45 protein-coding genes and 3 pseudogenes (2 of these 48 running past the window's edge) are annotated in these 57,671 nt (G+C 39.6%); 32 read left to right on the top strand and 16 right to left on the bottom strand.

Going from position 1 to position 57,671, the window contains the following annotated elements:
- From eda to AOR04_RS19560, 6 genes are all read left to right on the top strand, one after another.
- Positions 1-291: the final stretch of a bifunctional 4-hydroxy-2-oxoglutarate aldolase/2-dehydro-3-deoxy-phosphogluconate aldolase gene (eda, locus tag AOR04_RS19585; RefSeq protein ID WP_007377238.1), read on the top strand. 339 nt of this gene lie to the left of the window's left edge; the window shows 291 of its 630 coding nt (coding positions 340-630); its start codon lies off the left edge, out of view; its stop codon occupies positions 289-291.
- Between the two features lie 64 nt (positions 292-355).
- Positions 356-1,801, top strand: a complete 1,446-nt coding sequence (gene uxaC / locus AOR04_RS19580; protein WP_188085296.1) for a glucuronate isomerase — start codon at positions 356-358, stop codon at positions 1,799-1,801.
- A 57-nt stretch (positions 1,802-1,858) separates the two neighbouring features.
- Positions 1,859-4,411, top strand: coding sequence for a glycoside hydrolase family 88 protein (locus AOR04_RS19575; protein WP_096794407.1), 2,553 nt, complete (start codon positions 1,859-1,861; stop codon positions 4,409-4,411).
- A 29-nt stretch (positions 4,412-4,440) separates the two neighbouring features.
- Positions 4,441-5,634, top strand: a complete 1,194-nt coding sequence (locus AOR04_RS19570) for a glycoside hydrolase family 88/105 protein (RefSeq protein WP_096794406.1) — start codon at positions 4,441-4,443, stop codon at positions 5,632-5,634.
- A gap of 9 nt (positions 5,635-5,643) precedes the next feature.
- Entirely contained in the window at positions 5,644-7,329 is a 1,686-nt protein-coding gene (locus AOR04_RS19565; RefSeq protein WP_096794405.1) for a glycoside hydrolase family 43 protein, read from the top strand.
- Positions 7,330-7,550: 221 nt separating this feature from the next.
- Positions 7,551-8,282 carry an alpha/beta hydrolase gene (locus AOR04_RS19560; protein ID WP_157770570.1) on the top strand — a complete coding sequence of 244 codons (732 nt, stop codon included), beginning with the start codon at positions 7,551-7,553 and terminating at the stop codon, positions 8,280-8,282.
- A 169-nt stretch (positions 8,283-8,451) separates the two neighbouring features.
- On the opposite strand, the gene AOR04_RS19555 is transcribed toward AOR04_RS19560, so the two are convergent.
- The 6 genes from AOR04_RS19555 to kduD all read right to left on the bottom strand — a co-directional run bounded on the left by AOR04_RS19555 (position 8,452) and on the right by kduD (position 14,189).
- Positions 8,452-9,468 (bottom strand): LacI family DNA-binding transcriptional regulator, encoded by a 1,017-nt coding sequence (locus tag AOR04_RS19555; protein ID WP_007377232.1) that lies wholly within the window; start codon positions 9,466-9,468, stop codon positions 8,452-8,454.
- Positions 9,469-9,731: 263 nt separating this feature from the next.
- Positions 9,732-11,033 (bottom strand): TRAP transporter large permease, encoded by a 1,302-nt coding sequence (locus AOR04_RS19550; RefSeq protein ID WP_007377231.1) that lies wholly within the window; start codon positions 11,031-11,033, stop codon positions 9,732-9,734.
- Positions 11,033-11,470, bottom strand: a complete 438-nt coding sequence (locus AOR04_RS19545) for a TRAP transporter small permease (protein ID WP_232525572.1) — start codon at positions 11,468-11,470, stop codon at positions 11,033-11,035. The genes AOR04_RS19550 and AOR04_RS19545 overlap by 1 nt, the downstream gene beginning before the upstream one ends.
- Positions 11,471-11,530: 60 nt before the next feature.
- A complete protein-coding gene (locus AOR04_RS19540) occupies positions 11,531-12,508 on the bottom strand; it encodes a TRAP transporter substrate-binding protein (protein ID WP_096794403.1) in 978 nt (325 codons plus the stop codon).
- A gap of 52 nt (positions 12,509-12,560) precedes the next feature.
- Entirely contained in the window at positions 12,561-13,403 is an 843-nt protein-coding gene (gene kduI, locus AOR04_RS19535) for a 5-dehydro-4-deoxy-D-glucuronate isomerase (protein ID WP_007377228.1), read from the bottom strand.
- Between the two features lie 21 nt (positions 13,404-13,424).
- Positions 13,425-14,189, bottom strand: coding sequence for a 2-dehydro-3-deoxy-D-gluconate 5-dehydrogenase KduD (gene kduD / locus AOR04_RS19530; RefSeq protein ID WP_008134475.1), 765 nt, complete (start codon positions 14,187-14,189; stop codon positions 13,425-13,427).
- A 131-nt stretch (positions 14,190-14,320) separates the two neighbouring features.
- On the opposite strand from kduD, the gene AOR04_RS19525 reads away from it, so the two are divergent.
- The 6 genes from AOR04_RS19525 to AOR04_RS21945 are packed head-to-tail and all read left to right on the top strand — an operon-like array spanning position 14,321 to position 20,731.
- Positions 14,321-15,823 carry a tagaturonate reductase gene (locus AOR04_RS19525; protein WP_198403039.1) on the top strand — a complete coding sequence of 501 codons (1,503 nt, stop codon included), beginning with the start codon at positions 14,321-14,323 and terminating at the stop codon, positions 15,821-15,823.
- Position 15,824: 1 nt separating this feature from the next.
- A complete protein-coding gene (locus AOR04_RS19520) occupies positions 15,825-17,312 on the top strand; it encodes a UxaA family hydrolase (RefSeq protein ID WP_096794402.1) in 1,488 nt (495 codons plus the stop codon).
- The gene (locus tag AOR04_RS19515; protein ID WP_096794401.1) at positions 17,313-18,263 is read left to right on the top strand and encodes a sugar kinase; all 951 of its coding nucleotides are present in this window, start codon (positions 17,313-17,315) and stop codon (positions 18,261-18,263) included.
- Positions 18,263-19,312, top strand: a complete 1,050-nt coding sequence (locus tag AOR04_RS19510) for a pectinesterase family protein (RefSeq protein WP_096794400.1) — start codon at positions 18,263-18,265, stop codon at positions 19,310-19,312. The genes AOR04_RS19515 and AOR04_RS19510 overlap by 1 nt, the downstream gene beginning before the upstream one ends.
- A gap of 25 nt (positions 19,313-19,337) precedes the next feature.
- Positions 19,338-20,027 carry a hypothetical protein gene (locus AOR04_RS21950; RefSeq protein ID WP_232525571.1) on the top strand — a complete coding sequence of 230 codons (690 nt, stop codon included), beginning with the start codon at positions 19,338-19,340 and terminating at the stop codon, positions 20,025-20,027.
- The gene (locus AOR04_RS21945; RefSeq protein WP_232525570.1) at positions 19,958-20,731 is read left to right on the top strand and encodes a hypothetical protein; all 774 of its coding nucleotides are present in this window, start codon (positions 19,958-19,960) and stop codon (positions 20,729-20,731) included. Before AOR04_RS21950 ends, AOR04_RS21945 begins: the two co-directional genes overlap by 70 nt.
- Before the next feature lie 104 nt (positions 20,732-20,835).
- On the opposite strand, the gene AOR04_RS19500 is transcribed toward AOR04_RS21945, so the two are convergent.
- The 3 genes and pseudogenes from AOR04_RS19500 to AOR04_RS19490 form a co-directional block, all read right to left on the bottom strand.
- The gene (locus AOR04_RS19500; RefSeq protein ID WP_096794399.1) at positions 20,836-21,453 is read right to left on the bottom strand and encodes a LysE family translocator; all 618 of its coding nucleotides are present in this window, start codon (positions 21,451-21,453) and stop codon (positions 20,836-20,838) included.
- 71 nt (positions 21,454-21,524) lie between these two features.
- A pseudogene (locus AOR04_RS19495) lies at positions 21,525-21,749 on the bottom strand (alpha/beta hydrolase family protein); the annotation flags it as partial.
- Between the two features lie 51 nt (positions 21,750-21,800).
- A complete protein-coding gene (locus tag AOR04_RS19490) occupies positions 21,801-24,263 on the bottom strand; it encodes a S9 family peptidase (RefSeq protein ID WP_096794398.1) in 2,463 nt (820 codons plus the stop codon).
- Positions 24,264-24,429: 166 nt separating this feature from the next.
- Here AOR04_RS19490 and AOR04_RS19485 point away from each other — a divergent pair, with 166 nt between their 5' ends.
- From AOR04_RS19485 to AOR04_RS19475, 3 genes are all read left to right on the top strand, one after another.
- Positions 24,430-25,425: a LacI family DNA-binding transcriptional regulator gene (locus AOR04_RS19485; protein WP_096794397.1), complete on the top strand. Its 996-nt coding sequence runs from the start codon at positions 24,430-24,432 to the stop codon at positions 25,423-25,425.
- Positions 25,422-26,651, top strand: a complete 1,230-nt coding sequence (locus AOR04_RS19480; protein WP_096794396.1) for a glycosyltransferase — start codon at positions 25,422-25,424, stop codon at positions 26,649-26,651. The genes AOR04_RS19485 and AOR04_RS19480 overlap by 4 nt, the downstream gene beginning before the upstream one ends.
- Before the next feature lie 116 nt (positions 26,652-26,767).
- The gene (locus AOR04_RS19475; RefSeq protein ID WP_002960134.1) at positions 26,768-27,994 is read left to right on the top strand and encodes a threonine/serine ThrE exporter family protein; all 1,227 of its coding nucleotides are present in this window, start codon (positions 26,768-26,770) and stop codon (positions 27,992-27,994) included.
- 554 nt (positions 27,995-28,548) lie between these two features.
- Here AOR04_RS19475 and poxB read toward each other — a convergent pair.
- Positions 28,549-30,273 (bottom strand): ubiquinone-dependent pyruvate dehydrogenase, encoded by a 1,725-nt coding sequence (gene poxB, locus AOR04_RS19470; RefSeq protein WP_096794395.1) that lies wholly within the window; start codon positions 30,271-30,273, stop codon positions 28,549-28,551.
- Positions 30,274-30,589: 316 nt separating this feature from the next.
- On the opposite strand from poxB, the gene AOR04_RS19465 reads away from it, so the two are divergent.
- Both AOR04_RS19465 and AOR04_RS19460 read left to right on the top strand, forming a co-directional pair.
- On the top strand, positions 30,590-32,245 hold the full coding sequence (locus AOR04_RS19465) for an RluA family pseudouridine synthase (protein ID WP_096794394.1): 1,656 nt from the start codon (positions 30,590-30,592) through the stop codon (positions 32,243-32,245).
- A gap of 177 nt (positions 32,246-32,422) precedes the next feature.
- Positions 32,423-34,342 (top strand): tetratricopeptide repeat-containing diguanylate cyclase, encoded by a 1,920-nt coding sequence (locus tag AOR04_RS19460; protein WP_096794393.1) that lies wholly within the window; start codon positions 32,423-32,425, stop codon positions 34,340-34,342.
- A 36-nt stretch (positions 34,343-34,378) separates the two neighbouring features.
- Here the strand turns inward: AOR04_RS19460 and AOR04_RS21940 are convergent.
- From AOR04_RS21940 to AOR04_RS19445, 3 genes and pseudogenes are all read right to left on the bottom strand, one after another.
- A pseudogene (locus AOR04_RS21940) lies at positions 34,379-34,598 on the bottom strand (DUF6500 family protein).
- A gap of 29 nt (positions 34,599-34,627) precedes the next feature.
- On the bottom strand, positions 34,628-34,882 hold the full coding sequence (locus tag AOR04_RS19450; protein ID WP_096794392.1) for a hypothetical protein: 255 nt from the start codon (positions 34,880-34,882) through the stop codon (positions 34,628-34,630).
- Between the two features lie 59 nt (positions 34,883-34,941).
- Positions 34,942-35,196, bottom strand: a complete 255-nt coding sequence (locus tag AOR04_RS19445; RefSeq protein WP_096794391.1) for a hypothetical protein — start codon at positions 35,194-35,196, stop codon at positions 34,942-34,944.
- Positions 35,197-35,527: 331 nt separating this feature from the next.
- Here AOR04_RS19445 and AOR04_RS19440 point away from each other — a divergent pair, with 331 nt between their 5' ends.
- Positions 35,528-35,953 (top strand): hemerythrin domain-containing protein, encoded by a 426-nt coding sequence (locus AOR04_RS19440; RefSeq protein ID WP_008134499.1) that lies wholly within the window; start codon positions 35,528-35,530, stop codon positions 35,951-35,953.
- 93 nt (positions 35,954-36,046) lie between these two features.
- Here AOR04_RS19440 and AOR04_RS19435 read toward each other — a convergent pair whose 3' ends face one another.
- Positions 36,047-36,460: a hypothetical protein gene (locus AOR04_RS19435; protein ID WP_096794390.1), complete on the bottom strand. Its 414-nt coding sequence runs from the start codon at positions 36,458-36,460 to the stop codon at positions 36,047-36,049.
- A gap of 417 nt (positions 36,461-36,877) precedes the next feature.
- Here AOR04_RS19435 and AOR04_RS19430 point away from each other — a divergent pair, with 417 nt between their 5' ends.
- The 12 genes from AOR04_RS19430 to AOR04_RS19375 all read left to right on the top strand — a co-directional run bounded on the left by AOR04_RS19430 (position 36,878) and on the right by AOR04_RS19375 (position 55,018).
- Complete coding sequence (locus AOR04_RS19430; protein WP_096794389.1) at positions 36,878-39,238, top strand: TonB-dependent receptor; 2,361 nt, start codon at positions 36,878-36,880, stop codon at positions 39,236-39,238.
- Between the two features lie 10 nt (positions 39,239-39,248).
- Positions 39,249-41,402, top strand: coding sequence for an FAD-dependent oxidoreductase (locus AOR04_RS19425; protein WP_096794388.1), 2,154 nt, complete (start codon positions 39,249-39,251; stop codon positions 41,400-41,402).
- Positions 41,403-41,404: 2 nt separating this feature from the next.
- The gene (locus tag AOR04_RS19420; RefSeq protein WP_033032238.1) at positions 41,405-42,223 is read left to right on the top strand and encodes a DUF547 domain-containing protein; all 819 of its coding nucleotides are present in this window, start codon (positions 41,405-41,407) and stop codon (positions 42,221-42,223) included.
- Positions 42,210-43,544: an ABC transporter substrate-binding protein gene (locus tag AOR04_RS19415; protein ID WP_096794387.1), complete on the top strand. Its 1,335-nt coding sequence runs from the start codon at positions 42,210-42,212 to the stop codon at positions 43,542-43,544. The genes AOR04_RS19420 and AOR04_RS19415 overlap by 14 nt, the downstream gene beginning before the upstream one ends.
- Positions 43,541-45,295 carry an ABC transporter permease gene (locus AOR04_RS19410; RefSeq protein ID WP_096794386.1) on the top strand — a complete coding sequence of 585 codons (1,755 nt, stop codon included), beginning with the start codon at positions 43,541-43,543 and terminating at the stop codon, positions 45,293-45,295. The genes AOR04_RS19415 and AOR04_RS19410 overlap by 4 nt, the downstream gene beginning before the upstream one ends.
- Positions 45,296-45,366: 71 nt before the next feature.
- Positions 45,367-46,005 (top strand): ATP-binding cassette domain-containing protein, encoded by a 639-nt coding sequence (locus tag AOR04_RS19405; protein ID WP_096794385.1) that lies wholly within the window; start codon positions 45,367-45,369, stop codon positions 46,003-46,005.
- Between the two features lie 44 nt (positions 46,006-46,049).
- Positions 46,050-46,730 carry a CDP-alcohol phosphatidyltransferase family protein gene (locus AOR04_RS19400; protein WP_007377201.1) on the top strand — a complete coding sequence of 227 codons (681 nt, stop codon included), beginning with the start codon at positions 46,050-46,052 and terminating at the stop codon, positions 46,728-46,730.
- Positions 46,723-47,511, top strand: coding sequence for a sterol desaturase family protein (locus AOR04_RS19395; protein ID WP_096794384.1), 789 nt, complete (start codon positions 46,723-46,725; stop codon positions 47,509-47,511). The genes AOR04_RS19400 and AOR04_RS19395 overlap by 8 nt, the downstream gene beginning before the upstream one ends.
- Before the next feature lie 278 nt (positions 47,512-47,789).
- Positions 47,790-48,497, top strand: coding sequence for a hypothetical protein (locus AOR04_RS19390; RefSeq protein ID WP_007377199.1), 708 nt, complete (start codon positions 47,790-47,792; stop codon positions 48,495-48,497).
- 34 nt (positions 48,498-48,531) lie between these two features.
- Entirely contained in the window at positions 48,532-49,494 is a 963-nt protein-coding gene (locus AOR04_RS19385; RefSeq protein ID WP_232525569.1) for a hypothetical protein, read from the top strand.
- Between the two features lie 222 nt (positions 49,495-49,716).
- On the top strand, positions 49,717-51,843 hold the full coding sequence (locus tag AOR04_RS19380; protein ID WP_096794382.1) for a glycoside hydrolase family 16 protein: 2,127 nt from the start codon (positions 49,717-49,719) through the stop codon (positions 51,841-51,843).
- A gap of 241 nt (positions 51,844-52,084) precedes the next feature.
- Complete coding sequence (locus tag AOR04_RS19375) at positions 52,085-55,018, top strand: TonB-dependent receptor (protein ID WP_096794381.1); 2,934 nt, start codon at positions 52,085-52,087, stop codon at positions 55,016-55,018.
- A 244-nt stretch (positions 55,019-55,262) separates the two neighbouring features.
- Here AOR04_RS19375 and AOR04_RS19370 read toward each other — a convergent pair whose 3' ends face one another.
- Positions 55,263-56,021 carry an SDR family NAD(P)-dependent oxidoreductase gene (locus AOR04_RS19370; RefSeq protein ID WP_007377195.1) on the bottom strand — a complete coding sequence of 253 codons (759 nt, stop codon included), beginning with the start codon at positions 56,019-56,021 and terminating at the stop codon, positions 55,263-55,265.
- A 130-nt stretch (positions 56,022-56,151) separates the two neighbouring features.
- Between AOR04_RS19370 and AOR04_RS19365 the strand changes: the two genes are divergently transcribed.
- Both AOR04_RS19365 and AOR04_RS21935 read left to right on the top strand, forming a co-directional pair.
- Entirely contained in the window at positions 56,152-57,054 is a 903-nt protein-coding gene (locus AOR04_RS19365) for a LysR family transcriptional regulator (protein ID WP_008134514.1), read from the top strand.
- 62 nt (positions 57,055-57,116) lie between these two features.
- A pseudogene (locus tag AOR04_RS21935) lies at positions 57,117-57,290 on the top strand (IS110 family transposase); the annotation flags it as partial.
- A gap of 39 nt (positions 57,291-57,329) precedes the next feature.
- Here AOR04_RS21935 and AOR04_RS19360 read toward each other — a convergent pair.
- A protein-coding gene (locus AOR04_RS19360) for an SDR family NAD(P)-dependent oxidoreductase (protein WP_007377192.1) crosses the window boundary here: on the bottom strand, positions 57,330-57,671 show its final stretch. Its footprint extends 468 nt past the window's final position; the window shows 342 of its 810 coding nt (coding positions 469-810); its start codon lies beyond the right edge, outside the window — the gene reads right to left on this strand; its stop codon occupies positions 57,330-57,332.

Raw genomic sequence — 57,671 nt, 5'->3', positions numbered from 1 at the left:
TCAAATACTTCTGACATATTACTTGCAACAGAGTTTGGTTTTAATGAACAAAAATTATTCCCCGCTTCTCTTGCTGGAGGCCAGCCTTTTTTAAAAGCAGTATCGAGCGTATTTAAAGATGTTCGCTTTTGTCCAACAGGTGGAATAAATCAAGATAATTATCAAGAATATTTAGCTCTGAGTAATGTTTTTGCCGTAGGTGGTACATGGGTAGCCAATCCTCAATGGGTGATAAATAAACAGTGGCAACTTATTACACAGGCATGTTCACACGTACTCGAAGCTAAATAATTTAAGTTTATAAAATTTGCCACCGGTGGCTAAATAGGTAAAAGAAATGAATGCAGGAATTTCCATGACGAAGAATATTGAACAATTAAAATTACACCCGGACCGCCTTTTCTCAAGTGATCCAAGCGTTATTAAGATTGCACGCCAACTGTATGAAAAAATAAAGGATTTACCAATTATTAGCCCACATGGGCATACGGATCCAAGTTGGTTTAACGAAAATAAGAACTTTGGCAACGCAACTGAACTCTTTATTAAACCTGATCACTATGTATTTAGAATGCTGTACAGCCAAGGTATTGACCTTACCACGCTAGGGATCCCCGAGCATGGCCTTGAAGGTGATATGGAACGCTCGAGAAATGCGGATCCAAAAAAAGCGTGGCAAATTTTTGCTGACAATTATCACCTATTTGCTGGCACACCAAGTGGTTACTGGTTAGATGCGGTATTTAGTGATGTATTTAACTTTACAGAAAAACTTTGCTCTGTAAATGCACAAGACTACTATGAAAAAATAACGGCGGCCTTAGCAACAAAAGCATTTAAGCCACAAGCACTGATGGACAGATTCAACATTGAACTAATTGCAACAACTGAAGGTGCTTTGGATACACTCGCGCACCATAAAGCGATTGCTGGTACATCGATGGAAAAACGTGTTATTACCTCGTTTAGACCAGATGATGTTGTTGATGCAAGCCGAGAAGACTTTATTGAAAATATAAAAAAACTAGGTGAACTAACCAGCCAAAATACTGCTACATGGCAAGGTTATCTAAGTGCAATTCAAACTCGCCGTGATTACTTTAAACAAGAAGGCAGAGCAACAGCAACTGATCATGGTCACCCTAGTGCACTAACTGCTGATTTAAGTTTAAATGAATGTGAAGCCCTTTTTGAAAAATGCCGTACAGGCCAAGCAACAGAACAAGAACAAGAGCTTTTTCGCGCCCAAATGCTAACTGAACTGGCTGGAATGAGTATAAAAGATGGCCTAGTGATGCAAATTCATCCGGGGGCACACCGAAATCATAACTTACCAATATTCAATCAATTTGGCCGAGATAAAGGCGCGGATATACCAAGTCAAACCGAGTATGTTAATGCACTTAAACCGCTGTTAAGTAAATACGGAAATAACCCAAATCTAAAGATTATTCTATTTACCCTTGATGAAACAACTTACAGTCGTGAACTTGCGCCCCTCGCAGGCCACTACCCTAGTTTAAAACTAGGCCCAGCATGGTGGTTCCATGATAGCCCCGCAGGTATGTTAAGATTTCGTCAGCAAGCAACTGAAACTGCTGGATTTTATAACACGGTGGGCTTTAATGATGATACGCGAGCATTTTTATCAATTCCTGCACGTCATGATGTAGCACGCAGAGTAGATTGCCGATATTTAGCCGAGCTGGTAACAAATCATCAAATTAATGAAGAAACAGCTCACACGTTAGCTTATCAATTAACCTATGGGTTAGTTAAAAAAGCATATAAATTAGATTAGCTTATTTAATTAACAGCCAAGTACTTTTTGCTTGGCTGTTATTATTGGGAGAAGATTATGACAATAAACGCCCCTTTAAAACAGTTTGCACTCACATCCGGTGCTATTATTTTTGCAAGTTTGTTTCTATCGGCTTGCCAGCAAAAAGAAAGCATTGCAGCATTACCAACACTTAAAAAAGCGCCCCCTTTAGCACAAATAGAAATCAGTAACCCCTCTGATTTTGCACGTCCTGATGAGCCTATCTACGTGAGCTACTACGACTTAGGCCTCACATCAAAAGAAGCACTCAGCGTTTTCAGTGCTGATGTGGAACTTCCAAGTCAAGCAGTTGATATTGACTACGATGGCACTGTTGACGGACTTTACTTTGTTGTTGATTTAAATAACAGCACACCTGTCAGTATTACTATTGAAAATACACCTGTTAGTGTTAAACCTGTCGATAAAGTAAAACGAGTACAGGCAGATCTTGCCCATAAAGTTGCTGGGCAATGGCACCCGCATAGTCGCCCCCCTAAACACCAAATAAATACAGGTAAAAAAGAATACGTTGGAGGTCATTTTGAAAATGTTAAATCACTTACACCGCCAGATTACTATACGGACCATTCAAATTGGATACGCTATGAAGGACCCGGTATTGAATCAGACAAAGTAGGCTATCGCTTTTATTTAGATTGGCGAAATGGCTTTGATATTTTCGGTAAATTAACACCAGAACCCGTGTTACACCAAGTTGGCTTAGATGGATATGAATCTTATCATCACAAAGCACGTTGGGGGATGGATATCCTTAAAGTAGGAAGCTCTCTCGGTGCAGGCGGCTTTGGTGTAATGAATACAAAAAACCAGCTTGAGCACGTCGCCAATGTAAAAACACGGACAGCACGCATTGTCGAAAATGGCGATTTACGCGCGAGTGTACAGCTAGATTATAACGACTGGGAAAGCTCATATAATCAACAAAATCTTGTTGCTGATATTAGTATGCATGCAGGTTCACGCCTAGCAAATGTAGCACTAAAGCTAAGTAAAGAATTACCGAATATGGCTACAGGCATTGTTAAACATGAAAATACTGTGTTCATACAAGGTGATTTAAACAACTTAAGTAACTATGGCTATAGCTATATTGCTAGTTGGGGTAAACAAAGCTTAGATAAATCACCACTTGGTATGGCTATTTTTTTCAAAAAAGGCGATCTAAAAAAAGTAACCGAAGATAAAAACAACTATCTCGCGATACTTGAGCCTAAAGGGGATAAATCTCAGCAACGTGTTAATTACTATTTTGCTTCAGTGTGGCAACCAGAAAGCGGCATAAATAGTAAAGATGCTTTTATTGATTATTTAAACAAGGAAGCCGAAAAATTAACACAAAAACCACGTTTGCGAATTAAAACGCGTTTATCAGCAGCTCAATTCAAAGCACCACTTGATGCAAAAAGTGCTTTAAAGTGGACACAGGCATTAGCTGACACCGAGCTTTCTCATAAAGTACTTGGTTATCACTATATGGGCTGGGATGTAAACCGTAAACGCTTACCAAAATTTGAATACGATATCATTGGTATTCAGCCTTACGCATATAATCAGTTAGCTCTATTGACCGGAAAAAAACAGTACAGCGAAGTCATTGAAAAAGTAACCGCGAGCTTCATTTCTGATCAAGGTAAAATTTATGCGTATAAAAAAAGTAACTTCAATATTGATAACATCCCCCCTGGCCAAAACTTAATTAGCTTATATGAGCGTACAGGTGAGGCTAAATACCGTGTAGCTATTGAAACACTTAGAGAACAATTGCACGATCAACCACGCACCTCTGCTGGTGCTTTTTGGCATAAAAAGAAATACCAAGGTCAAGTATGGTTAGATGGTGTTTACATGGGTATGCCATTTTTAGCTCATTATGCAAAAAAATTCGAGCTTGGTCATAAACAGCAAGAAACGCTTAATGAAGTAGTCAACGAATTTAAACTTACTCGCGAATTTTTACGCGACTCAAATACAGGGCTTTACTACCATGCATGGGATGAGCTAAAAGCACAAAGTTGGGCTGATAAAAACACAGGATTGTCGCAAGAATTTTGGGCTCGCGGCATGGGCTGGTTAGCCATGGCTGTTGTTGATGTACTGGATTATATTCCGACAGAAAATATCGAGCAGCGTGATTTTTTAGTCACAATGATTGGTGAGATTGCCGTTAGCCTTAAAAGTGTTCAAGATCAAAACACCGGAACATGGTGGCAAATACTTAACAAACCTGCGCAGCGCGGTAATTACCGCGAGTCGTCAGCCACAGCAATGTTTATTTACTTTTATGCCAAAGCAATCAATAAAGGCTACTTAGCTAAAGAATATACTGCTTTAGTAAAATCAGCTTATAAAGGTTTACTCAGTGAATTTACCCTTGTTCATAAAGATGGAACTGTTTCTATGCTAAATCAATGCTACGTAGCAGGGTTAGGTTTTGGTCGTGATGGAAGCTATGACTATTACATGAGCGAACCTATTAGCCGTAACGATGCCAAAGGTGTTGCACCATACATTTTGGCTGGTATCGAAATGGTTAAGCTACTAGGTATAGATAACTCAGTAAAGTAAGTCATTCTTCAAAATAAGGTTGCGTTACTATGCATTTACCATTTAGTTCAGCTGTATTTTCAGTGCTTATCTGTATTTTTTGTTGTGTTTTTACTTTGAAAGCCGAGCCATTACCAAATGAAAATTTATGGTCTATCAGAATGGCTGAATCAGAGATGCAGCGCAACCCACAGGCGTATACCCTCGATTGGCGCAAAGCGCCACGTTGGGATTACACACACGGCCTTGAGCTACTCGCATTCTCTCGACTTTATCAAAATACAAAAGACAAACGCTACTTTGATTATATACGTGAGTATGTTGATAGCTTAATTAATGAAGATGGCACCATTAAAAGCTATCAACAGAGTAAGTATAATATTGATATGCTCAACGCCGGTAAATTATTGTTTTTTATGTATGATGAGACTAAAAACAATAAATATCGCTTAGCAATCGATACTCTTTACAAGCAGCTAGAACATCATCCTCGTACTAAAGAAGGTGGGTTTTGGCATAAAAAGCGTTATACCTCCCAAATGTGGCTCGATGGGCTTTATATGGGTGCGCCCTTTTATGCACAATATATACGCCGCTATGGCAGCGAAACGCAATTCGACGATGTAATCAAACAGTTTGAATTAATAGAAAAATACCTTTATCGCAGTGATACTAAACTACCTGTACATGGGTGGGATGAATCTAAACAACAGGCATGGGCAAATCCTAAAACAGGACAATCGCCTAATCATTGGTCTCGTTCTATTGGTTGGTATGCCATGGCAATGGTCGACGTACTTGACCAACTCCCGAACAATTACAATAAAAAAATGTGGCTAAACACACGCTTTAAGGCGCTAATTGATGCCGCTCTTATTTACCAAGATAGTTCTGGCACCTGGTTTCAAGTAACTGATAAAGCAAGTATTAAAGGCAACTACCTAGAATCATCAGGCAGCGCTATGTTGACTTATGCTATGGCTCAAGGTGTTATGAACGGCTACCTTCCTGCGGACTACTTGTTACATGCACAGCGAAGCTACAACGGTTTAATTAAACAATTTATTTTAGTCGATGCAACGAACCAACGTATTTCTTTTACTCAGACATGTGCCGTAGCAGGCCTTGGTGGTACACCCTATCGCGATGGTAGCTTTGGGTATTATATAAGTGAGGATATTCGAGCCAATGATCCTAAAGGCGTAGGGCCATTTATTTTAGCTAGCCTTGCTTTGATGCGTTAAGGCCTAATAATGCGACCAATAAATATAATAATACTGTTAAAATTTTTTGTATATTACCTCGTTACTTTTTCATTTTCAGCCAAATCAATTGCCCCACCAGACGCGGCCTATGTAACAGATAATACTGGTATTAACCGCGTTAGTTTAAATACCGACGATTATACAAATCCTATATTACACGCCGATTATTCCGATCCTGATGTTGTTGCTGTCAATGGCCACTACTACATGACCGCGTCTAGCTTTAATTCAGCCCCAGGATTGCCAATACTTCATTCAACCGATTTAGTTAATTGGTCTTTAATTAATTACGCACTAACAGAACAGATCCCCGTAACGCATTACCAAAAAGTGCAACATGGTAATGGTGTTTGGGCACCAAATATACGTTATCACAATAACTTGTTTTGGATATTTTACCCAGATCCTGATTTTGGTATTTATGTTACCACGACAGCCAATCCAGCAAAAAAATGGAGCAAACCGCGCTTAATTTTATCAGGAAAAGGACTCATCGATCCAACACCTCTGTGGGATGATAACGGTAAAAGTTACTTATTACATGCTTGGGCAAAGAGTAGAGCAGGCTTTAATAATGTTTTAAGTTTGAGGGAAATGACAAGCGATGCATCATCGGTAAGCAGCCTATTTACTCATATCATTGATGGCAAAAATTTCCCTGGATATAGGACGATTGAAGGACCCAAATTTTATAAGCGTAATGGCTATTATTATATATTTGCCCCAGCAGGTGGCGTTGATTTAGGTTGGCAATCGGTGTTTCGTAGTAAAAATATAGCCGGTCCTTACCAAGCTAAAATAGTTATGAATCAAGGTAATTCTATTATTAATGGCCCGCATCAGGGTGCTTGGATACATACTGACTTTGATGAAGATTGGTTTATCCACTTTCAGTCAAAAAAAGCGTATGGCCGTATCGTACATTTACAACCAATGCAGTGGAAAAATGATTGGCCTATCATCGGCAAAGACGAAGACGGTGATGAAATAGGTGAGCCTGTTTTACGCTATAAAAAACCAGTGCATAGCGATACAGTGACGATTAAATCACTTAAAGCAAGTGATGATTTTACTGCTGAACAACTGGCTCTACAATGGCAATGGAATGCAAATTCTGATGTACGTTGGTATTCGCTAACTAAAAAGCTTGGTGTTTTGCGCTTATATCAGCAGAAAAAAATAGCCGAAAGCAATGACAGCTTGTGGTTAACACCTTCTCTATTACTACAAAAATTACCCACAAATACCTTTACTCTAACCACTAAACTTACGTTACCTAAATTGCCATTAAAAGGCCAAGCAGGACTTGTTTTATTTGGTGAGAACTATGCATGGATCGGTATTACTTATGATAAAGAAACGCAAACTAATCAACTGGTTTACGCACAATGTATAAATGCACGTAAAGGCTGTAATGAACACTTAAAAGAACCTCAACCTTTCTCTGGTAATAATGTTGAGTTACGTATGACAATGCAACCCACTGGCGATGCTATTTTTAGTTATCGCACTAATAGCACAGATCCTTTTCGAATTATTGGTGAACATTTTAGTGCTACAAAAGGACGCTGGGTAGGAGCAAAAGTGGGTTTATTTCATGTTGCATCTAAGCCAAACGCAACGCAATTTATAGATGTTGATTATTTTCGTTTCACACCAATAGAGCAAAATTAAAAATGCGTAATAGCAACAGATTAATTTATTGTATTATACTCATTCTAGGTAGCTTTTTTATAATATCATCCGCATATGGAAAAGAGTACACGTTGCAAAATAGGTATAAAAAATTAATAAAGGATTACCCACAAATACAGTTACCCTCACAAACAATACCCCGCGAAATCTTGTCCTATCAGGATGTTGTTTATAAAAAAGTTACCGACCATGTATTAGCAATGTCTATTTATCGCCCCAAAAATTCAACCGCTTCCTTACCACTTGTTGTCATGATTCATGGTGGGGGCTGGCAATCAGGAACACCTGAACTATTAAAAACATTAGCATTTTCTATTGCAGCACAAGGGTTTGTGGTTGCAGTGCCTGCATATAGATTATCAACAGAGGCGCAATATCCTGCTGCAATTAATGATTTAGCCACTGCGCTGAATTGGCTTACAACTCATAAAGCACAATATAATATAGATACATCAAAACTAGCGCTAATTGGCAGCTCTGCAGGAGGGCAAATGGCGGCCTTACTGGCCTACAGTCAAGGGCAATTAAAAGAAACTAATAACCCACTTATAAAAGCTAACGTATTAATAAATATTGATGGATTGAGCGATTTTACAACACCTATAGCCCTACGCTATGAAAATGACCCAAGTAAAAAAATAACATCTGCGAGTGCTTGGCTCGGTTCGCGATATGAAGATAACCCCCAGCGTTGGCATAATGCGTCACCAATTAACTATATTAACGCAAGCTCACCCGCGACCTTATTTATCAATAGTAGTGCTAAGCGTTTTTATGCAGGCAGAGAAAAAGCCATCCAAAAGTTAAACTTTCTGGGTATAACCACTGAAGTTTATCAATTTAAGGATGCTCCTCATTGTTTTTGGCTATTCCAACCGTGGCAAACAGACACAATAAAAGCAATGACGTTATTTTTAAAAAAACAGCTATAACGGGTATTTTATACCAACCGGCTTATATATGGGGTCTATTTAACGATAAGAAAATTGCACTATAACTAGGCAAAAAATTTTATATCTAATTGTTCTAAATAAAAATTTTTAACAACGTTATAGAGTGATTTAATTCATTAAATTGTTTAAGTATTTATGCCGTTTGGTATTATTCGCTACATTGCCCTGTCGACTCTCGCTTAACTAAAGTGGGCGTAACCGTTTTTTGAAGTGGTAACTTTTCTTTTGTTGCACGTGACTTATTTATTAACTTTTGTACTGCTAAACATGCCATATTATAAACAGGTCGACGAATCGTCGTTAACGAAGGAATAATGCGCGACGCTAAAATATTATCATCAAATCCTGCAACTGAAAGCTCATCGGGTACTTTGATATTTAAGTTACTTGCAACTCGTAATGCCGCTGCGGCCATTTCATCATTATTAGCTACAATAGCTGTTGGTCTATTAGGCGTGTCTAACAGTGTTTGTGCGCACATTAAGCCACTTTCGTAATTATTTTTCCCTTCCACAATACGACTGTCTGGTAGTTGCACATTGTAAACCTGTAACTCAGCCAAAAAACCGGCTAAACGCTCAGTAGATGAACGAAAATGTTGCGGCCCAGAAATAAAACCAATATCGGTATGACCAAGTTCAACTAAATGGCTTGCCATATCACGCATGGCTGCACGCTCATCCGAGACAACTATATTGTCTGCATCATCTAAATCAACAGAGGCAAGTCGTACATAAGGACATTGTGCTTCACGAAGAGCCGCCGCAAGTGCTTTATTTTCAGATACTGGTGGTAGGATAATCACGCCATCTAATTTTGAGCGTGAAATAAAACGTAAGCAATCATCAATAAAGTCCTCATGCTTTGACGACCCAGGGTGAACAACTAGCTCATAACCCAGTTCGGCGCACACACTTAAAGCACCGCGTTGTACTTGGTCAATATAAAGCGCATCAGGGTTATCATAAATTAGCCCTAATAAATAAGAACGACTAGATGCGAGTCCACGAGCCTGCTTATCTGGTGAAAAGCCTGTTTCTTTAATTATTTCCAGTACCCGCTCACGCGTTGCCTCACCTACTGCTGGTGAGCAGTTAATTACGCGAGAAACAGTACGTTTTGAAACACCTGAAAGCCGTGCTACATCATTGATCGTTACTGACATTATAAGTTCCTGAACAAGGGTAATCTTCAATTTTACCAGCTACTTGATGTCTGTAAAGAAACCATTGCAGTGATTAGTCTTTCAAGGCAAAAATGAACCCAAAAATAAATTATTTTGTAAGACAATAGTTATAACAGCGGTTGGCTTTTACGCAAAATAAATTCGACCAACCGCTTTTTGTATAGCCTATTGTAGTAGATTCAGCGCTGTTAGCGTGAAAATTACGGCTTAAGACAAGTTTATTATCCCAAGTTCAGATTATGTTACTCAATAAGACCAAATAAGCGAGGTAAAAACTCACTCACAGCAGGTACGTATGTAACCAGCATTAAAACTAAAAACATAACGATATATAATGGGATCATTGGCTTAATAATTTTATGAAGAGACGTTTTAGCCACTGCACAACTTACAAAAAGTACACTTCCTACTGGTGGCGACACCAACCCTATGGATAAATTTAATACAATCATAATACCAAATTGTATAGGCGACATACCAAACTGTTCAGCCACAGGCAAAAATATTGGCGTAAAAATAAGCACCGCAGGAGTCATATCGATAAATGCTCCCACTAGAATTAAAATCAAGTTTATGAGTAATAATATAATAATTGGGTTATCACTGAGTGTTAAAAAGAAATCACTGACAATTTGCGGAATATGGGTAAACGATAGCAGCCAAGACATTGCAGAAGAAGCACCAATGATGAGCATTACAATCGCGGTTGTTTCACATGCTTTTAGTAATATTCCAGGTAACGCGGCTAAACTAATTTCCTTATAAACAATAACAGATAATATTAACGCATAAATTACCGCGATTGCCCCCGCTTCAGTTGCAGTAAATACCCCTCCAATAATACCGCCTATTACAATAAAAATAAGCAGTAAACTAGGAAAGGCAGCCAACACTTTTTCAATAACAATTTTCAACGGTAGGCGTGCTGTTACAGGGTATTTATTTTTAATAGAATACACCGCACAAACAGTCATTAATGCAAGTCCAACTAATATACCCGGAAGGTAGCCTGCTATAAATAATGCCGCAATTGAAACACCACCACTGGCGATTGCATAAATAATTAAAATATTACTGGGTGGAATTAGCATGCCCGTCGTGGATGCCGTCGCGGTGACAGCAGCCGCAAAGTTTTCACTGTAACCATGTTTTTTCATCTCTGGTACCATAAAACTACCAATCGCTGAGGTTGCAGCTACAGCAGAACCTGATATTGCACCAAATAGCATACACGACAAAACATTTACCAACGCTAAGCCACCAGGTAAAAACCCTATTAATGCCATCGCACATTCGATTAACCGCTTGGCGATCCCTCCTTGGCCCATGATAAGCCCAGAGAGAATAAAAAATGGAATAGCAAGTAAAGCAAAACTATCTAATCCACCAGCTAGCTGTTGGGCGATAGTCGTCGCCGCCGGCGTAAAATCCATATGCATTAATAAGGCGAGTAAAGTAGCTAAACCAATGCATATTGAAATAGGGACATTAATAAGTAGTAATGCAAAAAAAGTAACGACGAGAATTATTGCTGTAAAATCCATTACACCTCCTCCTTCTGTCTAGTAGCGGCTAATTGAAGTAAATTATCTAAGCAATTAATCGCAATAAGTACCCCGCTTAATGGCAACACTAAATAAACAAATCCCATATTAATGCCTAAAGCTGCTGATGTTTGCTTCAAATCAAAGCTTAATAGCATCAATAAAGCGCCCCCATAAATTAATAGACTGCTGGCTGTTATTAGCGCTATTAATTCTATAAAAATAGCGCATTTGTGCTTTAGTCTCGGTTTCATTTTTTCATAAAACAGATCAAGCCCTAAATGTGCACGTGTTCGATAAGCGTAGGCTGCACCTAATACGCCAATCCAAATAAGCAAAAAGCGCGCTAATTCTTCGGTATATGAACTTGGCGAACGCATTATAAATCTCGAAAAAACCTGCCAGCAAACCACCGCAACAATGGCAACCATAGCCATAATCAAAATACGCTCAATTAGGTGATTTAAAAGTGTGTTAAATTTACGCATCATCTCTCACTACATTGCTTTAATTTTTGTTATTACTTTTGCAACAGGAGTGTTGTCAAAAGACGCATGAAACTCAACGACTTGATCGCGAAATGCTTTTTTATCTGGATAGGTTACTTCAACACCCGCTTCAATTACTTTTGCAAGGGCGTCATCAGAAGCGGTTTGCCATAACGAACGCTGGTACTTTACTGAATCAGCCATTGCTTGGCTTAGCCATTGCTGCTGCTGGGTATTTAACGAATCCCACACACTTTGGCTGGCTATAATCACATCAGGTACAAACGTGTGTTCATCTAATGAATAATATTTTGCTATTTCATAATGGCGAGATAAGTAATAACTAGGTGGGTTATTCTCTGCACCATCAACAACACCTTGTTGCAGAGCTGCATAGAGTTCACCCCATGCAATAGGCGCAGCTGCACCACCAAGGGCTTGAACAGTGGCAACCGCAGTTGGACTATTCAGTACTCTTATTTTTTCACCCACTAAGTCATCAGGTGTGTTGATTGGTTTATTCGTTGTATAAAAACTACGGCTACCCGCATCGTAATAACCCAGCCCTTTAAGTTTTGCAGTTGCAACCTTATCGAGCAGATTTTGGCCTGTTTCGCTATTAAGTACTCGCCAAAAATGTTCACTATCTCTGAATAAGTAAGGGATACCAAATACTTTCATTTCAGGTACAAACCCTTCAAGAGGACTGGCTGATACTTTGGTTATAGCAAGGCTGCCTATTTGCAATAGTTCAATTAATTCTCGCTCAGAACCAAGTTGGCCACCTGGGTAAATTACTATCTCCATACTCCCCTTTGAATAGTAATCTAGCCGCGTTGCCATAAATTCCATCGCCTTGTGAACCACATGACGAGTATCAAGTGTATGCGCTAATGTTAAACGTATGGTTTTTTTATCATCGCTACAACTGGTGAGTAGCCCGATCGATAAAACCAAAAAAACGACATTGAGAAGATTCTTATGCATTATTATATTTCTTCTTATCAGTGTGTGTGAATAAGCGATTGTACGAACTACATTACCTCAGTTCATGAGGCTGATATTTATCCATATCATCATAATCTAGATTTTCGCCAGCCATCCCCCAGATAAAACTGTAGTTTTGAGTACCCGACCCAGAATGAATAGACCACGCAGGTGAAACAACGGCCTGTTCATTATGTATCCATAAATGGCGCGTTTCTGTGGGTTCTCCCATAAAATGGCACACAGCTTGTTGCTCTGGTATTTCAAAATAAAAATACACTTCATTACGTCGATCATGTTGATGAGCAGGCATTGTATTCCATACACTACCAGGCTTTAGCTCAGTCAAACCCATTTGTAATTGGCAAGTTTTTACAACTGTATTAATCAGCATTTGGTTTATATCACGCTCGTTAGACGTTTCTAAAGCGCCTAAATGCAAGACGTTTGCATCATTACGGGTAACTCGTTTATTTGGGTATTTATGGTGTGCTGGCGCCGAATTTAAATAAAACTTAGCTGGATTTGTGTTATCACAGCTTTTAAACGTCACATTTTTTGATTCTTTACCTATATACAAAGCATCTTTGTAGTTAAGTTCAAACGTCTCATTGTCTGCGGTTACCGTACCTCGGCCGCCTACATTGATAATGCCCAATTCACGTCCATTCAAAAAATGAGCTGCTTTAAGGTTATCTACTGTCTCTAGCGTTAAAGCTCCTGCAGTTGGAACCGCACTACCTACCATAAAACGTTCGTAATGCGTGTACAGCCAATAAATTTTGTCTACTTGCATAAGCTTATCAACCAAAAACTCATCTCTGAGCTGCTGTGTATCGTAGCCTTTCACTTCATTTGGACCAACGGCGTAACGTGACTCAATTTCTGTACTCATAGTTTGCTACCTAAAATAAAGTTATCGTGCTAACCAGCCGCCATCAACAGCTAAAATATGTCCATTAACATAATCGCTAGCAGCTGATGATAAAAAGATGGCGGTTCCAATTAAATCCTCAGCTTCACCCCAACGCCCTGCTGGTATACGTTTTTCGATCTCACTGTTTCGAGTAGGATCATCTTGTAAAGCTTGTGTGTTATCGGTTTTAAAGTAACCGGGAGCAATTGCATTTGTTTGAATATTATATTGCGCCCATTCATTCGCTAATGCTTTAGTTACGCCTGCAATAGCATGTTTACTTGCTGTGTAAGCAGGTACTGTCATGCCACCACTATATGAAAGCATTGACGCAATATTGATAATTTTCCCTTGCCCTTTTTTAATCATTGCAGGTGCAAGTGCCTGAGCAAGTAAAAAACTAGCATCAACATTTACTTTCATTACGTTTTGCCACTGCTCGTACGGATAATCTACGGCTGGACTTCGAAAAATAGTGCCACCTACATTAATTAAAATATCAACAGTCCCAGCATACTCTAATGCACGCTCCGCAAGCGAAATTACAGCATCTTCGCGGCTTAAATCAGCAGATAATTCAATCACTTGCCCTGATTCATTTTTAATCATCTGGCACGTGTTTTTGCAACCATTCTCTTGGCTACTGCTACATATAATATTTGCACCTGCTTGAGCTAAACCCAAGGCTATTTGCTGCCCTAATCCACGGCTGGCCCCAGTTACTAAGGCCGTCTTTCCCTTTAAATCGAATAAATGCATGCTCATTGCCAATTCCTATCGTTAATCTCTATATTTATATAATGTAAATAAAATAATTTGAGTTGTTAAAAGCCATTCTTCGCTACCGGTGGCAGTTTGTCAAATTTAATTTGCCACCGGTGGCATTTATAAGTAGTATGAAATCAACAACAGGCCAATCGATACTCAAAATGGGTTATATTATGCAAACATTGAATAGAAAAAACTTTAATAAAAACAAATACCCAACAAAAATAATGCAATTTGGTGAAGGTAACTTTTTACGCGCTTTTGTCGATTGGCAAATAGATAAATTAAACCAAACGAGTGATCTAAGTGCAGGCATTGCAATTATTCGCCCAATTGATTACGACACATTACCGCTGCTAAATACACAAGATGGTTTGTACACCACTATTATTCGTGGCTTAAATGAGCAAGGTGAAACCGTAAGTGAAGAGCGTATTATTGGTTGCGTTAATGAAGAGATCCCTATTTATAAAAACCTTGAGCGTTTTTTAGAGCTTGCTACAAATTCTGATTTGAAAATCATTTTTTCAAATACAACTGAAGCAGGCATAGAGTACATTGATTCAGACAAGCTAGAGGATAAACCTGCAAAAGCATTCCCAGCAAAGCTAACACAATGGTTATTTCATCGATTTAATCACTTTGCTGGCTCAGCAGAAAGTGGCATGGTCATTATTCCGTGCGAACTTATTGATTACAATGGCGAAAAGCTCAAAGAAATCGTTTTAAAGTACGCAAAAAACTGGCAATTACCAGAAGAGTTTACCCAATGGTTAAATGTACATAACCATTTTTGCTCAAGCCTAGTTGACCGTATTGTGACAGGCTTTCCACGAGACGAACATCAACAACTGCAAGAGTCACTCGGTTATTTAGACAACTTTATGGTCACTGCCGAGTATTTTCACTTATTTGTTATTCAAGGACCAAAACATCTCGCTGAGTTATTGTGTTTGAAAGACAGTGACGTAAATATAAAAATTGTCGACGATATTTCACCTTACAAACAACGCAAAGTGGCTATTTTAAATGGAGCACATACAGCGTTAGTGCCGCTGGCATATATGGCAAATATTGACTCGGTTGGTGATGCCCTTAGTGCTCAATTATTTGAACGATATTTAACTCAACTCATTGCTGATGAGATTATTCCGACCCTTGATTTACCCGCAGATGAGCTAAAGAAGTTTGCCAGCGATGTACTTAACCGCTTTAGAAACCCCTATATTTGCCATCTACTATTGTCTATTTCACTAAACAGTATGACTAAATTTAAGACACGCCTGCTACCTCAGCTATTTAAATATGTGGAATTAAACCAAAAGGTTCCTGAGTTAATTGCGATGGCAATGGCTGGACAAATTTTATTTTACCGTGGTGTACGTAATGATGAGTCTATAGCTCTCAGTGATAGCGAACAATGGTTAGCGTTTTTTAAAGACAACTGGCTGGAGTATGGCCGTGGTAGCTTAAGTATTGATCAATTGGTTGAAAAGTTCCTAGCCTGTGATTGGCACTGGGAAACAAATTTAAATGATATTTCAGGCCTTAAACAAAGCATCGTAGGCTATCTACAGAGTATGATGAACACCAGTGTAGCAGCCACCATTGAAAGTAAATTAGGTCAATAAAATGAAACCATTAATCAAATTACACCCAACCGATGATGTAGCAATTGCCATGCGCAATATTGGAGCAGGCGAAACATTACCGGTTGATGGCATCGACATTTTAGTAACTCAAGATGTAGACAAAGGTCATAAAGTAGCTTTGCGTGACATAGAAAAAGACGAGAAAGTTATAAAATATGGAGCTCCAATTGGCTTTGCTTTAGCTAATATACCAAAAGGTACGTGGGTTCATACACACTGTGTTAAAACCACCCTAAACGATGAACTTGAATATCAATACACCCCTGAGTTTATTGACCAAGCAGCAGCAACTCCATCACCCGATGTTAATATTTATCGTCGTAAAAATGGCGAAATTGGTATACGCAACGAGATTTGGCTTATCCCTACTGTTGGCTGTGTAAACGGTATGATTGCACAAATGAAAAAAGAGTTTATGCAACGAAACCCTGATCTTGGCATTGACGGAATTCATGTTTTTCCTCATCAATTTGGCTGCTCACAGCTCGGTGATGATTTAGAAACAACCCGTATTCTTTTACAAAACATGGTATTGCACCCTAATGCAGGCGGTGCGTTGGTTGTTGGCTTGGGGTGTGAAAACAACCAATTAAATGTGTTTAAAGAAGGGCTTGGGGATTTTGATGAAAACCGCGTTAAATTTTTAATCACACAACAAGCTGATGACGAAATTGAAGATGGTGTCGCTCTTCTCGAAGAAATTTATAGTCGAATAAAGTACGACAAACGCGAACCTGGAAAATTAAGTGAAGTTAAATTTGGTTTAGAGTGTGGTGGCAGTGATGGCCTATCGGGCATAACAGCTAACCCTATGCTAGGTGTGTTTTCAGATTATTTAATAGCCCAAGGCGGTACAACCGTGTTAACCGAAGTACCAGAAATGTTTGGTGCCGAAACGCTATTAATGTCGCGTTGTAAAGACGAAGCAACCTTTCATAAGTTAGTTGAAATGGTTAACAACTTTAAAGGTTATTACAAAGCACATAATCAACCCATCTACGAAAATCCGTCACCTGGAAATAAAAAAGGCGGAATAACCACATTGGAAGATAAATCACTAGGGTGTACACAAAAAGCTGGCAGCAGCAAAGTACAAGCCGTCTTACACTACGGTGAACGTTTGAGCGTACCCGGTTTAAACTTACTAGATGCACCTGGCAATGACCCAATTGCAACAAGTGCTTTAGGTGCTTCTGGTTGCCACATTGTACTATTTACCACTGGTCGTGGCACCCCTTATGGCGGCTTTGTTCCTACGCTTAAAATTGCCACTAATTCAGAGCTAGCCAAGAAAAAAACACGCTGGATAGACTTTGATGCTGGTGTGCTCATCAACGATGTAAGTATGGAGCAAGTGCATGGTGAGTTTGTTGACTTGCTTGTTGAGATAGTCAACGGAAAAGAAACCTGTAATGAAAAGAATGATATTCGTGAAGTCGCTATCTGGAAAAAAGGAGTCACGCTTTAAATGTCTATCAAAAAAATAGCAATTATTGGCGAGTGTATGGTTGAGCTATCGGGTCAATTATTTTCTTCTATGCAACAAAACTATGGCGGTGACACAATGAATACCGCTATTTATTTGAAAAAGCTCGCAGGTCAAAGTGTTGATGTAAATTATGTTACTTGCATGGGTGCCGACACATTGAGCACCGCGATGATAAAGCAGTGGCAAAAACATCAATTAAATACTGATTTTGTACTTATCGCACCTGATAAACAGGTTGGTTTGTATATGATTCAAAACGATGTTCAAGGAGAGCGCTCTTTTCAATATTGGCGAAGCGACTCAGCAGCAAAATATTTGGTAACACATCCTGATTTTAACCATATTGTCGCGCTTCTTAGTCATTTTGATGCTATTTATCTATCAGGGATATCACTCGCTATTTTATCAGTTAAAGATTGCAATACCCTGCTTGAAATTCTAACAAAGCTTGCTCATCAAGGTGTCGATATTATATATGACAGTAATCACCGCCCGGCTCTTTGGGCAAGTGATGAACACTGTAAAAAAACCAACAAAGTCATGTATGCGCTTGCTAATTTATCATTGCTCACTTTTGATGATGAAGTACAAATTTGGGCCGATAATAATATTACCGCTTGCCATTTTCGTTTGCACAAAGCCGGCGCTCAGCATGTGCTCATAAAAACAGGTGCTGATGGTTGTCAGTACAGTAATAAAAACACTTCAGAGCCCCGCTATTTTAAAACCAACAAAGTCGATAATGTTACTGATACAACAGCGGCTGGGGATTCATTTAACGCGGGGTTTCTAGCATACTGGCTACACGGTAATTCAATAGAGGACTGTGCCAAAGCTGGTAACTTATTAGCCGGACAGGTTATTCAACACCGAGGGGCGATTGTAGGTATTGATACTGATTCAATAAAAACGTCAATAATAGGTCGTTAATGATGAAGTTTACTTTTTTCGTTATTTGTCTATTGGTTAGTTGCAACATCCACTCAAAAACACCGGCCATTGGAAGTGAGCCCAGTACTATTTTGTATGTGGATAAGCATAACCCTAAATATTTCAGCTCTATTCAACAAGCTATTGATGCGAGTACTCACTTTAAACGCGTTATTATTTTAATCAGCGCTGGCGAATATAACGAAAAGCTATTTATAACTCGCAATAACTTAAGTTTAGTTGGTCAGTCGCAAAGTAATACGCGAATTACTTTTCCTGAGCTTAGAAATAACTGGCGAAAAAATCACGACAGTGATTGGGGGGCGGCGGTTGTAAATATTGACGGTAGCGATATAAATATCGTCAACTTACAAATCACTAATCACTACGGCCGAGAACACAACACTAACGAGCACCAGTTTGCGGTTCGTAGTTTTGAAAACGCCACCCGCATCACCTTGCATCAATGTAACATTAGTTCCGACGGGGCTGATACTCTGAGTTTGTGGAATAAAAAAGATGGATTATATTACCATTCATATTGCTCATTTACTGGCGCAACCGATATGGTGTGTCCTCGTGGTACCGCGTTAATTGAGCATTCTAAATTCTTCAACATAAAGCAAAGTGCCACTCTTTGGCATGATGGCGAACTCAATGTAAATCAAAAGCTCGTTGTAAATGACAGTGAATTTGATGGTGTAAAAGGTTTTTGGTTAGGTCGACATCATTATGATGCACAGTTTTATTTAATTAATAACCAGTTCTCTAGCCACATGGCTGACAAACCAATATTCAAAAAAACCTACCCTGATAAAAGCCGTAATAAGGCAAACAAATTTGGCGCTCGGTATTTTTTTGCGAATAATCAAAACATTAATAGTTATTCATGGGCACATAATAATTTTCAGCCCACTAACACTTATTTAGCCCAACAAACTATCGAACAGTGGGTATTTGGTGATAAATGGCAACCAAATGCCGTACTTCATAATTTAGCACAACAAATAAATAAAACGGCTTTTGCTACTGATAGCTTTAGCTTATAAACATAACAATTTTAGGGTGCATACTTTGGATACAATCAATAAGAAAATTAAATATTTAAGTTTAAGTGTATTTCTTTTATTAGTGAGCGTATTCACCTCTCACGGGTATGCACTCGACTCAAATTTAGCCTTTAAAAATGCCGATGGATACGGGAAATACACGCAAGGGGGGCATGGCGGCAAAATCTATATTGTTAACTCACTGGAAGATAATCCTAAAAACCCAGCAAAGGGAACACTTAGACACGCCTTAAAGCGTAAATACAAGCGCACAGTGGTATTTAATATCTCCGGTGTTATTCATTTAAAAGAACCCATTATTGTAAAAAGTGGCTTTTTAACTATTGCAGGGCAAACCTCTCCTGGTGGCATTACCGTTGCGGGTGCGCCAGTTCAAGTTTCGGATGCTGATCATATCATTATTCGCTATATGCGTTTTCGCCTTGGTACATTTAAATTAGCTGAAGATTCGATGTCTGTGCGCAATAGCCGAGATATAATAATTGATCACTGCTCATTTAGCTGGTCAGTCGATGAAACTGCTAGCTTTTATAATAACCAACGATTCACGCTGCAAAATTCAATTGTAGCTGCGAGCCTTAATCACTCAATCCATCCCAAAGGGCGTCATGGCTATGGTGGAATTTGGGGGGAAATAAAGCCAGTTTTATTAATAATGTCATCGCTCATCATAATAGCCGCACACCACGATTAAATGGTTCACGCTTAAAACCCCCTTACGATGAACAGTTTGAATTTGTTGAATTTTCCAACAATATCATTTTTAACTGGGGCAGTAATAACGTTTATGGTAGTGAGAATGGCCGCTTTAACTTAATAAACAACATTTACAAACCGGGACCCGCAAGTAAAGTAATACAACTTGTTGATTTATGGTACTCACCAAATATAACAAAGTCTCAAGCTTATATATCTGGTAACTATTTTGTGGGAGATGAGAAAATAACTGCCGATAACCGACTGGGTGTAAACTATCGCACTAGCAAAGATGCAAAACGTAAAAATATATCAATGGATGATAAACGACTCAGTCGAGTTAAGTTAGAGCCAATCAATGGTGCTGTAAATAGTGCGACAATAAATAGTACTCAAAAAACCTACAGCACACTTATAAAGGAAAAAAACGTAGGGGCTAATTTTAATGCCAATGGCATGTTTTTAGATAATATTGATACACAAGTGTTAAACCAAGTAGATGGTAGTACGCCTATTAATGGCAAAGGTTTAATAAACAGTGAACTAGAAATGATTAAAAGCTGGGAAGAATATGAACGACAATTTCTAGGATTCCCTGACATAATTGATAAAAATAAAGATGGTATAAATGATCGTTGGGCAGCTAAAAATCCAACTAACCAACATAATATAAACGCTTATATAAATTCGATTACGGAGTAATCATTCTTCACTTTTATTATATGAAGGCCGGCTGGTGAATAAAGTCATCCGGCCTTTGAATAGGTCAAACTTAGAGATGACAAATATGTTCCTTCGCTAAGCGATTACCCTAGCGCTAACCAGATACCTACAGCAGCCATTAAGCTGCCAGCAATACGGTTCATCCATTTTATATTATCGCCACGGCTTAAAAATAAACGCAGGCTTTTACCGCCTGTTGCGTAAGCTAACATGCATACAAATTCGCTCACCATTATTACACTTAACAATACTAAAAGCTGAGGAGCTACAGCATGCTCAACACTTATAAATGGCGGCAGTAGTGAAATCATAAACGCCCAGCCCTTAGGATTTGCAATTGCAGTTACAAAACCTTGCGTAAATAACGACTTCCGACTTACGTCATTTGGTTTTGAGGTATCGACCGACATTTTGCCTTTGGCTCGCCACATGTTAACGCCAATGTAAATTAAGTACGCACCGCCTACCCACTTTAAAATAGCGAACGCATCTGGGTAATTTAGCATTACGCTTGCAACGCCTAATACCGCAGCTATAGCAACACTTGCGACACCTAATAGCTCACCTATCATCATCCATAATGTGCGGCGCACGCCAATGCTCATACCGAGTGTCATGGCAAGGGTCATACACATACCTGGCGTTATCGACACAAAAAAGAACGTAGGAATAAAAACCGCAAGTGCTGCTACATCAATCATTAATTTACTCTCATATTAAAAGCAAAAACGCGGCTATAAGTAGCCGCGCTGTTACTTACTCATTTTTATTACTATTGCCCAGCACTTACCACGGGTTCAGTAATAACCTCTACTGGCTCTGCTGTATCATTTAACAAATACTTATCTAACCACTGTTCTTGTTCCCACAATACATGCAATAAGCTTTTACGCGCACGGTAACCATGTGCTTCATAAGGGAGCATTACTAAGCGAGCATCTTTACCTAAACCTTTAAGGGCTGCGTACATGCGCTCACTTTGCATTGGGAAAGTGCCGTGAGATTGAGGGTGGGTCTTCTTGCACCCTACCCCATATGTAAAAAGCATCTATTGCCCAGCACTTACCAAGGGTTCAGTAATAACCTCTACTGGCTCTGCTGTATCATTTAACAAATACTTATCTAACCACTGTTCTTGTTCCCACAATACATGCAATAAGCTTTTACGCGCACGGTAACCATGTGCTTCATAAGGGAGCATTACTAAGCGAGCATCTTTACCTAAACCTTTTAGGGCTGCGTACATGCGCTCACTTTGCATTGGGAAAGTGCCAGAATTAGGATCTTCCTGACCGTGGATCATTAGCATTGGCTCGTTAATTTTTTCAGCATGGAAAAACGGCGACATATTAGCGTACACACTTTGTGCTTGCCAAAAGTCACGTTCTTCTCCTTGAAAACCAAACGGCGTTAATGTGCGGTTATACGCGCCACTGCGAGCAATACCTGTTTTAAATAAATCGCTATGAGCCAATAAGTTAGCAACCATAAATGCACCATACGAGTGCCCTGCTATGGCTATCTTGTTTTTATCGGCAATGCCTTTTTTAACTAATACATCAACAGCTGCTTGCGCACTTGATACTAACTGCTTTCTAAAGTTATCGTTTGGCTCGCTTCCATCAATACCCACTATTGGCATTTTAGGGTCGTCAAACACGGCAATCCCTTTAGCAAGGTAAGGCATTGGGCCCCAATAACCAATGTAGGTAAACGCATAAGGCGATTCGCGTACTTGCGATGCAACGGCTTTATCTTTGTATTCAAGTGGATAAGCCCACATAAGTACCGGTAACGGGCCTTGTGTTTTATCGTACCCTGGTGGTAAATAAAGCGTGCCCGAAAGCTCAACGCCGTCGTCGCGTTTATAACGTAATTGCTCTTTAGTTACGCCTTTAAATGCAGGGTACGGATGCTCAAATGTCGTTAGTTGCGTTAACGTGTCGTTATCTAAATCACGTATAAAAAAGTTAGGTTGCTCAGTTTTAGATTCGCGAATAGTAATAAAGCGCTCACCTTCGTCATCAAGTAGTGCACGAACACGCTCATAGTATGGCGCTTCTGATTGCCATAAACGCTTGCTGCTATTTGTTTTAACATCGTACCTATCTAAAAACGGCACATTACCTTGCTCTGAAGCACCATTACCGCGCAGGTAGATATAACGCCCGCCTACAATTTTAATTACGTTTGCGCCTAAATCGTTGCGCTCGTAAATGGCATTACCCGTGTCTTTGTACGCATCGTTGTAACTACGCTCTGAAAATAGCACGCGGTTTCTGTCTGCATTTCGTGGTTGCACTATGTAAGTACGTACTTGGCGATCGCTAAAGCGCCAGTCTGTCAGCATTGCTACGTTTTCGTTGCCCCACTCCATTCCCGCATAACGGCGCTCTACTTTGGCAAATAATTTAGGCTCGCGTTTAAATGGTGCACGTAAGCTGTAAACATAATCATGATGCTCAACGTCGGTTTTCATGTCGCCGCCATCTTGCGCCTCGGCCCAAATAACTTCAGCGCCTTGATCGGCTCGCCATTCAAAATCACGGCGGCCAGTGCGAACACTGTCGTAACCTTGTGGAATATTATCGGCAAGTGGCTGTTTTGCCAGCTCTGCTAATGCATAGCCGCGCATGCCCCATATTTGCCACGTGCTTGCAAAGCGACTGTAAGGCACTTGATACGAAAACGGCTCATTAATACCGGCAACTAAAATATTGGTAGAATCAGGTGATACTGAAAACGATTTAAATAAAGAAGGGCTACCTATTGCTTGAGTTTTGCCATCAAGCGTTATGTAAGCCAGTTGCCCTTGGCCGTAAAACTTAAATTGTGATTCATCAAACGGGCTGGTTAATAAATTTTGGTAAGTACGTGCTGGTGCTTTTTCGCCAGTACTTTGTTGAATAACAGGCACTACATTTTGGCTGTTATTTTCAAGCCTTGGTTTACCAAAATTAACAGCAAGATTCGCAACAATGGCGCTGCTATCTGGCAGCCATTTATATGGCGATGCAGTTAGTACCGAATTTAACGCAGCACTAGTTAACTCTTTTGCTTGCTTGGTTTCAACGCTGTAAAGCCATAAGTTGGCTTGGGTTGGTTGCTCAACAACAAAGGCTAAATATTTACTATTAGATGACCATTTAGGTGAGCGGATAATGCCATTAGGTAAGTTGTTAATGCTAATAACCGACCCGCTTTGAACATGCTTTAGCTCCACGGCACTAAATTTGGCACTCACACGAGAGCGCGAAAAATTAGCGGGGTTTAGCTTAATACCAGCAAGCTTAAGCTCTTCTTTTGCAAGTTCATCAAGGGTTACTACACGTTTGCGTTCAAAAAGGGCTAGCCACTGGCCATCGCTCGATAAGTAACTAGTGGGTGCTAACTTAGCGTCAACCAATGCTGCAAGTTCAGGTGATGGGGTTTGATAGCCCTGCTCGGCGTAACTTGTTGGCACCAATGCCGCACAACAAATAAAGGCAACTAACAGCCTAAAAGCGCTCATGTTTTTATCCTTTTGTTATTTTTTACTCTTATAGGCGTATATAAACACGTTTTGCTTTGTTCATAAAGTATTAAGGTAAGTTAAACACCTCTAAAAGATGACTTAATAGTGCTGATTAAGCTAAACTACAGCGCTATTTATTCACCACTGCGGTACTTAAAATACAATGCATAACAAAGCCAAATCAGTCACCATTTTTGATGTTGCAGAGCGTGCTGGTGTATCAAAATCAACCGTATCGTTGGTGCTTACCCAAAGCGATAAAGTGGGCAATAAAAGTAAACAAAAAATACTCAAAGCGATAGATGAGCTAGGGTACGTTTATAATCGTGATGCCGCGGCTATGCGCTCAAAACGCTCTAACTTAGTGGCCATAGTAATAAATGATTTAACTAACCCAGCTATGGCACATCTTGCTACCAGCTTACAACTTTTGTTAAACGACAATGGCTTACAAGCCATGATTGTAAGCAGTAATAATAGTCTTGAGCTACAAGCAAACGCAGTTAAAAACTTAAAAGAATACAACGCAGCTGCATTTATTATTTGCCCCGTTGCTAATACTTGCCCCAAATGGCTTGATGCGCTCAGCGCGCAACACAAAGTAATTACCTTAATGAGTGAAGTACCCTTTAGCGCAGCTCCGTGTGTATTACCCGACTATAAAAAAGCCAGCCACGTAGCCAGTATGCATTTACTCGCACAAGGCGTGACAAACATAGCATTTATAGGCAGTGAACTTACTTTAAGTGATTCACAAGCACTGCAAAGTGGCTTTAATACCGCATGCGCGCAGAACAGCATTACACCATTAGCACCCATTGACTGCGCAGTAAACACAGCCCTTAGCGCTAAAAATGCATTTATGGAAGCATATAAACACAAACCCACATTAAACGCAGTGGTGTGTGCAAACGATATTATTGCTCAAGGTGTTATTGCCGCTATTAACTCATTAACTCATCACTGTATTAAAGTAGTGAGTTGCCACCACATTCCTAATAGCGCGGTTATAAATAATCACTTAACCACCGTTGCTATTAATACAACTGATATAGCTAAGCGGTGCCTTTTAATACTGCAAGAGCTACTACAAAATACAGCCCCGCCAGTAAAAACACTGGTAAATGTAAACTTACAAATTAGAGATTCTAGCCAATGAAAAAAGTGCTGGTAATTGGCTACGTATGGCCAGAGCCAAATTCGTCTGCTGCGGGAACGCACATGATGTCGTTATTAAATGCATTTAGAGCGCAAAACTGGGACGTTGAATTTGCAACGCCCGCGCAGCGCACCGATCACATGGTAAACCTTGACGACTTCGGCATAACCAGCCAAAGCATTGCATTAAACTGCGACAGCTTTGACGAATACGTTAAAGCTTATAACCCAGACATAGTCATGTTTGACCGTTTTATGATGGAAGAACAATTTGGCTGGCGCGCCGATAAACATTGCCCAAATGCCATTAAAATATTAGATACCGAAGATTTACAATGTTTGCGTAACGCTCGTCACGAAGCGTTTAAAGGTGAGCGCGAGTTTACAACCAGCGATTTACACTCAGACTTAGCAAAACGAGAAATTGCCGCTATTTTACGCTGCGACCTAAGCTTAATTATTTCAAGTTATGAAATGAGCCTGCTAAACAGCGTATTTAAAATAGAGCCAAGCTTATTACACCATTTACCATTTATGGTCGATTTAAGCTCACTGTCTACAAGTACAAAAACGTTTGAGCAGCGCCAGCACTTTATGACCATAGGTAACTTTAGACACGCACCAAACTGGGATGCTGTACTTTATTTGCAAAAAATATGGCCACTTATTCGCAAGCAACTCCCAAAAGCAGAACTACATATTTATGGCTCTTACCCACCACCAAAAGCCACGGCACTAAATAACCCTAAAACAGGGTTTTTAATAAAAGGCTGGGCCGATAATGCGTTTGATGTAATGCAAAGCGCACGCGTATGTTTAGCACCACTTCGTTTTGGTGCAGGCATTAAAGGTAAATTACTTGAAGCCATGATTATGCAAACACCCAGCGTTACCACCTATATTGGCGCAGAGGGCATGCATAACGATTTACCATGGCCTGGTAAAATAGCCAACACCGCCGACGATTTTGCCAATGCTGCTGTTGAAATGTACACCAATCAAAGTGACTTTGAACAAGCGCAGCAAGATGGCAACACGCTCCTTAATGCGCTTTACGATAAAGCTCAATTGAGCACGGTGTTAATTAAAAAAATCGATTCAATAAGTAGCGATTTAGAGGCTCATCGCGAAAAAAACTTTACAGGCCAAATGCTCAAACATCATACAATGCGCAGCACTCAATACATGTCGCAATGGATAGCTGAAAAAAATAAAAAATTAGATTAAAAATGACTAGACACACACCAATTAGTGTTTAAAATCGCGCCCAACAAACGTGGGCAGTTTTAGCTGTATTGTCTATATTTTTAGCTTAGTTATCGCAATATTTGGTCCAAAAAGATTTGAAAACTGCAACCTTTACAGAAAAACGCAAATTTATCGTTAAATTGGGTAAAATGCTTCACAAGTATGGTACGCCTGCTTACCGCCTAGAGGCCCACCTAATGGAAGTGGCTACATATTTAGGACTTAAATCATCGTTTGTTATGTCGCCGACTTCGGTAACGTTTGTTATTTGGACTGATGGCCACGAAGACGAGTACACCCATGTTGCGCGTGTAGACCCTGGCGATCACGATTTAGGCTCACTTGCCGACACCGATGACCTTGTAAACCAAATGCTTGACGACAAGCTAACTTTACAAGAAGTTGACGCCCAGCTAGATGCTATCTACGACATGCCAAACCCATACAATAAACTTGTTACGGGCGTTGCCTTTGCAACTTCTGGTGGTGCGTTTGCAATGTTAATGGGTACTAGCTGGACTGATGTTATTTGGTCATCGCTTCTTACTTTAGTTGTTTATTTGTTTGTGCTTTGGTCTGGGCGCTCAAAACGCGTAGCCCATATGCTTGAGCCATTAGTGGCCATAATATCAGCAATACTTGCCTGTGCAGTAAGCGTGTATATAACACCTGAAATAAACATACGCTTGGTGGTACTTTCGGCCATTATTGTATTTATACCAGGTTTAGCACTTGCGCTTGGCTTAGCAGAGCTTGCAGCGCGGCATTTAGTGTCCGGTACAGCAAGAGTCATGGACTCGTTTATGCTGTTATTTAAACTCTATTTTGGCGGTTTTATTGGCATAGGTATTGGCTTTGCACTCTTTGGGCAAGCTGACTTTGTACAACCTGAACCATTACCAAAGTGGACCGCATGGCTGGCTATATTTTTACTTTGTAGCAGCTTAATCGTTATTTTTAGAACCAAACTTAAGCACGCTGTTTGGTCTATTGCATCAGGCTTTATAGCGTATGGCACCAGTATTGGCTCGGCTATGTACCTTGATTACACGTTAGGTACGTTTGTGGGTGCTTTATCGGTAGGTATATTTAGTAACTTGTTTAACCGTGTTGCTAATGCGCCGGCTTCTATTGTGGCCATGCAAGGCTTAATTGTATTAGTACCAGGTAGCAAAACCTATATTGGCTTAAACTCACTCATTGAAGGCCAAGACTTTATATACGCAGAACACATAGGCCAACAAACGTTTTTAATATTTATGTCGCTTGTTGCAGGGCTAATATTTGCAAACGTAGCCCTACCGCCTAAAAAGAGTTTGTAACTGATACTGAGCACTCGCTTTACTTTAATTGAGTAAAGCGAGTAAAACATTAAACTAAAAACAACTACCAAGTAGCAATTGAGGCCAATGCTAAATGTTTTAGCTCATTACATTGCACTTGAGTCAAACTCAAAAACCTCATAGTGATTCCAACGTAAAAACAGTTCAGCGCTTTCTAAATAACCTAAACTCTGGATAATAAATCTATCTCAAGCAGCTATTTTCAGCGCTAACTGCGTTGAATTTACTTGCAATAGGCTAGATATTTGCGTATTCACTGGTGCGTAAACTGCTTTGCTGAGCTTGAATAAGCCATAAAACAGCCAGCGACAGTAAAACCGATTTCCATTTCATTATTGCTCCGTTCCCTCTATGAGTAGAGGTATTTTATGCGTGTTTTTATTAATTTAATGATAAACCATATATTATTTTCTATTTTGGTTCAATCACTTACAAACAGCAGCCTTAGCTTATTAATAATAAAAGATGATAGTGAGGATTATTACTTGGCACTTCCCTATTGAGCAAAAGTACTCAATAGGGAAGTAACTCACTTAGCGTGACCAGTTAGTTTTGGCAAGCTCTACAATCTCGTTTCCTTTGCCGTTTATCAGCGCTTTCATCATGTAAACACTAAAGCCTTTTGCTTGCTCTAATTTGATTTGCGGTGGCATTGAAAGCTCTTGTTTTGCAGTATCGACTTCTAAAACAACAGGTCCTGAGTGGTTCATCATCTCGTTCATTGCCGATGGTAATTTTTCAGGGTCATCCACATGAATACCTTTTAATCCACAAGCCTCTGCAATGTTAGCAAAACTTGGGTTTTTTAAATCGGTATCGCTTGATAAAAACCCACTGGCTTTCATTTCCATAGCCACAAAACTAAGTGAGCGATTATTATAAACAACAATCTTTATTGGTAAATTAAACTGCTTAAGTGAAATTAAATCCCCCATTAACATCGAAAAGCCACCATCACCACACATTGCAATGACTTGGCGGTCTCTATCAACAGATTGAACCCCCATTGCCTGCGACATCGCATTTGCCATAGAGCCATGATTAAACGAGCCAATTAAGCGACGCTTACCATTCATTGATAAATAACGCGCAGCCCACACTGTTGGCGTACCTACATCACAAGTAAAAACAGCATCGTCAGCTGCTTGCTCGTTGAGTAAACGCGTTAGGTATTGCGGGTGAATTAAGTTTTGCGAGGTTTTGCCACTGGCAAGTTCATCAAGATCTTGTCGAGACTCTTTGTAATTTTTAACACATTTTTGTAAGTGCGAACTTGTCCGTTCACCTTTAATATAATCAAGCAGTGTGGCCACTGAGTTTTTAGTATCCCCTAACACGCCACAGTCAATTTGCACGTGTCGCCCGAGTGACGCAGCCTGATTATCAATTTGCAATATGGTGGTATTTTCAGGATAAAAAGCACGATAAGGAAAACTAGTACCAATCATAAGTAACGTATCGGCTTCTTGCATTGCATGATAGCCCGACGCAAAGCCAATAAACCCAGTCATACCAACATCGTAAGGATTGTCGTATTCAATAAATTCTTTACCGCGCATGGCATGCACTATCGGTGCTTGTAATTTTTCGGCTAGCGCAACAATTTCGTCGTGGGCATCCTTACAGCCAGCACCACACAATAAGGTTACTTTTTTACTTTTATTAAGATGAGTCGCCATCGCTTCAATATCAGATAAAGCGGGAGTATGTGTTACTGGCTTTGGCACGTTCCAATTTGGTTTGATAGCTTTAGGCATATCTTTTAATGCAATGTCGCCAGGTAGCACAAGTACACTCACGCCTTTGTTTAATATTGCTTGTCGCATTGCTGTTTCTAGCAGGTACGGCATTTGCTCAGGGCTCGACACTATTTCACAATACACACTGCATTCTTTAAATAATTCTTGCGGATGGGTTTCTTGAAAATAACTACTACCAATTTCAGATGAAGGAATATGTGCGGCAATTGCTAATACTGGTACATTATTACGCTGACAATCAAATAAGCCATTAATTAAATGAAGGTTACCCGGCCCACAAGAACCCGCACACACCGCAAGCTCGCCTGATAAATGGGCTTCGCCACCGGCTGCAAATGCGGCAACTTCTTCATGTCGTGTGCCTAGCCATTCAATTGTTCCCATTTTTCGCAGACTTTCACTAATGCCGTTAAGTGAATCGCCAGTTACTCCCCAAATACGTTTTACGCCTGCTTGTTCGAGGGTTTTAGTGATAAAACTTGCGATATTTTGACTCATAATATAGAACTCCTAAATATTCAGTTATTCTGTAAATTGATTTTTCGTCTCTGATCTATCAGGTAAGTCATCGTTTCGAAATGCGCTCAATTATTGAGAATCGATAAGCTTAAATATTTTGATAATGATAAATATATTACTACTGAGACTTTACTAACAAACGCCTATGCTTGCTGCGACCCCATACTGATACATAAAACATGAATGTCCGCTTTAAAGTGTTTATGAATATGCGGGTGCGAGATTTTTAGTGGCTTAACTATGAATATGTTATTATGCGCTCAATTATTTTACTGAATGCTTTTCTCTTACTTCTATGTCAAATTCTGCTTCTTGCTTTACATTATTTTCTCAAAATATTGATGCTCTCGCGCTTTCTGAAAAGTTTACTTTCCCTTTTTATTACGAGCCGCAACCATTAGCTGTAGCAGCCACAAAACAATTACAGCAACAACTTGAAACGTTAACGCATTTAAAAGCAGAAAATGCAGGTAAAATGTTTGGGGTTTTAGTGGTGCAAAATGTTAAGCAACAATTAGGCTTTTTAAGCGCTTATTCGGGACAAATTGAAGGTGATAAAGGCAATATTAGCTTTGTGCCGCCTGTTTCTAGCATGCAGCTGCAAGACGATACCTATTTGGCTCAAAGTAAAATAATTAACGATATTAATGCTCAAATTGAGCAATTAGAAAATAGTGAACAACTGCTTGAAGTTAATAGCAAACTTGATGATGCAACACAAAGCTACCAGCAAGCACTATTAGCCCAACAGGCAGTGATGCAAGCCGGTCGCCAGCAACGAAAAATACAACGTACCGAAGGCGAATTAGAGCTTAGCGAAAGTGATTTTGAGCAGTTAAAAAATAAGCTTGCAGGGCAAAGTATCGTAGAAAAAAAGCAACTGCTGGCACTTAAAGCCTATTGGCAAAATATAATCGAGTCACTGCAGCAAACACACATCAATATTTCTGATGAAATTGCTCATTTAAAAAAGCGCCGTAAAACGCTTTCTAAAAGCTTACAAAAAAAATTATTTGCGCAGTACCAATTTTTAAATGCAAATGGAGAAACTACAGACTTAAATGCCATATTTGCAGCATTACCTGAGCACACTCCTCCTTCGGGTGCTGGCGATTGTGCTGCGCCTAAATTATTACAATACGCCTATAAACATGACTTAAAGCCACTTTCTATGGCTGAATTTTGGTGGGGAGCAGCGCCGAAATCAGCAATTAGGCAGCATAAAAATTACTACCCTTCTTGTTACAGTAAATGCCAACCAATACTTGGGCATATGTTAAAGGGTTTAAACGTTGAAGATAACCCGCTACTTATCAACCCAGCTCAGGGTAAAGATTTAAGTATTGTTTATAAAGATGACGACTTACTTGTGGTAAATAAGCCCGCTGAGTTTTTATCGGTGCCTGGCGTTAATATTGATGACTCAGTTTATATGCGAATCAAAACGCAGTTTCCAGAGGCGTCGGGCCCACTAATTGTGCACAGGTTAGATATGTCGACTTCTGGGTTATTGATGATTGCACTTAATAAACGCGTGCACAAAGCACTGCAAAAGCAATTTATTGACCGCACTATAGATAAACGTTATGTCGCATTAGTTAATGGTAATGTAGCTGAGGATAGCGGAGTAATTGATTTACCCTTAGTGCTCGACTTTGATGATAAACCGCGCCAAATGGTGTGTTACAAACACGGTAAGCCATCACTTACTACCTGGCACGTTTTAGAGCGTAACAACAATATTACCCGATTACAGTTATACCCTAAAACAGGGCGTACTCATCAATTAAGAGTGCATTGCGCGCACAGTTTAGGTTTAAACATGCCAATTATAGGCGACACACATTACGGGCAAAAAGCCGATAGATTACATTTACATGCAGAATACTTAGCATTTACTCACCCAATTACACTTAAACGATTAGAGTTTGAAGTAGCCGCAGATTTTTAATAAAAACACATAGCTACAACCATTATATTATACAATGTGTTGGTTTTTATTAATTAAATTGATATCGTTTGTGGTCTTTTTCTTCGATGATGAGTATAAAAAATTGTTCAAGCCCAAGTTTATTAAGCAATGTGAATAATTATTTCAATAATAAAAATAAGTCAGCAAAGGATTAACATGGCTAACAATACACAAATAAAGATTTTAGGTAATACTTTATGGGCAAAGTATATTGTTCTCATTTTATTTTTACTTCTAAGTAAGCTTGCCTCAGCTAACGGCGATTCATTAAGTGCAACTTTACATGCGCTAGACTTTGAAACAACTCAAACCCTCATCAATAACATAAAACTAAATGAACTAGACTATCTTCAAAATGAAGACAAACTCACTCAAGCGTTTAAAATAAGCAAAGAGCAAAATTGGGAAAACCTTCATTTAGAAGCGGCCGCTTTGTATGCGGAGTTACTTTTTAGACAAGAAAAATACGAAGCGTTAAACACACACTTATCCTATTACTTAAAGAACAAAGAGTTACCAAATCAAAAAAGTGTATATTTATTATTTCTCGAATCACAACTCAAGTCTCTAGCGAGGGAGCCAAACCCAGCTCCAGCACAAACGCTAGCCACAAAATTAGAAGAGAGCTTGCAACAGCATTCAACTAAAGAAAAAATCATTATTTTACGAGCACTTGCTTACTATTACACCGATACAGATGCATTGAAAAAGACCCTAAATGTTGCACTAGAGGGGTTAGAATTAGCATTAAAAGATGACGATTCAGCATCTCAAGGATACTTTTTTAGAAAAATAGCCGATGCATATAATTATCTAAACGAAAAAGACAAAGCCGTATATTATGCAAAAAAAGCGGTTGCGGCATATGAGCAAACACAAGATGGGCTTTTTACCTCAAAAGCATATTGGAGCTTAGGCAATGTATTGCTGGAGATTAAGAAACCTAAAGATGCCTTAATATACCTAGACAAAGCATTGCTCTATTTCAAAAAAGTTAATATGCAAAAAGGCTTAACCTTTGCTCAGTACTCAATTGCTAGCATTGAGTACTTACAAGCCAACTACGATAAAGCTTTAACTTTAACTAAAGAGAACATTGAGCTTGCTCGTTCTGCAGGTGTTTATGATATGCAACTCGCATCGCTCATTTTGTTAGCTGACATATATATAAAACTAGATTTACTTGATCAAGCAAATGAAGCAAACGATGAGGTTTTTTTAAAATTAGATAAATTCAGCCGCAGTATTTATAAAGCCGATTTTTTAAGTAAACGCTATGAGCTAAAGCGACGCCTTAACCGCACTGACGAGGCTTTTGAAGCAATTGAACAAAAGCTCCTTTATACAAAAAAACACTACGAAGCAACCAGTGAAAATAATATAAAAACACTACAGATACAGTTTGAAGTAAAAGAAAAAGAAGAAAAAATACAGCAACTAGAGTACGCAAAAGATATTAGTGAGCTACAAGCTAAAGAAGAATATCATCAAAAAATAATTTGGCGACTTAGCGCTGCTATTGCGTTTATTTTAGTGATTGTTTCATTATTTTTATTTTATCGACAAGCTCGACAACGTCAAAAATATCACGATATTTCATTAACAGATTACCTAACAAATTGCCCTAATCGCAGAGGAATAATGCGCGCAGCAGAAGCAAAACTTGGTGAAGGTAAAATGACGATAGCAATTGTTGACTTAGACTACTTTAAAAAAGTTAACGACCAATTTGGTCACGATGTTGGCGATTTAGTTCTTATTGCCTTTGCAAAAGCTGCAAGAGAAACACTCTGTGATGATCATCAGTTTGGCCGTTACGGCGGCGAAGAATGGTTATTTGCACTAAATACGGCTGATGAACGAATAATTCGCGATATATTTAACCGACTCGCCATTAGCTTCGCCGAGCATTGCAGTAATATAGAAGACTTTCCTACAGATATAAAAATCACTTTTAGTGCAGGAGCCTCTGTAAGTAGCCCTTTAAAAAGCACACTAGATATTCTTATTAAGCATGCAGATAAATTACTTTATAAAGCAAAAGAAAACGGAAGAAACCAAGTCGTAGTTGATTAAATAAACACAGCTAAAAGTATTGGCTCACTTACTTGACTAAAGTTCGTCTAAAACCATTTGTTTAATTTTATGTGCTTTTACAAAATGATCTAATTTATGGGTGTGTATCCACCAAGTAGCAGCTTCCATAAGTAGCTCTGGATCGTCGTTTTTATTGGCAAAAAATGCATAAAAAGAAAGCCCTACATTTTCTCCTTTAACTGCTATTTTTTTTATCGCATACGGTAATTATTTTTGCTCTTAGTTCTTCCCTCATACATACCTTATTTAATTATATTTTTACTATTAAAATACGCCATTTAAAAAGCTAACGATTAGCTGTAAAAGGCTTCTATCAACCAAGCCATGATTCTCAAGCTCTTTATTAGGCGTATTTACTTTTGCAGCTTTGCATTCATTATCTAGTGTCTCATTTTTAAGTGTATCGGTTTCGTATGCAATATCTGCTTGTTCCATACATTTTGCCGAGCCTGCGTAAGGCTTCGCCGCACAAGCGCTTAGTAATAAAAAAAGTGGAATTGCTATCAATAATTGCTTCATAACTAATCCTATTTTTACGCAACTTATTTACTTTAAATTACAGTTGCAAGTTAGCCTATTTACTTTTCTACCACCATTACAAAAAATTCAAAAAAGAACGTACCGATGGCATCAAAAAAAGTGTTATTTTTTTCATCCTTTTTAATTTGTGCGCTAATGCATTGATTGTAAACCTGTGAGCTTGTTTGAGCGCCATTTCGATCAACCATTTCAGCCTCTTCAATGCATAAGTTAGGGTCAGAACGCGGGGCTGAACTACATGCACTCAGTAAAGCGCACAGCAATAATGCGGCGACGGGGCTTTTTATGTTCATCCTTAAACTATCCTATTAAGTTAACGTGCTACCTGCATTTATGTGTGAGAGTAATATATAGGTTGTACCCAAATAACACTGACACTTTATCACTGCAATAAAATAAACAACCAGTAAATATTTGTAAGGTTCTGTAGGAATTTATACTCACTTTTATAATTGAACTGCGCGAAAGCCTGAAATTATTGCATTCATATCACTGTAAAATTTACAGTGATCGCAGCCAAAGAATAAAAAATTAAATTAAATTTATTAAATTACAATAACTTAATATTTGGCATTTAGTTTGCTAGTTAATGATATAAGCAAATAAATTGTAAAAGGACTAGTTATGAATATTTTTGAAGCACTACGTCATGACCATGACAAACAACGAGAATTGGTAGATGCGCTTATTCAAACACACGGCGACACAGAGCAGCGCCACACGCTAATGGATGAGCTAAAAACAGAATTAGAAAATCACGCAAAATTTGAAGAACGTTACTTTTATAACCCACTTATGTTTGATGACTTAACTCATGAAAAAGCGCGCCACAGCGTAGCTGAACATCACGAAATTGATGAATTAATTGAACAACTTGAAGATACCGAAATGAGCTCGTCTGCATGGTTAGTTGCAGCTAAAAAGCTACACCATTTGGTACATCATCATTTAAGTGAAGAAGAACACGAAGTGTTTCAATTAGCGGGTAAAGCACTTACCGAAGGGCAAAAAGAGAGCCTTGCTGAGCAATACAACGACGCTATGCATTAGTTGTAAACACGCAAACCGACTTCCACACACTCCCTGTGTACTTATTGGTTATAAGCCTTATGGCTTATAACCAATTTTTTTGCATGTACTTTATTACTTTACAGTAAATTTCACGTCTTGGTCGCGTAATAAGTAAAGTGCAAAACACGCAGCCCACATTGGCCATGCAGTGAAGAATAATAAGTTGTTGAAGCCATCAATGTATTGGTTATAAGATGAAAGCGTAGACAAACCATGCATCACAAAAATCACACCATAAGTAATGCGCTTTTTAATACCTGCTAAAAATGCTAAAACAAGCACTAACTGCACCGCACCAATAATGTAAGCCACTATATCTGTAGAGCCACTAATACCGTAAAAATGTTCAAAAATACGTGCGCTATGCCCAGGATTAACAAACTTATCGAATGTCCACATAACCATTACAATAAACACGCCTAAACGCAAAGATAAAAGTGACCACTGCAAACGGTTTTGCACATCAGAATTCATTGAACCTGTCATAAAATTTCCTTAAATGAATATTAATAAACGTAGAAGTAACCTAGACCGTATAAGTTATTTTTTATTTCAAAAATTTTTAATTAAATTCATTAGTTAAGCCATGCAGTACTAAAAGTGAAGCTTATTTAAGTAATTTAAAAATGCTGCATAAAAGTTAACTCTTTTAAAATGTTAGCAGGTTGAAAGTAGTCTATAATTAAAAATTCTATTAAAAGCATATATTTACATTCAGTCTAGTACAATCGCTGTATTAATATTTTATCAACTAATAAAACAATACTACTTAATTACCATCTTTATAATGCATCTGTTTTGTTATGTTCTAAAAAACAAAAAGAATCAAAATTTTACTGAAAGTTATTTTTAATCCTTTCGGTCTTTATCGCCAACAACATTTTAACCGTAGAGAGAAAACGTTTGAAACACGCATATTTAGCACTTTCCCTAGCCACCATATTAAATACACCACTTAATGCTTTTGCAGCCGAAGAATCAAAAACAGCAAAAGAAGGCGCAATTGAGCGTATTGAGGTGGCAGGCCAAGTTATTAGATCTCAAGGTCTTTCGGTTAAAAATGCCACTGTAGACGGCCCTTTTGGCGACAACTTAGCTCTACGAGATATAGCCCGATCAGTAACACCAATTTCAAGCGAGTTAATAGAACAACTCAATATTACGACTTTACAAGACGTACTTGCAGTAAGCCCTAATACCTATTCAGCCAGTGGTTTTGGGGCACCAAGTTTACCTACTATTCGTGGGCAACTAGGTGAGCTTTTCCAAGATGGTACACGCCGCCAAGCAGGTAATAATGGCTTTGGCGTGCCGTTATCGTTCAACTCTATAGAACAAATAGATGTAGTAAAAGGCGCGCCACCGGTATTATTTGGTTCAAGCCAACGCAACGGTGGTTTTGTAAACTTACATTCTAAAAAAGCATCAGCTGACGACAGTAAAGGCAAAGCAACGGTATCGGCAGGACGATGGGATCAGTACAGCGTTTTAGTTGATTACAGTGCACCTATAGTAAAAGACAAAGTAGGTTTTAGAGTAAGCGCTGAACACATTGATAACGGCAGTTACTACGACTTTTCGGGCACGAAAAGCGGCAGCCTATTTGCAGCACTTAGGGTGTTACCTGATGACAAGAGCAGCTGGGATATTAACTTTGAGTTATACCAAGTTGAATTTACCGATAACGCAGGTATTAACCGCCCTACTCAAGCGCTAATAGATAATGGCCTTTATATTACCGGCCAAGGCGTGCAAGTAAATGGCAGTACAGTTCCAGCGGCAGGTTCTATTGTTTCACCTACTGGGCAAGTAAAAATAGACCGTAGTACAGTACTTACCGACCCTGACAATCAAAACGAAGCCACTACTTATTTACTACACAGTATTTATAAGCGTGAACTTTCTAGCAACGCATCAATAAAAAACATTACGTATTTTCAGCACTTACAACGCGAAGAAATTGCACAAAATAGCTTTGTTGAAATTTTAGATGGTGCCGATACCGCGCAGAACCGTACCGAACTGACTTACCAATGGAGCAACGAACAGCAAACAATTTTTGCTTTTGATGTGCGTTACAACCGCGTGCTAGGCTACAGCCAATTTACAACAGAAGCCGACCTACCTATTGATTTAACTGGCCCAATTTCAAATCGCCGCATTCCTTTAACTGATGCACAACAAGCGCGTTTAATTGAAATTAGTCCAGGTGTATTTGTATCCCCTGGTGGTCAGTACGATATTAATAACGATGGCAGCGGCGACTTTAACTTATCAGACACTACCGATTCGCGCTCATGGCAAACGGGTTTTGCTATTCAGCAAGATTCAGATTGGACAGATAAGTTTCATACAAGTGTTGGCTACCGCATTGATTTTTATGACGTAGACGCGCACGACCCAATAGCACCAGAGGGTGAAATTGCAGCGAGCGATAGCATTAACGATAAGCTACATTCGGGGCAAATAAGCTTTAATTACCGATTAAACGGTGATTACACCACTTATGGTGCAGCAAGTTACAACGAAGCCACATCAAATAGTATGGCTGGCGGTACGTCTCTTGGTGGTGACAACACGATTAGCGCACAAAACTTTTCAACCGAAAATACCTTAGTTGAATTTGGTTTGAAATACGCACCAACCGACAGTGATTGGTACGCCGATGGTGCAGTGTTTAGCCAACGTCGTAGTTTACGTAATCGCGATGGTAGTAATACCGGCATTCGTACTACCGGCTTTGAAAGCCAAGTATTCTATGATGCTTACCCTTATTGGTTAAGTGCCGGCTACAGCTATATTGATGCTCGCTACGACAACTCTGCAAGCAGTCAAGATTCAGCGCAAGTAGCAGATGCATTTGACAACTCACGTCCAGATATTATCGCAGGCACCGGTGTTGGTGCCCCAAGCTTTACACCATTTGCACGCTCTAATCGCCAAGTTCAAGGCATTCCTGAGCAATCGTTCAGTTTTAACGGAAATTATTCAATTAATTCGAAATGGCAAACGGGTTTTTCAGGTCTATATACAAAGAGTTACCCATTGGACTTTTTAGCGACGGTAAAAATTCGTGATCAGTACACATTAAACGTAAATACTAGCTATGCTTTTACGCCTAGTACTAAATTACGTTTAGATGTAAATAACGTCACAAATCAAAAAAACTGGCGCCCCGTATTTGAAGGCGGTTACTTTGGTGCAACTTTAGCTTTTCCTGAGTTGCCAATAAACGCCAAGTTAACCCTTACGCATAGTTTTTAAGAGAGAGAACATGATTAAAAAAATATTTCTATTATTGATTGCAGCGGCCGCCGTCGGTCTGTTCTTTCATTTTGACTTACACCAACTACTTACGCTTGATGGCTTAAAAGGATCGATGGATCAGTTTAGCGATTACAAAGAGCAGTCACCGTTACTCGTTATTGGTGGGTTCTTTTTACTGTACGTAGTAGTAACTGCTCTCTCGTTACCAGGCGCCGCTATTTTAACACTTGCCGCAGGTGCATTGTTTGGCTTAGTTGAAGGCTTATTGGTTGCATCTTTTGCCTCAACTATTGGCGCAACACTTGCTTTTTTAGTATCGCGTTACTTACTACGCGACACTATTAAACAACGTTTTCCTGAGCGCTTAGCCGCAATTGATGCTGGCGTTGAAAAAGAAGGTGGATTTTACTTATTTACTCTTCGTTTAGTGCCGGTGTTTCCGTTCTTTTTAATCAATTTACTAATGGGTGTTACCTCAATAAAGTCATGGACTTATTACTGGGTAAGCCAAGCAGGTATGCTAGCCGGTACGTTTGTATTTGTTAATGCAGGTACGCAACTGGCGCAAATAGAGAGCTTATCTGGAATTTTATCATTCAACTTAATCTTATCATTCGCTTTATTGGGTATTTTTCCATTCATTGCTAAAGGAATTTTAAACGTGTTTAAAAAACGTCGCGTATACAAAAACTACACTAAACCTAAAAAATTCGACCGTAACATGATTGTTATTGGCGCAGGCGCAGGTGGTTTAGTAACAAGTTATATTGCTGCCGCTGTTAAAGCAAAAGTAACCCTTATTGAAGCGGGCGAAATGGGCGGCGACTGTTTAAACTACGGTTGCGTTCCAAGTAAAGCCGTTATTAAAAGCGCTAAAATTGCAGAGCAAATTCGCCACGGTGAAAAATATGGCTTAGAAAACACAACTCCACAGTTTTCGTTCAAAAAAGTAATGGCACGTGTACATAAAGTAATTGCAGATGTAGCACCACACGACAGTGTTGAGCGTTACACCAATCTAGGCGTAGATGTAGTAAAAGGTTACGGTAAATTAATCGACCCATGGACTGTAGAAATTAAACTTAACGATGGCGGCACGCAAACATTAACTGCACGCACCATTGTTATTGCAACTGGCGCACGCCCATTTGTACCGCCACTACCTGGTATTGAAGAAACAGGCTATGTAACAAGCGATACATTGTGGAATAAATTTGCAGAGCTAGATGAAGCCCCTAAAAAACTTGTAGTACTTGGTGGTGGCCCAATTGGTAGCGAATTAGCACAAAGCTTTGCACGTTTAGGTTCAAGTGTTACGCAAATTGAAATGGCGGAGCGCATCATGATCAAAGAAGATCTTGAAGTGTCTACTTTTGCTCACGAAGCGTTAACCGAAAGCGGCGTTAATATTTTAACATCGCATCAGGCATTACGTTGTGAAGCTCGCGATGGTAAAAAATATATTGTTGTTAAACATAACGACAAAGAAATAGATATTGAATACGATGAGCTACTATGTGCCGTTGGTCGAAGTGCGCGCCTTAAAGGTTATGGCCTTGAAGAGCTTGGCATTGAAACAAACCGCACAGTAGTAACTAACGAATATCTAGAAACACTGTATCCAAATATTTTTGCAGCGGGTGATATTGTAGGTCCATACCAATTTACACATGTGGCAGCCCATCAGGGTTGGTACGCTGCGGTAAATGGCTTATTTGGTCACCTTAAAAAGTTTAAAGTAGATTACCGTGTTATTCCGTGGACTACGTTTATTGACCCAGAAGTAGCACGTGTTGGTTTAAACGAACAAGACGCAAAAGACAAAGGCATAGATTACGAAATTACTCGCTTTGAATTTGAAGAGCTAGACCGTGCAATTACCGACAGCGCTACAAAAGGCTTTATTAAAGTGATTACACCAAAAGGCAAAGACAAAATATTGGGCGTTACTGTTGTATCTGAACACGCTGGCGATTTAATTGCTGAGTTTGTACTGGCAATGAAACACGGTTTAGGCCTTAACAAAATACTCGGTACTATCCACAGCTACCCTACTTGGGCTGAAGGTAATAAATACGCAGCAGGTGAGTGGAAACGCGCTCATGCACCTGAAAAAGTGCTTAACTTGCTTGAAAAATACCACACTTGGCGTCGAGGTTAATTATGTTTAAAACACCTTTAAAAGCATTACTACTTGGTTCGGCTTTAGTTGTAACATCGTTTGCAGCGTCATTTTCGGCCCAAGCCCAGAGCATGCACGATAGCTGGAATGCATTGTTAAATAAGCATGTTGTCGCCATTAACCATAATCACAGTACTGAGGTTGATTACGCTGCCATAAAACGTGAGCATGCACAGCTAAAAACGTATTTAGATTCGTTAACGGCTGTAACGCAAAGCGAATTCGACGCATGGGAAAAGCCTAAGCAACTCGCTTTTTTAATCAATGCATATAACGCATGGACTGTTGAACTTATATTGACTAAGTATCCAGATCTTAAATCAATCAAAGAGTTAGGGAGTTTTTTTAGCTCACCGTGGAGTAAAGAGTTTATTCCTTTACTTGGCAAAACTCGCAGCCTTGATGATATAGAGCATGGTTTAATACGTGGCAGCGGGAAATACAACGACCCACGCATTCACTTTGCAGTAAATTGCGCGAGTATTGGTTGCCCTGCACTTCGAGAAGAAGCGTATACAGCCACTGATTTAGAGAGCCAATTGCAAGAGCAAACGGTGCGTTTTTTATCAGATATGACACGTAATATGGCTCAAGAAAATACGCTAAGCCTCTCTTCAATATTTAAGTGGTACGGCGATGACTTTGAAAAAGGCTTTCGAGGTGCAAACACGCTACAGCAGTTTTTCTTGCAATACAGCGATGCACTTAAACTGATACCAGCTCAGCAAAAAGCACTTAAAAATGATGACATGGAAGTTAAATTTTTAGACTACAACTGGGATTTAAATGTTCGCCATTAAGTTTTGGCAAACACAGGCGCGATACAGCTTTTGCTGTGTCGCGTTTTACGTTTGTACAATCGCAAATTCAGCTGTTTTTTCGAGCGCTGTGTTTGCTAATACCGTTATTACTGCAAATAATAAAAGTGATTTGGTAATACACACACAGCAGCAATCTCGATGGCAACAAGTTCAAGCACTTGGTAGTAATCAAGATGTATACTTTTATGCATGGGGCGGCGACGCACAAATAAATGCTTATATTCAATGGGCAGCCCAGCAAGTTAAAACTAAGTACAACATTAACTTAGTGCATGTAAAACTAAGCGACACCAGCGAAGCGGTAAGCCGTGTACTCGCCGAAAAATCAGCAAACAACAACAGCCAAGGCAGCGTAGATTTAATGTGGATCAACGGGGCTAACTTTGCCACCATGAGTGAGCACTCTCTGCTTTTAAAGCAATGGGCGAGTAAACTCCCCTACTTTGCATTAACCGATGCTGCTAATAACCCTGCTGTAACCTTTGATTTTGGTTTACCTACCAATGGGATGGAAGCGCCATGGGGGCAAGCGTCACTTACGTTTTATTACGACAGCATTGCAATAAATGGTAAGGCAAACAATAAATTGCCGACGACATTAAACGAATTATTAAACTGGAGCGCACAAAACCCTGGTCGCTTTAGTTACCCAAAGCCACCTGACTTTTTAGGTATGAGCTTTTTAAAATACGCCTTAGTTGTACTGCATCAGCAAAGCAGCGAAAATATTAAAGCGCAGCTAAACCAACCAGCTACAACTAAAAATACAACACAAGTGTTAAACCCACTGTGGGACTTTTTAGATAAACTACACCCAACGCTTTGGCGTGGTGGCACTCATTTTATGCAAAGTGGTGCTCAAATGCGCCGCCTTGTGGACGATACAGAGCTGAGTTTAGCCTTTACTTTTTCAGCACCTGAAGTACCCGCAGCTGTAAAACGCTATGATTTACCAAACAGCATTCGCAGCTATGCAATGAGTGATGGCAGTTTAAGTAATACCCATTTTGTGGCAATCCCTTACAATGCAAGCCACCAGCAAAGTGCGCAATTAGTGGCTAATTTTTTACTCAGCCCTGAAGCGCAAGCTGAAAAGCAAAAAGCGCATATATGGGGCGATAAAAGCGTACTTATTCAATCAACGTTAACGCCTGAACAACAAGCCTTATTTAAAACGGCTAAACCGCATCCAAGTGCACTGCCTTTAAACAGTATTAAACGCACATTGAGCGAACCTCATCCAAGCTGGGTAAACGCCATTATGCAAGGTTGGCAAACCCGTTATGGAGTAAGCCAATGAGCGTTATTTCAAAAAGTGTACCAGTAAATACCAAAGCAACAACGCAGTGCAGCACCGATATGTTTACGCGCATTGTAAAATTTAGCCCGCGATTTTTACTCGCTTTACTTATACTACCCGTACTTGGTGGCTTAATTAGCGTATTGCTGCCTGCCTTTGGTTATGCGCCCGTACTTGAGCAAACAACGCTTAGCTTGCAAGGTTTTCATGCCCTTTGGCAAACACCCGGCCTTACCCAAATGGTTACCTTAAGCGTTGCAACGGGCTTAATAAGTACTCTGCTTGCATTTATCATTACCTTAATGATTTTAGCTGCGTTTTTTAATAGCCCGTGGCTTAACCGAATTCAGCGTTTATTGAGCCCTATATTAGTTATACCTCATGCCGCAGCGGCTATTGCGGTGGGGTTTTTAATTGCCCCTTCAGGTATGATTTCACGCTTAGCGTCGCCTTGGTTAAGCGGCTGGGAACTTGCGCCAAACGGCATGTTTCCGCATGATTCGTTCGGTATTAGTATTATTTTAGGCTTAACACTCAAAGAGCTTCCCTTTTTATTACTAATGGCACTGGGCGTACTTGCTCAACCTGAGCTTGGCAAAAAATTACGCCAACAACATAAGGTTGCGCTTAACTTGGGTTATTGCCCAATGACCGCTTTTTTTAAAGTAATACTGCCAAGCCTTTATCCGCTGCTACGTTTGCCCCTTTTAGCCGTGCTTGCCTATGCAAGTGCCAGTGTAGAAATGCCACTCATTTTAGGCCCAAATACACCACCCACGTTGGCCGTTGCAATAATGCATTGGTTTAACGATGTTGATTTAAACCTGCGCATTAAAGCCTCAGCAGGTGCTTTATTACAGCTGGCTGTTACAGGCGGGTTGTTAGCGCTTTGGCTTGGCGCAGAAAAGGCCGTAAAAGTGCTATTTAGCGACTCCCTCACTAATGGAGTGCGCGAATACGGCGGATTTTATTGGCAAAAAATAACGGTCGTACTCACCACATTAGTAATTAGCTTTATACTGTTGTCGCTTATTGGTTTAGTTATGTGGTCGGTTGCAGGTTTTTGGCGTTTTCCAGATGCAATGCCTGAGCAATTTACACTACTGCATTTTAAAAGTGCGCTAATGCAAATGAGCAGCCCGCTTTTTAATACCCTAGCAATCGGTTTAGTAACCACATTATTTGCCATTATTCTTACTCTATTGTGTTTAGAATCAGAGCAATTGAGTGACAAACCGATTTCTCGTTTTACCAGTTTAATTATTTACTTACCGTTATTAGTACCCAGTATTGCCTTTTTGTTTGGGCTAGTATGGATACAACAATTGGTAAATAACCAAGCCGCATTTTTTAATGTGGTACTTACGCATTTACTGTTTGTGTTGCCTTATGTGTTTTTGTCACTTGCGAGCAGTTATAGGCGCTTAGATCCTCGTTTTGCTCATGTTGCAGCAAGCCTAGGCGCAGCGCCATGCAAGGTGTTTTTTAAAGTAAAACTACCTCAGTTGTTTGCCCCTATTTTAATTGCAGCCGCGCTGGGCTTAGCAATTAGTTTTGGACAATACCTCCCCACGCTTTTAGCTGGCGGCGGGCGCATAGCCACAATAACAACCGAAGCTGTTACGCTTGCCAATGGCGCAAGCAGACGCACCAGTGCCGTGTACGCTATTATGCAAATGGCGTTGCCACTTATTGGATTCATACTGGCATGGGGTTTACCTAAATATTTTTTCAAAAGTGCACGTGTTTAAAAGTACGCGAGTTTAAACGGGCACATATTTAAAGCTCCCATGTTTAACACTATCAGGGTTAAGGTTTTTTAATGCAGTCATCATTACAGATTAAAAATTGTCAGCTTTATCGCCAAAATGAGCTGTTACTTAGCTTAAACGAGCAAGTTAATGGCGGTGAAATTCTGACTATTATGGGCCCATCAGGCAGTGGGAAATCAAGCTTATTAAATTGGCTTACGGGTACTTTACCAAGTAGCTTTAAGGCCAATGGTGAGGTGTGGCTTAATGGTCAAAATATCGATAATACCCCTCCACACTTGCGCCATATTGGAGTGCTTTATCAAGACGCTTTATTGTTTTCGCATTTAACTGTTGCTGGTAACATTGCCTTTGCAATGCCCAAAGGTAATAAAAAACAACGCCTTGAAAAAATAGCACACGCACTTGAGAAAGTCGGCCTTAAAGACATGGGTAATCGTCACCCCGACAACCTCTCAGGTGGGCAACAAGCCCGTGTTGCATTATTACGTATGCTGCTGAGCGAACCTAAAGCCATTTTACTCGACGAACCCTTTAGCAAACTCGACACCCAACTGCGTGTTGATACACGCGAACTCGTGTTTAGCCAAATACGCGATCATAAGCTACCAGCAATTATGGTTACTCATGATCATAGCGATGCCGACGCTGCAAATGGCAAACTCATTACTTTAAGTAGCGCACTTTAATACATGACTTTAATGAATAGTTTTAAATGCATAAGGCAACAAACATGCTAGACAAATTTATCACCCCTGTAATTAAGCCACTTTTAACACCTGTGGTTATGCTTATGCATAAACGCGGCATAACCGCCGATCAGCTCACTGTGGTAGGCTTTTTAGTAGGCTTATTAGCCGTGCCATTACTGGCGTTTGAAATGTGGTACGGCGCATTAGTTGCTATTGCTTTAAATCGCATTTTAGATGGACTTGATGGCGCATTAGCACGCTATGCAAACCAAAGTTCAAGCGCGGGGGGCTTTTTAGATATCACACTCGACTTTTTATTTTACGCGGCTATTCCGCTTGGCTTTATTTTGGCAAACCCTGAGCAAAACGCGATAGCGGGATCGTTATTACTTGCCACTTTTATTGGTACGGGCTCCAGCTTTTTAGCTTTTGCGATTGCCGCCGAAAAATTTAAACTCGAAAAACCGCAATTTAAATACAAAAGCTTTTACTACTTAAACGGCTTAACCGAAGGCACTGAAACAATAGCGCTATTTATTGCATTTTGTATTTGGCCGCAGCACTTTGCAGTTATGGCGAGCATTTTTGCTATTGCGTGTGGCATAACTATTTTTACCCGTATACATGGCGGTTATCACACGCTTAAGCAACAAGAAGCCGATGCTAACAAAGCAGCTGAAAACGTGCCTAGCAGTGCAAATTCTGAGGTAATAAATGACTAATGAAGTATGGTGGCGACTCGGCTGCTTTTTTAGCATTTTAATTATAATGATGCTGCTTGAATGGCAAAAGCCTGCTCGCCAAGCACCTATTAAAAGCAGTACACGTTGGTTTGCTAATTTTGGGTTAGTGTTTGCTTCATCAGTTATTGCGCGCTTAGTGGTCCCTATTGGGTTAACCGCCGTGGCACTTTACAATCAAGAGCACGGCATTGGCTTATTTAATCAAATAGCCCTACCAAGCAGTTTAATTATTATATTGAGCATACTTTTACTCGATATATTAATTTATTGGCAGCATAGATTATTTCATCAAGTGCCTATTTTATGGCGCTTGCACCGTGTACACCACGCCGATGCGCATGTTGATACAAGTACGGGCTTGCGCTTTCACCCTATCGAAATTGTACTGAGCATACTTATAAAACTCATTGCAGTAACTGCTCTTGGCGTACCTGCCATTGCGGTACTTATATTTGAAATAGCACTTAATGGTTTAGCATTATTTAATCATGCAAATATACGCCTACCTAATGCCATTGAAAAGCCGCTGCGCTTAATACTAATGACGCAAATATTGCATCGTATTCACCATAGCCAAGTGGTTAGTGAAACTAACTCAAACTATGGTTTTAGTGTAATTTGGTGGGATAAATTATTTGGTAGCTACAAAGATAAAGCAAAAAAAGCCGACGCAGATATAAATATTGGCTTAAAAGAATACCCAAGCCAAAAGCAAAATGCCTCGTTGTGGGGCTTATTGATCATGCCATTTAAAAAATAAGTGAGCTTAACTTGATGTTCACTAAATAAACGATTGCACTCTACAATTGAATTAAACGACTTTATAAACACACTGTTGAATAAATAGACAAATAATAACAATACTCATATTTTATTATTACAATAAAATATTAAAATCCAGCTTTCTTAAACAAGTGTAATAAAGTGTAATAATTATTATTGCTAAATAGAACTACTCTTATCGAACCTGATGTATTGAGCAACGATTGCTCACTTTGGTACTTAGAACTTTAATTTATTATATTGGAGATAAGAGCTATGAGTACAATTACTTGGAATGACGGACGTTCTATTCAACTTACAGGTGGCGATACAGCGCAGTGCGAAAACCTAAAGGCAGGACAGCTTTACGCTGTATTTTTATATAATGCTTCAGGGGAAGACCAAAATATCCCAGTGACCGTAAATATAGGTAACGGCCACCCCCCTAAGACTGTCAATGTCCCAGGAACAACAGGAAATAATGGTCTAGCGGCTTTAGCCCTTATTTCAGGAAACGATACACAAACCGCTAATGTGTCGATTGTGAGCCATCAAAGTGGTGCAAAAATTGATGCATGGATCGGTAGTGTTGGTATGCCAACCAATACATCAGGCATCGAAAACATGCAATTACCATTCAATGGTGAGCTGCAACAATTTAATAAACGCGCTAGATACTACGCAGTACCGGAGTCACGTTGGTATCAGTTGACGCTGAATAGTCCACAAACTCAATTTATCTCTGTTCAGTTTTCAGAGAACCATGCAAAAGTATTTATAAATAACCCTGTGGGCGACCCAAGTAATATAATCGTACCTACAGGTACTGTAGCTGAAGGTTCAAGCTATGAAGTTGTTAAACCACAAGGGCAACCACAAACGATCACTTACCAAGGCCAAGGTAATGGTCAGCAAAAAGTATGGATGAATGCTGATAGTCAGCAAAATTCGTCTGACTCAACCATAGTTGCTCAATACATTTAAGTTAGCTTTAATGTAACAGGAGTCGATGAATAATATGAAATTTAAAACATCTTCTCCTGAACCATTACAAAGTAATCAAAAACTTAAAGCGCGAAGAAAGTTTATTAAACTTTCCTTAAGCTTATTTACATCTACCCTCATTCCCTCTTTTTATAGCAAGGCAATAAGTAACCCAGAAAATTCAAATAGCTGGAGTATAGGAGAAAGAGTAGATCTCTGTGAAGGACAAACTATAACCTGTACGTCTTTGTTTCCTAAACGTATTTACTGTGTACTTATATACAATACGTCCAAAAATGACAGAAATGTTTTCCTAGATGTAAATTGGAGTAATCAGCAAGCACCAAAAAAAATGACAATTCCAGGCTCAGAAAACAAACAAGGCGATGCATCACTAATTCTAGTTTCAGGTAACGATACATCGACAATTTCGCTGTCGATTACCAGTGGTAACGGTGGACAAATAGAGTGTTTTTTACTCAGTACAGCAATAGAATCTCCTAGCCCGAATCTACCTATTCGACATATTGTTACAGGCGGAAAACGATATATAGTTGAAAAATACCAACACTATCTTGGCCTTATTAATAGAGGTTGGTATCACCTAACATTAGAAAATAAAATTTCCCAGTCAGTTGTTTTACAAATTCAGCACCATCAGGTCATAATTTATATACTAAACCCTACTCAAACTCCACTATTTAATATCACCAGTGTAGGAAGTATTACTAAAAACAAAGACTACCTTATTCAACGCGCCGATTTTGAGGGCCAGCCACAACGTATTGAAGTGCTTATTCAAGGGAGTGAGGAAACAATAATGTGGGTTGGCGCTTCTAGTAAACAAGCTCTGAACAATACAACTTTAGCTCTGCAAGCGCTGTCTATAACAAGAGTATTGTCTAGAGAAGAGCCCAGTGCAGTAAAAAGAAAAGCTTTGCAGTGTTATAGCGATAAAAACAAGGTTTATAGTGGGCCTTGGGTTAACCAACAATGATATTCATTAATCTCAGTTCAAGTTAATTAGATTTTTTGCATAGGTCTTACCGTAAACTAATTGTAAATAAATTAGACAAATAAGTTGACCAATTCGTCACTCCGCAATATCATTTGTAAGCGCTTACAAAACACAAGTTAAAAATGTAAGCGCTTACAGCACGAAAAACAAAGCTCAAAAACAATTAATCTGACAATAATCTGTTGAAACCGGGGTTCAGTTATGAACATTGAAACAACGCACATTACACGTTTACTTGCCGCTATCTCTTTAGTTACGTTAGCTGGCTGTGGTGGTGACTCTGCCACTAAATCAAATTTTGAAAATGTAGATGCCTCTGAGCCAGTATCAGATTGGCAAATGGTTTGGAGCGACGAGTTTGAAGGCTCAGCCATTGATACAAACAAATGGAACTACGAATTAAACTGCAATGGCGGTGGTAACAACGAGAAACAGTGTTACACCGACAGCGAGCATAATGCATTTATTGCTGACGGTGTGTTAAACATTGTTGCCCTACCGGCCGAAGAAGGTGCAGAAAAACCTTACACTTCAGCGCGCTTAAATACGCGTTACAACGCCGACTTTACATATGGTCGTTTTGAAGTGCGCGCCAAACTTCCATCGGGGCAAGGTAGCTGGCCAGCATTTTGGATGCTGCCAACAGATGAAGTTTACGGCACTTGGCCTCGTTCTGGTGAAATAGATGTTTTAGAATCAGTAAACCTTAAAACACCAGATGAAGACGGCGGGATAGAGTCAAGTATTCACGGTACCCTTCATTACGGACGTGCATGGCCAGATAACAGCTCTACGGGCAAAGAATTTAAATTCCCTGAGAATACTAATCCGGCAGATGATTTCCATACGTATGCTGTTGAATGGCAAGAAGGTGAAATTCGCTGGTACGTAGACGGTTACCTTTATGCAACTCAGCGTCAATCTGAGGTTTTATATAATTCCAAAAATGAGCCTGCGGGCTTAAAACATCGTGGTTGGTTTGCAGAATACTTTGAACAAGGTTCTGGCGAACTTACAACGCATTGGGATAGCGCACCATTTGATAAAGACTTTCACTTATTGCTAAACCTAGCAGTAGGCGGCGACTGGCCTGAAAACGTTAATGATTTAGGTGTAGACGCTAGCGCATTTGAAAACGGCCAAACCTTTGCTATTGATTACGTACGTGTTTATCAATGTGCATCAAACCCTGATACAGGTAAAGGTTGTGAAACCATTCGCCCAGGTTACGATAGCTTAAACGATGCCTTACTTGAGGGTGAGGCACCAGTTCCTATAGCTGGAGGAGTTACTCCATTAACCATATTTAGTGATTCTTTTAATATTAATTGGCCTGCATGGGATTGTTGCGGAGGTTCAACTCCTGCAATAGTAGCTGACGCTCAGCAAGGTAATACAGTTGAATTTAGTGTTGGTGAAAACCCAACTGTAAACGGCTTTATCTCAAGAGCAGCAAACATTTCTGATGAAGCAGGCGTAGCATCACCTTTCGATGCAACACCACTGTTAGCACAAGGGTATTTTCAATTTAAAATGAAAGTAACTAGCGCACCTGCTGATGCAAACTCTACATGGGTTATTAAGCTTGAAAGCGCAGGGGACACACCTACTGCAGCCGAATTGCCTATTACTCAAAGCGTCGAAGGTATTGCCCCTGTTGTAGGTCAATGGCAAACATACACCTTTAAATTAACCGATCTTGTTGCTGCAAACCTAGATATTAGCGCAATTGATGCGGTTATGATCTTTCCTGCTTGGGGCACTGGTAATGGTGCTGTTTATAGAGTTGATGATGTAAAAATTACGCAAGATTTCCCTGAACTTGATGTGTTCTCTGATACCCAAAATCTTGATTGGCCAATGTGGGACTGCTGTAGCGGCTCTACGCCAGTGGAAGCAATGGATGATGAACAACATGGTATAACAGCAGAGTTTATAATAAACGATACGCCTACCGTAATGGGCTTTAATAGCCGTACATCTGTTGGCGGGAGCGGCGAAGCATTTGATGCAAGCGCTATCATAACGGTTGGTCAAATTACGTTTGATATGAAAGTTACGAGTATGCCAAGCACACCCGATGCCCCATGGTTTTTCAAAGTTGAATCAAACGAAGGTGACTCTGCCGTAGAGCTTGAACTTACTGAAAGTGTTGAAGGCATTGCCCCTATTTTAAACGAATGGCAAACATATACTTATACGCTTTCTGACTTATCGGCTGCCGGTTTAGATGTAAGTGCAATAGATGTATTAATGATTTTTCCTAATTGGGGCCAAGGCGCTGGCGCAGTATACCGTGTTGATAATGTAAAAATTTCAAACCCATAATTAAGATTTCACTGACAAAATTCTAGGTGTTTATACCAATTGAATTAAACAAGAGACCTATTATAGCGCTAAGAAAATAGCACAATAACAAGGCGAAAATTGTGACATATAGTTGTTCTATATGAATAATTTTAACGCAGTTAGTGAGTTATTTAATGCGATAAAATGATCATGTTTTTAATAAAATTGGTATTACACAGCACCTTCACACTTGAACAACATTTTATAAAGCAGAGCTATTATGAACACATTCAATTTTAAAAAGAGCCAACTTGCGGCTTCTGTGTCTCTCATCATTGCTGCGAGCACATTAAACACAGCTATTGCGGCAGAAGCAGAAACAAGCGTTTCATCTGATGTAGAAGTTATTGAAGTAAAAGGTATTCGTGGTTCACTTATTCGTTCTATGGATATGAAACGCGACTCTTCTGGCATTGTAGATGCCATTTCATCTGAAGAAATGGGTAAATTCCCAGATACCAATTTAGCAGAATCATTACAACGTATTACCGGTGTATCGGTAAGTCGTGCAAACGGTGAAGGTAGCCAAATTACAGTACGTGGTTTTGGTCCTGAGTTTAACTTAATTACCTTAAATGGCCGCCAAATGCCGGGCACAGGTTATACACGTTCGTATAACCTTGAAAACATCGCCTCTGAAGGCGTAAGTGCGCTTGAAGTATTTAAAACAGCACGTGCAGACGTGCCAAGCGGTGGCTTAGGTGCAACAGTTAATATTTCTACTGCGCGCCCTTTTCAAAAGCCGGGTCAAAACTTTTCAGCTACCGTTAAAGCAAACCACGACTCGTCAAACGAAGCTGGCGATGACGTAACACCAGAGTTTTCTACGGTTTATAGCAATACTTTTGTAGATGACACTTTTGGTTTTGGTTTTTCATTTTCGCACCAAGAGCGTGACTTTCAAAAACAAAGTGCCAATATTCAAGGCTGGCAGGCAAACGTAGACTTACCTGAATTAGATAGCAGCAACGTAGTTGATAACCGCACAGACCCTGCAGGTAACTACTACCTCCCTAAAGACATGAACTACTCTATTGAAGATGTAGAACGTGAACGAACAAACGGACAAGTTACCTTTCAATACGCACCGGTAGATGGCTTTGTAGCAACACTTGATTACACCGCAAGTAAAGCTGTAACAGGTTCTCAGAGTATTGGTTGGGGTATTTGGAACGACTTTGGTAGCAATATTAATGGCTACGAACTAGATGAAAATGGTACAGCTGTTTATGCTGATATTAGCGGTAACGATGCGTCATTCACAGCCAATAAAGGTACTACAGAAGTAAAAGCACGCTCACTTGGTTTAAATCTTGATTGGGAAATTAACGACACATGGCACGTAGAGCTTGATTACCACGACTCTAAAAATGAGACTGACAACGGCGCCGATGACGGGCTAGGCAGTACCGGCCAAGTGATTTTGGGCTCAGATCAGCTTGCTAATAAAATTTACGATTACCGCACAGGCGATATTCCAAGTGCTCAAGTTAACTGGTTAAACGGCACAAGCGAACTAACACCAGGCGAAATTGACTCAAACTTTAGTCAGTTTACTCACTCACCGGGTGAGTCAAACATTGAACAGTTACAACTACATACTACGTGGTATAACGAAAGCTACGACATTGGTTTAGTTAAAGTTAAATTTGGTACATCACGTACTGAGCAAAACACCGGTGGTTACACCGCGTGGAGTGGTTTAGTAGGTGGTCCAGGCTTTAACCCATCGTATACAGAAATATTCCCAGATAGCATGTTTACACGTCACGATACATCGGGTCTTTTAGACCAATTTGCTGGCGGCGGTAGCGACTTACAACCTAATTACTACTACACGTATGACTTTGATGAAGCTGTTGCACGCCAAATTGCTTATTTAACAGCAGATGTAACAGGCTCAGATGCATACGCAGCTAATGCCTATATGGATGGTATTGACAGCGAAAGTTACGTAGAAGAAATCACTAATAGCTTTTATGTTCAATCAAGCTGGGAATTTGACGTAAGTAACTACTACGTAAAAGTAAATGCAGGCCTACGCTATGAGCAAACAGACGTAACCAGTACTGTACGTCAACGCGTTGAAGATCAAGTTAATTGGATCAGCGCTTCTGAGTGGATCATGCAATACGCTGCTGGCGGCGATGATAACTTCTTAGAACAACAAGGTGATTACGATGTTTTACTGCCTTCAATCGACGTAAGTGTTGATTTAACTGAAGACGTAGTAGCCCGCGTATCTTGGGGTAAAACAATGTCGCGTGCACCACTAGGTAATTTAGCCGGTGGCCGCAGCTTAACAGGCAGCCCAAAACCAGGTTCTCGCACAGGTAGTCAAGGTAATACAAACTTATTGCCGTTTGAATCAACAAACCTTGATTTATCACTTGAGTATTACTACGCAGAAGGCAGCTACGCGTCTGTTGGTTACTTTAAAAAAGATGTTGATAACTTTATTCAAACCACCATTACGCAAACCACTATTGATGGCTTGTACGATGTTTTAAACGGCCCTCGTTACTTACAAGCCGTAAGCGATATTGAATCACGTGGCGAGCAAGCAACAACCGACGCTATTTTTGCACAAATGATTGCCAGCGGTTACGGCAATGCAAATGGCGTTATTGAGCCAAACAGCGACGATCCGCTAATTACATGGAATATTAGCCAACCACAAAACACCGACAGTAAATCGGTAGATGGTTTTGAAGTAGCTGTTCAACACTTAATTGGTGAAACCGGTTTTGGTGTTGGTGTTAACGCGACGTTTGTAGATGGCGACGTTGAATTTGATAGCGAAAGCCTTGATCAACAAGCACCACTTACAGGCTTAAGTGACTCAGCTAACTTCCAAGGCTTTTACGAAAAAGACGGCCTATCAGTTAAAATTACTTATGCATGGCGCGACTCATACCTAATTGGTGTAGGCCAAGCGCAAGGTTCAGCTGATGCGCCTCCGCAATATGCTAAAGCGTATGGCCAATGGGATATGAGCGTTAACTACGATGTAAGCGAAAACGTAACGGTATTTTTTGATGGCATAAACTTAAATAATGCAACCGAAGAAGGTTACGGACGTTACGAAGAGCAGTTCTTATTTGCTAATCAATACGGTCCTCGTTACTCAATTGGTGCTCGTTACACGTTCTAACTAAATTTCCTTTAGTAAAAAATGCAAAAAACCGCTCACCGAGCGGTTTTTTATTGTCTAAAGTCATAATTTTTTAATAAGTGATACCAATCTGTTTATATATGGGGACTATTTAACGTTAAGAAAATTACGCTAGAGCTGGGCAAAAATTTTTGTACATAGTTGTTCTAAAGAAAAATTTAGACGACGCTATAGTGAAATTTAATTCACTAAATTGCTCAAAGATTCATGCCGGTTGGTATGATTACATATACATACCGCCCGATACCTCAAGTCGTTGGCCTGTCATCCAACGGTTTTCGTCCGCTAATAAGTTAGCAATCATAGGCCCTATATCGTCTGTTACACCAACTCTGCCCATTGCCGTTTGTGATGTAATAAACGCATTTACTTCATCGTTATCACGAACGACGCCATTACCAAAGTCGGTTTCAATTGCACCAGGGGCTACAACATTTACCGTAATATTTTTAGGTGCAAGTTCTTGAGCTAAATACCTTGTCATTACTTCTATTGCACCTTTGGTCATTGCATAAGTAATATGACCGGGTAATGAAAAACGCGTTAAACCACTTGATAAATTAATAATACGACCACCGTTTTTTATAAAGGGCAACAATGTTTGGGTAACAAAAAATACTCCCCTTAAGTTAATATTTATTAACGTATCAAAAGTTGATTCACTTGTGTCTGCAAAACTGCTAGTAAGCCCCACCCCTGCATTATTAATTAAGTAATCAAACTCACTTTGTTGCCAATGAGTCTGCAGGACATTTTGTAGTTGTTGTGCAAAATCCTCAAAGCCGAGCATATCACTTACATCTAATTGCAATGCAACCGCTTTAGAGCCTAGCTCCTGTACTTGCTTTACAACCTCTTTTGCTTCTTTTTCATGACGACGGTAAGTAAAAATGCAATCGATATTTTGCTTTGCAAGGCAAAGCACCGTGCTTTTACCAAGCCCACGATTACCACCGGTGATCACTGCAATTCGTTTGTTCATTGTTATATCCTGTTGAAAATAAAAGCGGGGAGTTAAATAACTTCCAAGCCAGTATATTTTTTCAAGCAACAAAGATAAACAGGCTGAAAAGAGTTACACTGTTCAAAATAAACGAACAATAAACAGTGTTATGAAAGACCTAAACGCAATACGTATTTTTATTAAAGTAGCGCAACTCAGTAGTTTTTCTAAAGCAGCAACAAGCTTAAATCTTCCTAAGTCAAGTGTATCGCAAGCAGTAACCATGCTTGAAAGTACATTAAATACGCGTTTATTACACCGTACTACACGCACTGTAAATATGACTTCAGACGGTGAGCTATTTTATCAACGTGCACTAGGAATTATCAGCGACGCTGACGATTTAAAAAATTTATTTGTAAGTGAGGATAAAGGTTTAACAGGCCGAATACGTGTAGATATGCCACAAGCTGTTAGTCGAGATACCATCATTCCAAACTTAAGTTCGTTTTTAAAAATGCACCCAAATCTTGAAATAGAACTTGGCAGCTCCGATAGACGAGTAGATGTCATTAAAGAAGGATTTGATTGCGTAGTAAGAGTGGGCGAACTTACCGACTCATCGTTAATTGCACGACGTTTGGGCAGCTTTAAAGTTTTAAATTGCGTAAGCCGTTATTATGTAAAAAATCATGGTTTACCTAAAACTCTTAACGATTTAAAAAATCATTACATTGTTCGCTACAGTCAAACACTTGGTATCCCTGATCCGGGTTTCGAATATTTAGATAGCAATAATCAATTGCAATCAATAACGATGAAAAGCCAGCTTACTGTTAACTCCTCAGAGGCATATTTAAGCGCAGTACTGAGTGGTTTCGGGCTTATTCAATCACCTATTCACGGTATAAGTAAATACCTTGAATCTGGCGAACTTATACAAGTTTTGCCTCAATACGCGATGCCCGACCTACCAATCAATATTTTGTACCCAAATAGGCACCACCTGCCCAAGCGCGTAAGTGCATTTATGCTTTGGCTTGAAGAACAATTGAGCGTCTTTACAAAGTAATAATCTGTGCGTTATTCATTTTGCGCTAAAGCATCGTTACTTAGCCACGATAGTTGGCAGCAAGAAGTAAAGGAAAACCCCATAATAGCATCATCAGAACATTAGCATTTAAGTGGATACGAATACTGTTTAGGTGTTTAAAAACACATACGCCCTACGATAAATCAACTTACTTAACTGTATTGAAAAGCAAGGGTTCACCACTATTAAAATTTGCGGTGGAAAGTGAGTTTTAGTGCTTGCTGTCCACCTCAAGGCATGTCCTTATATGAACCTTAAACTAAGCTTTTTCCCAGTACATTGTCCTTAAACATGCTAACAACTATTTTGACTGTCCTTTTACGTGAAAATAATCGAGGTATTAAAGAGACTACGTAATTAATCTTACCCGATACTGTATACATTCTATTTTTTTCGTAAGCCGCGAGCGCAGATTTAACTACCTTGCTTGCAGGAGCCAAGTTCATATTGGATGTATCAGCATTAGCATTTTCCATAAAACGAGACTCTGTAGTACCGGGGCACAAGGCCATGACGCGAATATTCTTATCTAATAATTCTCCGGTAAGAGCCTCTGAAAAACTTAATACAAAAGCTTTAGATGCACCATAAACAGT

Origin of the sequence: Pseudoalteromonas sp. 1_2015MBL_MicDiv, assembly GCF_002407505.1 — a bacterium.
GTDB lineage: Bacteria > Pseudomonadota > Gammaproteobacteria > Enterobacterales > Alteromonadaceae > Pseudoalteromonas > Pseudoalteromonas fuliginea.
Note: the sequence above shows the minus strand (reverse complement) of the source record. Positions and strands in the feature narration are given on the sequence as shown.

Coding starts and splice junctions, on each gene's coding strand:
- AOR04_RS19485 (WP_096794397.1), top strand. CDS start 24,430: ATGCATAACAAAGCCAAATCAGTCACCATTTTTGATGTTGCAGAGCGT.
- AOR04_RS19450 (WP_096794392.1), bottom strand. CDS start 34,882: ATGAAGCAATTATTGATAGCAATTCCACTTTTTTTATTACTAAGCGCT.
- AOR04_RS19410 (WP_096794386.1), top strand. CDS start 43,541: ATGAGCGTTATTTCAAAAAGTGTACCAGTAAATACCAAAGCAACAACG.
- AOR04_RS19405 (WP_096794385.1), top strand. CDS start 45,367: ATGCAGTCATCATTACAGATTAAAAATTGTCAGCTTTATCGCCAAAAT.
- AOR04_RS19570 (WP_096794406.1), top strand. CDS start 4,441: ATGCATTTACCATTTAGTTCAGCTGTATTTTCAGTGCTTATCTGTATT.
- AOR04_RS19445 (WP_096794391.1), bottom strand. CDS start 35,196: ATGAACATAAAAAGCCCCGTCGCCGCATTATTGCTGTGCGCTTTACTG.
- AOR04_RS19375 (WP_096794381.1), top strand. CDS start 52,085: ATGAACACATTCAATTTTAAAAAGAGCCAACTTGCGGCTTCTGTGTCT.
- AOR04_RS19415 (WP_096794387.1), top strand. CDS start 42,210: ATGTTCGCCATTAAGTTTTGGCAAACACAGGCGCGATACAGCTTTTGC.
- AOR04_RS19465 (WP_096794394.1), top strand. CDS start 30,590: ATGTCAAATTCTGCTTCTTGCTTTACATTATTTTCTCAAAATATTGAT.
- AOR04_RS19435 (WP_096794390.1), bottom strand. CDS start 36,460: ATGACAGGTTCAATGAATTCTGATGTGCAAAACCGTTTGCAGTGGTCA.
- AOR04_RS19480 (WP_096794396.1), top strand. CDS start 25,422: ATGAAAAAAGTGCTGGTAATTGGCTACGTATGGCCAGAGCCAAATTCG.
- AOR04_RS19425 (WP_096794388.1), top strand. CDS start 39,249: ATGATTAAAAAAATATTTCTATTATTGATTGCAGCGGCCGCCGTCGGT.
- AOR04_RS19460 (WP_096794393.1), top strand. CDS start 32,423: ATGGCTAACAATACACAAATAAAGATTTTAGGTAATACTTTATGGGCA.
- AOR04_RS19540 (WP_096794403.1), bottom strand. CDS start 12,508: ATGCATAAGAATCTTCTCAATGTCGTTTTTTTGGTTTTATCGATCGGG.
- kduI (WP_007377228.1), bottom strand. CDS start 13,403: ATGAGTACAGAAATTGAGTCACGTTACGCCGTTGGTCCAAATGAAGTG.
- AOR04_RS19380 (WP_096794382.1), top strand. CDS start 49,717: ATGAACATTGAAACAACGCACATTACACGTTTACTTGCCGCTATCTCT.
- AOR04_RS19370 (WP_007377195.1), bottom strand. CDS start 56,021: ATGAACAAACGAATTGCAGTGATCACCGGTGGTAATCGTGGGCTTGGT.
- uxaC (WP_188085296.1), top strand. CDS start 356: ATGACGAAGAATATTGAACAATTAAAATTACACCCGGACCGCCTTTTC.
- AOR04_RS19575 (WP_096794407.1), top strand. CDS start 1,859: ATGACAATAAACGCCCCTTTAAAACAGTTTGCACTCACATCCGGTGCT.
- AOR04_RS19490 (WP_096794398.1), bottom strand. CDS start 24,263: ATGAGCGCTTTTAGGCTGTTAGTTGCCTTTATTTGTTGTGCGGCATTG.
- AOR04_RS19560 (WP_157770570.1), top strand. CDS start 7,551: ATGTCTATTTATCGCCCCAAAAATTCAACCGCTTCCTTACCACTTGTT.
- AOR04_RS19500 (WP_096794399.1), bottom strand. CDS start 21,453: ATGATTGATGTAGCAGCACTTGCGGTTTTTATTCCTACGTTCTTTTTT.
- AOR04_RS19555 (WP_007377232.1), bottom strand. CDS start 9,468: ATGTCAGTAACGATCAATGATGTAGCACGGCTTTCAGGTGTTTCAAAA.
- kduD (WP_008134475.1), bottom strand. CDS start 14,189: ATGAGCATGCATTTATTCGATTTAAAGGGAAAGACGGCCTTAGTAACT.
- AOR04_RS19545 (WP_232525572.1), bottom strand. CDS start 11,470: ATGGCTATGGTTGCCATTGTTGCGGTGGTTTGCTGGCAGGTTTTTTCG.
- AOR04_RS19525 (WP_198403039.1), top strand. CDS start 14,321: ATGAAATCAACAACAGGCCAATCGATACTCAAAATGGGTTATATTATG.
- AOR04_RS19420 (WP_033032238.1), top strand. CDS start 41,405: ATGTTTAAAACACCTTTAAAAGCATTACTACTTGGTTCGGCTTTAGTT.
- AOR04_RS19515 (WP_096794401.1), top strand. CDS start 17,313: ATGTCTATCAAAAAAATAGCAATTATTGGCGAGTGTATGGTTGAGCTA.
- AOR04_RS19550 (WP_007377231.1), bottom strand. CDS start 11,033: ATGGATTTTACAGCAATAATTCTCGTCGTTACTTTTTTTGCATTACTA.
- AOR04_RS19400 (WP_007377201.1), top strand. CDS start 46,050: ATGCTAGACAAATTTATCACCCCTGTAATTAAGCCACTTTTAACACCT.
- AOR04_RS19440 (WP_008134499.1), top strand. CDS start 35,528: ATGAATATTTTTGAAGCACTACGTCATGACCATGACAAACAACGAGAA.
- AOR04_RS19510 (WP_096794400.1), top strand. CDS start 18,263: ATGATGAAGTTTACTTTTTTCGTTATTTGTCTATTGGTTAGTTGCAAC.
- AOR04_RS19520 (WP_096794402.1), top strand. CDS start 15,825: ATGAAACCATTAATCAAATTACACCCAACCGATGATGTAGCAATTGCC.
- AOR04_RS19385 (WP_232525569.1), top strand. CDS start 48,532: ATGAAATTTAAAACATCTTCTCCTGAACCATTACAAAGTAATCAAAAA.
- AOR04_RS19565 (WP_096794405.1), top strand. CDS start 5,644: ATGCGACCAATAAATATAATAATACTGTTAAAATTTTTTGTATATTAC.
- AOR04_RS19395 (WP_096794384.1), top strand. CDS start 46,723: ATGACTAATGAAGTATGGTGGCGACTCGGCTGCTTTTTTAGCATTTTA.
- AOR04_RS19365 (WP_008134514.1), top strand. CDS start 56,152: ATGAAAGACCTAAACGCAATACGTATTTTTATTAAAGTAGCGCAACTC.
- AOR04_RS19390 (WP_007377199.1), top strand. CDS start 47,790: ATGAGTACAATTACTTGGAATGACGGACGTTCTATTCAACTTACAGGT.
- poxB (WP_096794395.1), bottom strand. CDS start 30,273: ATGAGTCAAAATATCGCAAGTTTTATCACTAAAACCCTCGAACAAGCA.